We start from the raw sequence: 56,048 nt of genomic DNA on the forward strand, positions 1-56,048 counted from the left end.
CCCCGATCTTCGAACTCGTCGACTACGGCGTCGTCGGCGACCTCTTCGCCGTCGTCCCCCAGCTCACCGAGGAGATCAACACCCGCAAGGGCTGATCCCCGGAGAACCGACCCGCCCTGGGCCGCACGGTGAACCCACCGTGCGGCCCAGGGCCGTTCCGGGCGACCATTGACGCAGGTCGAGCTGCCTTATAACTTCACTATACGGATTGTTGATTCCGGGAAGCGGAAACAGCGAGAGTGTGGAGGGTGCGGTCATGGGTCAGCACGAGAAGGTGGCAACGAGCCTCGCCGGTGCGGTCAGCGAGGAGATCAGCGCCTCCCTCACGGCGGTCGACGCGGAACTCGCCCGCCGCTACCCGGGCGATCCCGGCACCCGCCAGCCCGTGCACACCGTCTACGTGCCCGGTGACGACTTCGAGCCCGGCACCCTGCGCTCCTGGGGCGACCGGGCGCTGGCCGCCCTCGACGAACACGCCCCCGACGCCTCCTCGTTCGCCGCCGTCCTCGGCATCCCCGAGGAGCTGGCGGGCCCCGTCCACGACCGCGTACGCGCCAAGCTGGAGCGCGAGCCCGTCGAGGACCTGCGCATCGACTTCGAGGACGGCTACGGCCCCCGCCCGGACGCCGAGGAGGACGAGGCCGCCGCCCGCGCCGCCCGGCTGGTCTCGGAGGCGTACGCGAACGGCACCGCGGCCCCGTACACGGGCATCCGGATGAAGTGCATGGAGGCCGGCGTCCGTGACCGGGGCATCCGCACCACGGACGTCTTCCTCAGCGGTCTGATGGCGGCCGGCGGGCTCCCCGAAGGGCTCGTGCTGACCCTCCCGAAGGTCACCTACCCCGAGCAGGTCACCGCCTTCGTCCAGCTCCTCGAAGCCTTCGAGAAGGCCCACGGCCTCGACTCCGGACGGATCGGCTTCGAGATCCAGATCGAGACCAGCCAGTCGATCCTCGCCGCGGACGGGACCGCCGCCGTCGCCCGCATGATCGACGCCGCGCGGGGCCGGGCGACCGGACTGCACTACGGCACCTTCGACTACAGCGCCTGTGTCGGGGTCAGCGCCGCCTACCAGGCCAGCGACCATCCGGCCGCCGACCACGCCAAGGCGGTCATGCAGGTCGCCGCCGCCGGCACCGGCGTACGGGTCTCCGACGGCTCCACCAACGTCCTGCCCGTCGGCCCGGCCGACCGGGTCCACGAGGCGTGGCGGCTCCACTACGGCCTCACCCGCCGCGCTCTCGCCCGTGCCTACTACCAGGGCTGGGACATGCACCCCGGCCACCTGCCGACGCGCTACGCGGCCGTCTACGCCTTCTACCGGGAGGGTCTGGAACCGGCCGCCGCCCGGCTCGCCGCCTACGTGGCCAAGGCGGGCGGCGACGTCATGGACGAGCCCGCCACCGCCAAGGCCCTCAGCGGCTATCTGCTGCGCGGCATCGACTGCGGCGCGCTGGACACCGCCGAGGTGGCCCGGCTGACCGGCCTGACCCGCGCGGACCTGGACGCCTTCGCCTCGCCGCGCCGGGGCGGCCTGACGGCGACGGCTCCGTAGGGGCGCAAGCGGCCTCTCCGCGCCCCGGTGGATCGCCCCCGCCGGGGCGCTCCGGCGTGCCCGGCCGCCGGAGCGGCCCGCCGCGGCCCGCTGTCCCCGGCCGGGAGAGGCCCGGCCGGCGCTCAGGCGCCCCGGCGCGAGGCCGCCCCGCCGCGGGCGCGGTAGGCGCGCATCTTGTGCCGCGCCCCGCACACGTCCATGTCGCACCAGAGTCCGTTCGACGACGGAGCCCGGTCGTAGAAGACCCAGCGGCACTCCGGGGCCGCGCAGGTCTTGAGGCGGGCGGCGTGACGCCCGGTCAGGCCGTGGACCAGGAGGGCTTCGATTACCGGGCGGACCACCTCCGCCACCGCCCCGCCGGGGGCCGGCCGCAGGCTGAGCGTGCCGTCGGGGCGCACGGCCGGAGGGCCCGCGACCGCGGCGATGAGCCGGTTGAGGCCGTCGATCGCCTCGGCCGAGGTCCGGTCGGCCAGAAATGCCCGCACCGTCTCCCGTGCCTCCTTGAGCGACGCCAGCTCTCCGGGATCGCTCAGTGCCGGGAAACCGTGCGCGCCGAGCCATCGGCCCGCCGTCTCCGGACGGGCCAGGTCGTCCTCGCCGTGCAGGTGGGTGGCCGTGTTGCAGAACCCCTCGACGAGTTCGAGCTCCGCGGGCGCAGGGTTCCGTCGCATGGTCTCCACTCTATCAACGTTACCGGCAAGCGCCTCGTGCTGGTAACGTCGGTGATCCGGCGGGGTCACACCCCTCCCCCCTGCGCTTCAGGAGGCCACCATGAACGGAAAGCTGACCAGGACGTTCGAGACGTCGGACGGGGCGGTGCGCTGGGACGTGCTGGGGGAGGGGGAGCCGGTCGTCCTGCTGCACGGCACCCCGTTCTCCTCGCTCCTCTGGCGCGACATCGCCCCGGCACTCGCCCGCGACCACCGCGTCCACCTCTGGGACCTGCTCGGGTTCGGGGAGTCGGAGCAGCGCGACGGGCAGGACGTCGGTCCGGCGGCGCAGGCGAAGATCTTCGCCCGGCTCCTGGAGCACTGGGGGCTGGAGCGCCCGCGGGTGATCGCCCACGACATCGGCGGAGCCGTGGCCCTGCGCGCACTGCTCCTCGAGGGTGCGCGGTACGCGGACCTCACCCTGGTGGACGCGGTGGCCTGCGGGGACTGGGGGACCGGCCTCTTCCGGCTCATCAGGGAGAACGCGCACCTCTTCGAGCGGCTCCCCGGTTACGCCCACGAGGCGCTGGTCGAGAGTCATCTGCGCCACGCCACCCACACCGGCTACCGGCCGGACGTACTGGCCGCCCATGTCGATCCGTGGCGCGGAGAGCGCGGCCGGGCCGCGTACTACCGCCAGTACCGGCAGGCCGAACAGGCGGCGACCGACGAGTTCCAGCACCTGCTCGGGGACGTCCCGGTGCCGACCCGGATCATCTGGGGTCGCGAGGACCGGTTCCTGCCGGCGCCCTTCGCGGAGCGGCTGCACGCGCTGATCCCGCACTCCGAACTGCACTGGATCGACGGTGCGGGCCACACGGTGCAGGAGGACGCCCCGGCGCAGCTGCTGGCCCTGCTGACCCGGGAGTTCCGGCCGATGGACACCAGGGCCTGACCGCGCCCCGCCTCAGGCGGGGGGCAGTTCGCCCGAGCCGCGAGCGATCAGCGTCGTCGGCAGTTCCACCCGCGCCGTGGCGTGGTCCGCCCCGTCGAGGCGGCGGAAGAGGTGTTCGGCGGCGGTCCTGCCGACCGCCGCCGCGTCCTGCGAGATCACGGTGATGCCGAGCAGGTCGGCCAGCTCGATGTCGTCGAACCCCACCAGGGCCACCGGCCGCTCCCGCTCGGCGATGACCCGGACGGCCGTCACCGTCACCCGGTTGTTGCCCGCGAACACGGCGGTGACCGGCTCCGGGCCGCTGAGCATCTTCTCGGCGGCCGCCCGCACCTGCTCCGGCTCGGTGGAGCCGAGGGAGACCCAGCCGTCCTCCACGGCGATGCCCGCGTCCCGCATGGCGGCGTGATAGCCGCGCAGCCGCTCGGTGACCGTGTGGATCCGCGGCTGGTCGCCGATGAAGCCGATCCTGCGGTGACCGTGCGCGATGAGGTGCGCCACGCCCTCCCTGGCCCCGCCGAAGCTGTCGGAGAGCACCATGTCGACGTCCACGTGGCCCGCCGGGCGGTCCACGAAGACCGTGGCGATGCCCGCCTTGATCTCCGGCTCCAGGTAGCGGTGGTCGTCGCCGGCCGGGATCACGATCAGCCCGTCCACGCGGCGGGCGCACAGCGCCAGCACCAGCTCCTGCTCCCGTTCCGGATCCTCGGCGCTGGAGCCGTTGATCAGCAAGGCGCCGTGCGCGCGGGCGACCTCTTCCACCGCGCGGCTCAGCGGGCCGTAGAACGGGTCCGCCAGGTCCTCCAGGACCAGTCCGATGGACGCCGTACGTCCCTTGCGCAGCACCCGGGCGCTGTCGTTGCGGCGGAAGCCGAGCGCGTCGATCGCCTCCTGCACGCGGCGCTCGGTGTCGGGGGTGACGCCGGGCTCGCTGTTCACCACCCGGGAGACCGTCTTCAGGCCGACTCCGGCACGGGCCGCCACGTCCTTCATGGTCGGCCGGTTGCCGTAGCGGGTCTCGGAATGACGGGCGGTCCGGTCCACGTGCGCTGTCCTGTCGTCGGATACGGGCGGGGCTGCGGTGCTCCGGTCGGGGTCGAGAGGGTCGCCCGTGGGGCTGATCGGAGGCTGTGGCGTCGAGCATAGGCCCTGGACAACGTTGTCAAGCCCAGGGAGACTGTGCAGACTATGGACGGAACCCGCAGGTCCCGCCCCTTCACCGATCCGGAGAACCCACACCGATGCATACCGACCTCGTCACCGCGCTCGACATCGGCGGTACCAAGATCGCCGGCGCGCTGGTGGACGGTGAGGGATCCCTTCTCGTGCGGGCTCAGCGGCCGACGCCCGCCCGGGAGGGCGCCGAGGCGGTCATGGACGCCGTGGACGGGGTGCTGGGCGAGCTGATGGCCTCGCCGCTGTGGGACCGCGCGGGTTCGCTCGGCATCGGCAGCGCCGGTCCGGTGGACGCCGCCGCCGGCACGGTCAGCCCGGTCAACGTCCCCGGCTGGCGGGACTTCCCGCTGGTGGAGCGGGTGCGCAAGACGGTGGGCGGACTGCCGGTCGCGCTGGTCGGCGACGGGGTCGCGATGACCGCCGCCGAGCACTGGCTCGGTGCGGCCCGCGGCTACGACAACGCGCTGTGCCTCGTCGTGTCGACGGGCGTCGGAGGCGGCCTCGTCCTCGGCGGCGCCTTGCGGCCCGGCCCCTCGGGCAACGCCGGACACATCGGCCACATCAGCGTCGACCTGGACGGCGCACCGTGCCCCTGCGGCGCGCGCGGCTGCGTCGAAGGCATCGCCAGCGGCCCCAACATCGCCCGCCGCGCCCTGGAGAGCGGCTGGCGGCCCGGCCCGGACGCCGACGTGACGGCCGCCGCGGTGGCCGTCGCCGCCCGCGCGGGGGACCCGGTCGCCATCGCCTCCTACGAGCGCGCGGCCCAGGCGCTGGCGGCCGGCATCGCCGCCACCGCCACTCTGGCGGACCTGGACATCGCGGTGGTCGGCGGGGGAGTGGCCGGGGCCGGCGACGTGCTCTTCGTGCCGCTGCGCCGCGCTCTGCGCGACTACGCCACCCTCTCCTACCTCCGGCGGCTGACCGTGGCGCCCGCCGTGATGGGCACCGACGCGGGTCTGGTCGGGGCCGCGGCGGCGGCCATCGCGCTGCGCTAGCCACGGCCCGGGCCGGGGCGCCGGTTTGGACAGCGACGGCGTCGAGGGGCGCCCGGTTCGTCGGGCCGGACTGCCCGGACCGCCCCTCGCGGGACACGGCCCGCATCCCTTTTGGCCTCCGCCGCACGGCGCGTTCCCGGCCCCTTCCGGCTTCCGATCGCCCCAAGAAGACCGCATCCGGCCAACGCCGTCGCCGCCGCGGGGTTTCCGCGGCAGGGTGTTGCGGGCAAGCCACAGGGGGCTACGGAAGAGGGGGAACCGTGATCGTCTGGATCAACGGTGCGTTCAGTGCGGGCAAGACCAGTGCCGCGGGAGAGCTGGTCGATCTGATCCCGAACAGCACGCTGTACGACCCGGAGATCACCGGTGCGGGGCTGCGCGGACTGCTGCCGCAGAAGCGGCTCGCCGAGGTCACCGACTTCCAGGACCTGCCGATCTGGCGGCGGCTCGTGGTGGACACGGCGGCGGCGCTGCTGGCCGAGGTGCCCGGGGTGCTGGTGGTGCCGATGACCCTGCTGCGGCAGGAGTACCGCGACGAGATCTTCGGAGGGCTCGCCTCCCGGCGCATCCCCGTCCGGCATGTGGCACTCTCACCTGAGGAAACGATCCTGCGCAGCCGGATCGCGGGCCGCGAGGAGTTTCCCGGCGACGACGAGCAGAGCGAGCGGGTGCGCCGGTGGGCGTACGAGCACATCGGACCGTACCGCGACGCCCTCGGCTGGATCGCCCAGGACGCCCATGTGGTCGACAACAGCGCCCTCACGCCCCGCGAGACCGCCGAGCGGATCGCGGACGCCGTGCGCACCGGGACCGCCGGGCCGTGCCCGATCGTCCAGAGCCCGGAGCCGACCGCCGAGACGGTGGCCGCCGGGGTGCTGCTCTTCGACGAGCTGGACCGGGTGCTGCTCGTCGATCCCACCTACAAACCGGGATGGGAGTTCCCCGGCGGGGTCGTGGAGGCGGGCGAGGCCCCCGCGCAAGCAGGGATCCGTGAGGTCGCCGAGGAGATAGGGCTCCGCCTCGACCGGGTCCCCACCCTGCTGCTCGTCGACTGGGAGTCGCCGCGCCCGCCCGGTTACGGCGGCCTCCGGTTCCTCTTCGACGGCGGCCTGTTGCGCTCCGAGGACGCCGGCCGGCTGCTGCTGCCCGGCTCGGAGCTGCGCGGCTGGCGCTTCGTCACCGAGGAGGAGGCCGCGGGGATGCTGCCGCCCACCCGGTACGAGCGGCTGCGCTGGGCCCTGCGGGCGCGTGAGCGGTCGACGGTGCTCAACCTGGAGGCGGGAAAGCCGGTGGGCTGAGCGGCGCCCGCACGCCCCACCCGCGCCGTTCGCGGCCCGCACGACTCTCGTGCGCCGTTCGCGGACCGCGCCCTCACGCGCCGTTCGCCGCGGCCTCCATCACCGCGGCGGCGTTCCCGGTGAGCGGGTCTCCGTGACCGAAGCAGACGGTACGGGGCGCGAGCGCGGCCAGCCGTCGGAAGGCGGCCCGCGCCTCGGCGCGGTCCACGTTGAACACCCCGAGGATCACCCGGTCCGTGAATGCCACGCAGTCCCCGGTGAACAGCACGCCGTGGCGCGGCAGATGGAGGGCGATGGAGCCCGGAGTGTGACCAGGGGCGTGGACCACCCGCGCACCGCCCCCGAACGCCAGCACCTCGCCGCCGGACACCTCGCGGTCGACTCGGGTGGGCGGGGCCTCGGGACACGTCAGCCCGTGTTCGTACAGCGGCAGTTCCCAGTCCAGCAGGTCCGGTTCCGGTACGGGGCTCTCCCCGCGTACCACCGGGGCGTCCAGCGCGTGGGCGAGGATCTGGGCACCGTGCCGGTCCGCCAGCTCCTGCGCGGACCCGTAGTGGTCCCGGTGGCCGTGGGTGAGGACGATGCGCCCGATCCCGGCCGGGTCGAGGCCGAGCGTGCGGATGCCGTCCTCGATCGCCGCGGCCGACTCGGCGTCGCCCGCGTCGACCAGGGTCAGATCCGTGCCGTCGCGCCAGAGGTAGGCCTGACCGATCCGGAAGCGGAACATGTGCAACTGGGGGAGTACCTCGACGAGATCCATGCGGCGAACGTATGCGGCGCCGGACGTCCGCCGCACGGACCTACGCTCGGGGCGACTTCGCCGAGGGCATAGGTGCCGCCGGGAATCCCCTCCCCCGCGACAGGATGGAATCAGACCTTCTTGGACTCCGCGTAGTTCCGCAGGAACAGCGCCTCGGCGACGGACATCCGCTCCAGCTCCTCGGGCGACACGCTCTCGTTCACCGCGTGGATCTGCGCCTCCGGCTCGCTCAGCCCGATCAACAGGATCTCCGCCTCCGGGTAGAGGCCCGCCAGGGTGTTGCAGAGCGGGATGGAGCCGCCCATGCCGGAGGACTGCATCTCCTGGCCCGGGTAGGCGTCCCGCATCGCGTCCGCCATCGCCGTGTACGCCGGGCTGGTCATGTCCGCGCGGAACGGCTGGCCCTGGCCCACCTGTTCCACCCGCACCCGCGCACCCCAGGGGGCGCGGGACTCCAGGTGGGCGGTGAGCAGCTTCGTCGCCTCGGCGGCGTCCTGGCCCGGCGGCACCCGCAAGCTGATCTGCGCCCGCGCGCTCGCCTGCACCGAGGGTGTGGCGCCGACCACCGGCGGGCAGTCGATGCCGATGACGGTGACGGCGGGCCGCGCCCAGATCCGGTCGGCGACCGTGCCCGTGCCGATCAGCTCCACCCCGTCCAGCACCTTGGCGTCCTGCCGGAACTCCGCCTCCGGGTACTGGAGCCCGTCCCAGTCGGCGTCGCCCGTCAGCCCGTCGACCGTGGTCGTCCCGTCCTCGGCGCGCAGCGAGGCCAGCAGCTGGATCATCGCGGCCAGCGCGTCCGGGGCCGCGCCGCCGAACTGCCCCGAGTGCAGGTTCCCCTCCAGGGTGTCCAGCTGCACCCGCAGCATCGTCATCCCGCGCAGCGTCGCAGTGACCGTCGGCAGCCCGACCCGGAAGTTCCCGGTGTCGCCGATGACGATCGTGTCGGCCGCCAGCAGCTCCGGGTGCGCCTCCGCGTACCGCTCCAGACCGCCGGTGCCCTGCTCCTCGGAGCCCTCGGCGATCACCTTCACCGAGACCGGGACGCCGCCGTTCGCCTTCAGGGCGCGCAGCGCGAGCAGGTGCATGATGAACCCGCCCTTGCAGTCGGCCGCGCCCCGGCCGAACCAGCGCCCGTCGCGTTCGGTGAGTTCGAACGGCGGGGAGAGCCACGCCGCCTCGTCCAGCGGGGGCTGCACGTCGTAGTGCGCGTAGAGCAGGACGGTCGGCGCGCCGGCCGGGCCGGGCAGGAACCCGTAGACGGACTGCGTTCCGTCGGGGGTGTCGAGCAGGGCGACGTCGGTGAACTCCTCGGCGCGCAACGCGTCGGCGACCCAGTTGGCGGCCGCCTCGCACTCGCTCCTGGGGAACACCGCCGGGTCCGCCACCGACTGGAACGCCACCAGCATGGCCAGTTCCTGCCGGGCGCGGGGCATCAGCGAGGCGACGGTCTCGGGAATCGGACGGGCGGTCATGGGCACGCTCCTCGTGGGTGCGACGTTATGGGTAGGGCGCGGTGTGTACGCGACCGTGTGCGAAGCCGTTCGTGAGGCGACGCATGTACGACGAAATCATGGCCGATCCTCCCACAGGAGGGCTTGGCCAAAACGCGCCGTAGGATGCCGTGAGCAGCTTGGGGCCACTGGTCGGATCAGGAGCAGAAGCACATCGTGAGCAGCGAGAACGCAGACGCCGGACGTGAGCCGGAAGAGTCGTCCGTGTGGGACGTCGTCGTGGTCGGCGCCGGACCGGCCGGCGCATCGGCGGCGTACGCGGCAGCCGTGGCGGGGCGGAGGGTCCTGCTGCTGGAGAAGGCGGAACTGCCGCGCTACAAGACCTGCGGCGGGGGAATCATCGGGTTCTCGCGGGACTCCCTGCCGCCGGGGTTCGAACTGCCCCTGAAGGACCGCATCCACGCGGTCACCTTCTCGCTCAACGGCAAGCTGTCGCGCACCCGCCGCTCCCGGCGCATGCTCTTCGGGCTCATCAACCGCCCGGAGTTCGACGCCGGGCTGGTGGAGGAGGCGCAGAAGGCCGGGGCGGAACTGCGCACCGGGGCGTCGGTGACGCGGGTCGAGCAGCACGGTTCCGCCGTGCCCGACCGCCGGACGGTCGCCGTGGTGCTGGCCGGCGGCGAGACGGTGCTCGCGCGGGCGGTCGTCGGCGCGGACGGCAGCGCGGGCCGGATAGGAGCCCATGTCGGGGTGAAGCTCGACCAGGTAGACCTCGGCCTGGAGGCGGAGATCCCCGTTCCGGCCACCGTCGCGGAGGACTGGGCGGGTCGGGTGCTCATCGACTGGGGCCCGATGCCGGGCAGTTACGGCTGGGTCTTCCCCAAGGGGGACACCCTCACCGTGGGCGTCATCTCCGCGCGCGGCGACGGCGCCGGCACCAAGCGGTATCTGGAGGACTTCATCGCCCGCCTCGGCCTCGCCGGGTTCGAGCCCGCCGTCTCCTCGGGCCATCTCACCCGCTGCCGCAGCGACGACTCGCCGCTCTCCCGCGGCCGGGTCGTGGTCTGCGGGGACGCGGCCGGACTGCTGGAGCCCTGGACCCGCGAGGGCATCTCCTTCGCGCTGCGCTCCGGCCGGCTCGCGGGGGAGTGGGCGGTCAGGATCGCCGAGGCCCACGACGCGGTGGACGCCCGCCGTCAAGCCCTCAACTACGCCTTCGCCATCAAGGCCGGCCTCGGCGTGGAGATGGGCGTCGGCCGCCGCATGCTCAAGCTGTTCGAACGCCGCCCGGGAGTGCTGCACGCGGTGCTGACCGGGTTCCGCCCGGCGTGGAAGGCGTTCGCCGGGATCACCCGGGGGACGACGTCGCTGGCCGAGCTGGTCCGTACGCACCCGTTGGCGCAGCGGGCGCTGTCCGCGATGGACCGCTGAGGTCCCACCGCACGACCGTGCTTCTCGGGGCGCCGTTCCGCCCGGCCGGGGCGGCGGCGCCCCGAGGGCGTACGGGGCGGGTCAGCCCTCGACCGTGATGCGGAAGACCGGGTGGTCCGGGCAGGCCGCCAGCAGCTCGGCGTCCGTGGACTTCGCCGTGACCCCCTGGAAGTACTGGTTGACCTCCCAGCCCCACCGCTCCAGATAGGCCCGGATGATCCGGGCCTTCTGCGCGTCGTCGGCGATCTCCACGGCGGTGAAGCGGCTGACCTTGCGCCCCAGCCGCAGCTCTCCGCCGCCCGCGACCCGCATGTTGCGCACCCACTGCGAGTGGCCCCGGGCCGAGACGATGTACCGCTCGCCCGCGAAGGCGTGGGCGTTGACCGGAATGCGCTGCAACTGACCGCTCCTGCGTCCGCGCACGGACATCTCGGCAGACCCCATCAGGCTGACGCCGTGCCGGGCCAGCCATCCGACGACTCTGTTGAGGCGGTCGGCGGAGGCGCTCGCCCGGAGGTAGTAGGTCTGCTGCGACATGGTGACTCCCGCACTGTTAAGAGAGCGGCGCTCTCGCTTGAGATCAGTGTGCACGGAGGGAGGCTGCAAAGCAAGAGCAGTGCTCTCGTCCTTGGTCGGTGCTTCCTGCGCGTGGCAGACTGATCGCATGAGCACCATCCGAGGGGCGAGGGAACGCGCCCGCATCGAAGTGACCGCGGCCATCAAGGGCGAGGCCAGGAAGCAGCTCGCGAAGGAGGGTGCGGCGAAGCTCTCGCTGCGGGCCGTGGCCCGGGAGCTGGGCATGGTCTCCTCCGCTCTCTACCGCTACTTCCCCAGCCGCGACGACCTGCTCACCGCGCTGATCGTCGACGCGTTCGACGCGATCGGAGAGGTCGCGGAAGGGGCGGCGCGGGAGCGGGCGGAGACGCGTCCGCCCACCGAGCGCTGGCTCGCCGTGGCCTGTGCCGTACGGGCGTGGGGGCTCGCGCGCCCCCATGAGTACGCCCTGATCTACGGGTCGCCCGTCCCCGGCTACATCGCCCCGATGGACACGGTGGGACCCGCTTCCCGGGTGGGCCTGGTCTTCATCGACATCGTCCGTGCCGCGTACCTGGCCGACGACCTCGCCGTGCCTCCCCTCGCACCCGCCCTGCGTCAGGACGCGGAGCGGATGGCCGCCGATTTCGCCCCGGACGTTCCTCCGGCCGCCGTGGCCGCCCTGGTCGCCGTGTGGGCCCAGCTGTTCGGCCTGATCTCCTTCGAGCTGTTCGGCCAGTTCAACCGGGTCGTCGAGGCCCGTGAGCAGCTGTTCCGGCAGGCCGCGGCGGAACTGGCCCGCTCGGTCGGCCTGCCCGGTGTCCGCACGGGCTGACGCGTACGCCCCGCGCCGGCCGTACGGGGGCGGTGTGGCGACGGGCCCCGCCGTCCGGTCCCGTGGCACACGTCAGGTGACCGCCGAGTTGTCCGTCCAGAGCCGGGCCACCGAGCGGTCGCCGCGCAGGGTGACGGCGCCGAGCGGCAGCCGGTTCCAGAGGGTGAGGTAGAGCCCTTCGGCCGTACCGCTCAGCTCGCAGTCGACGCGTTCCGCGCTGTCCCGGGGGCCCGCGCCGCCCAGGTCGTAACGGGCGTCCGGGCCGGCCCGGCGTACGGCCTCCGGCGGATCCTCCGAGATCCGTACCGTCCAGGTCGCCTCCGTGTCCACGGCCCGCACCCCCAGTGTGCGAGGCGCTTGGGAGCGGACCCGGCTCGCGGGCCGGGCGTGGACGCCGGCGAGGAGTTCGTCGATGCCGTCGACCGCCCGGTGCGCGGGCACCGGGGTCAGCGGTCCGCCGAGCGCGGATTCCGCGTCCACGCGGTGCACGGTCGTCTCGTTCAGCTGGCGGCGGGACCAGAACGCCAGGGGCGAGGGGGCCGGCAGGAAGGTCCAGCAGTCCAGGTCCGCGGGCGCTTCCTCCAGGGTTCGGACCAGCTGACGGTGCCCCTCGCGGAACCAGGACAGAAGCTCCGCGCCGTCGAGGGCGGGTTCGCCGGCGGCGGGCCGGTACGCGGTGTGCCCCTCGGTGACGAACGCCGCCGCCCACCGGTGCACGGTGCCGGTGTGCCGCAGCAGATGGCGTATCTGCCAGCCGGGGCAGGTCGGGACCGACGCCCCCGCACCGGCCCGCTCGGCTGCGGCCGCGAGCAGCCGCCCTTCCTCGGTCAACGACGCGATGTGCTCGGTGGTCCGCATGGCGGCCATGGTGCCAGGCGCTTCTCGCCTCAGGCTTCCTGCGGGCGCGCGGGCCCGGCCGAACCGGCCCGGCGCACCAGACGGACGAACCAGCCCACCGCCAGCGACTGGACGAGGACCGAGACGACCAGTGCCGGTACCAGGAACCACACGGGCCCGCCGGCCTCGGCGCCCGCGAGGGAGCTGCCGAGGAAGAACAGGAAGACGGTCGGGGCCGCGAGGAGGAACAGCCAGACGCCGGAGAACGAGGCGTCCTCGGGGGCGACGAACAGGGAGTCCGCGACGACGAAGAGCGTCGCCGCGAGCACCAGCCCGAGGTAGACGAGGGAAGCGGGGTTGCGGAAGGTCAACCGGACCAGGGTGTTCAGCCGCGGGTGGTCGGTCAGCCGCTTCATGGTGTGCTCCCTTGCTCGGTCGAGGATTCCATCGTGCGCCGGGTGGGGCGGGACCCGCCTGAGTACGGCTACTCAATCGACCTGGTGTGCGGTGGGTCAGGTGTGCGCACTCGGCGGGGCGGGTGCGGCGTTGCGGGCCCCGCAGCCCAGGGCGGCCGCCGCCCCGGCCAGCAGGGCGGCCGTCGCCAGGGCCGTCGCCAGGGCCGGGGCCGGGGCCGGGGGCAGCGAGAACCAGTCGGCGAGGAAGCCGATCGCGGGCGGGCCGAGCGGCATCCCGCCATGACCGAGCGTCGACGCCGCGACGACCTCGCTCGGCCCCGCGAGTTCGCCCGCGCGTCCCACCGCGACGGGAAAGACGTTGGCGAGCCCCGGCCCGGTGACCGCGAACCCGGCCAGAGCCCACCAGGCGGTCGGGGCCGGCGAGCCGAGCAGCATCCCGGCCGCGGCCGCCGCCCCGCCGAGGACGAGGGTGCGGGTCTGGCCGAGCCGTTCCAGGGGCAGGGTCCCGGTCAGCGGGAAACGCTGGGTCGATGCGGCCAGGCCCCCGCGACCAGCCCGCCGAGCCCGGCGCCGACCATGCCGCCGAGGCTGAACGCCGCGTGGAAGCTCGGCATCACCGGCCGGCGCGGTTCGGCGACCGGATCGACGGCGGCGCTGTTCATCGCCACGTTCATCCCGCCGTACGCCGCGCCGAACACCAGCAGCACGAGGCCGAGCGAGAGGGCCGAGTGGGTCCGGACGGGCAGGGCGATGCTCAGGCGGAGCAGGACGCCGCAGATCAAAGACCAGGGAAGTGACAGGGAAACGCGAGAGGTGACCCCGCACCATACGCGGGGTCACCTCTCGGGTCCGTTCGGAAGGCCGTCAGCCGATCTGCCCCCATTGGGCGGGGAAGTCCGGCGGCCAGGGTTCACGCGGGTCGTACAACGATTTGCGCTCTCCCATCACCTCATACTCAGCCTCCCGCCAGGAGGGTTTTCCACCGACTACGAAGCTGCCGCCGTCCCGCTCCAGCATCCAGGTGTAGGCGGCATCCTCCGCCGGAATGTCGTGCCGATCACTGAGCACGCCGAACTCTTCGGAAGTCGCTCGCCGAATGTGGAGCCCGTTCCTGTAGAAGGGCTTGAGGAACATCAGTTCCACGTGCCCGATGTAAACCTCGACCGTCGTCGTGGTTCCGTTCTCAAATGTGGCTTCGCTGATCAGGAAGAGCTGCCTGTGAGAAGGAACGAACCCGCTCACTCTGAAGAGCCGCCCTTCCCGAACGAAATCTGTCACGACGAGTCCCTTTTCCTCACTCGGGCACCGGTTCTCCGTTGGGGTACTTGAAGCGTTCCGGGAAGACCTCTGCGACCTTGTTGTCTCCGTTGGTTCTGTACCAACGGATGGACTTCCATGTGCGCTGCTCCAGCCGTACTGCGGTGCGGAGTTTGATCATCTCCCACGCGGTTCCGTAGCCTTCGGTGCGGATGGTGGCCCAGTCGCTGGCCTTGATCGTTTCTCCTCGCTGCAGCAGCAGATCTAGCGCCTCGTCAGCGTTCTTGGCTCCGGCGACACCGTCCAAGGACACCGAGATCTTCACGTTGGGGTTGGACACCGCTTTCTCCACCCCCAGCGTCCACAGGGGCCGGATGCCCATCCCAAGGCCGTCCGACAGTTCGTCAGCGTACGCCTTGCCGTTGAAGGTGTGCCCGCCGATGGCCCTGGCCAGATCGTCTGATCCCGGGTTGACTCCGAGGACGATATGATCGCCGTCCTTCACCAGGTCGCGGAGAAACGTCTCAGTGCAGTCGTTGACTCCGCCGGAGCGAGCTGCGGTAACAGAGACCTTGAAGGTCGCGCCGTCCAGCTTGTCGCATACCTCTGCGAGCTTCTGAACGATACGGCTGATGATGCCTTGAATGGCGACCTCGGACAGGCCGACGGTACGCAGTGCCTTCCAGGCGCTGGTGAACGCGATGCCTGTCTTAAGGGCGGCGTCCATCGCCGTGACAGCGTCCGCGATGGGACGGATTACCTTGCCGGCGAACAGTGCCGCGACATCCACCGCTGCCCAGGCGCAACCGCCCCAGCTTCCGTTCGCACCGCCAGGGGTGAGCTTCTGGGCGCAGCGGATCCAACTGCCGAAGAGGATGTCGATGGGGTCGACGCCCTTCTGGTACTCCGCCATCGTGATGGTGTGGGTGACCTCGGTGGTCAGCTTCTCGGTCTTGATCTCGCCCAGGTAGAACGTGTCGCTCGAGAAGCACGTGTTGTCGAACACCTCGACGGCGCACAGAAACAAGTCGACGTCGGCCTTGTAGCCGATCTCCTGGGTCATCGTGCAGTCGCCCTCGTAGAAGAGCTCGTCCCACCAGCCGTCGCAGCCGTCGGTCTTCTTCAAGACCTTCGGCTCGCCGACCTGCTCAACGCGGTCGATAACGTAGAAGACGCGTCCGATAGATCCGCCGGACGCGTCCGGGACAGTACCGGTCTCGATCTGGCTCGCGTTCCCTGCGCTCTCCGCCTGCTTCGCAGCCTCTTGGGCCGACTCGGCGTATGCCTGGGCGTCCTTGGCCGCTTCCTCTGCGGCTGTGGCGGCGGCATCGGCCCGCTCGGCGGCTGCTCTTGCCTGGTCGGCCGACTCCTTCGCCCGGCCGGCCGCAGCGCGAGCGGCGTCGGCATCCAGGGCAGCGGCGTCCGCGGAAGTGCGAGCCGCTTCCGCGTGGCCCTCTGCGCGGCCGGCGGCCTTGTCTGCGGCTGCCGCGTCGGCGGTGGCCTGGGACTGGTATCCGATGGTGCGGGCGAGTGACTGCTGCGCCTTCGCCGCTGCGGTCGCCGCGCCGGCCGCATAGTCCAGCGCCTCCTTGGAGTAGCCGCGGGCGTCTGCGGAGTGCTTGGCGGCGTTCGCCGCGTGCTGGTAGGCGGCCTTGGCGTCCCCCTGCGCCTGATCGGCGATGCTCTGGGCGGCTGCGGCTTCCTGCGCCGCGTTGAGGGCGTGCGCGTTCGCGACGGCCTTCTGCTGCTCGGCGATGGTTTTCGCCGCCTGGCCGGACAGGACCACGAGTGAAGCGGCGGAGTCCTTGGTGACGTAGGGCGAGCCGAGCTGGATGGCGTCGTTCGCGGGAACCGCTACCTGCGCCGCCGCCTTCCCGGCGTCCACCGCGGCCTGAGCGGTGACATAGGCGAATCCCGCTGCCTTCGCCGCTGCGGCGGTGGCCTTGTTGGCCTCGGTCTTGGCCGCATCGGCCTGAGTCTTGGCCGTCCTCGCCTTCGTCTCGGCCTCGTTCGCCATCTCGACCGACAGGGCGGCATCGGCTGAGGCTCGCTCGGAGGCGTCGATGGCATCGGCGGCGGCGCTGGTCGCCGTACTGACCGCGGCGTCCGCCCGCAGCTTCGCCGCCTGTGCCCCGTCCGCGGCGGCCCGGGAGCTTTTCGCCGCAGCCTCCGCGCGGGTCGCCGCAGCGTCCGCGTCGGCCGCAGCCTTGGTGGCCGCGTCGGCGGCGGTCTCAGCCCGGCCTGCTGCTGCCTCCGCGTCGTCCGCGTGCCGGTCGGCCTCATTGGCCGCCGCCCGCGCGGCGTCCGCCGCGTCCCCCGCATCCAAGGATTCGGCGTAGGCATCCTTGGCGGCCGCCTTGGCACGAGCCGCTTGCGCCTTCTGCTGCGCGTCCCAGGCGTCGTCGCGCAGCTCCTTGGCCCGGTCCCGGGCGGTTTCCGCGTCCTTCTTCCGGGCCACCGCTGTGGCCTCCGACGCCTCGGCCTCGCCCTTGGCGGTCTCGGCCTTGGCCGCTTCGGCTTCCGCCGTCTTTCGGTGCTGTGCCGCCTCCGCCTTCCTGAGGTCAGCGGTCTCCTTCTCCTTCTTCGCCGTGGCCTCTTCGGCCTCGGCCTTCAGCCGCTTGGCCTGGGCATCGGCCGCCGCCACCTTGGCGTCCGCCTCCGCGGCCAGAGACGCTGTCAGCTTGGCCTCGGCCAGCTCCTTTTCCTTCTTGGCATTGTCACGGTGCCCCTTGGCCGCGTCCGCAGCAGCCTTGGCCTGTAGTTCGGCCCGGTAGGCCGCCTGCTCACGGAACTCAGCCTTGGCCTGCGCGGCCTGCGCCAGCGCCCGCTGAGCGATCGTCTCACTGTCCGCCGCAGCCGCACGAGTGGCCGCCTCAGCGGTCTCGCCCGCCTTCGCCAGCGCAGTGACAGCAGCCGCCGCCCCCTGGGTGACCTGAGCCTTCTGCTGGCCCACCAGCAGACCACGGCCCCTCGGCGCCCCGTTGGCATCCGCGATCGCATACGCCGCCTGCTCGGCAGTGACGCTCGCGCTCTGAGCGACCGTCGCCGCCGTCACCTGACGCTTCAGCTCAGCGAGCTCAGCCTTCGCCCCCGCCCGCGCCGCACTCAGCCGCTGCGACGCCTTCGTGAACTGTGCCGCAGGCGCTACGGATCCGTTGTGGCCGCCATCCGGGCTGTGCGTGAGGATCGCGAACCGCACCTGCTGCAGGGGATTATCGGTACTGCAGGTGGCCGTTACCGCAGTTCCGGCGTTCGCGCCGAAATGCCTCAGGCAACTTCCCGTACCCAGGTTCTCCAGGTTGGCGCTCGCCCGGACGCTGAATTTCCACGTCTGAGCGGGTGTGCCGTTGCAGGTCCAGATCTGGACTCTTCGATTACTGGCGCGGTCGAGGCATTTCCCCGACTTCACGTGCTGCAGGCTGTAACCCTTGCCGTAGCCCCCGTTGACGCTCCACGTGTGGCCTTCCGTCGTGTCGCAGTCGATGACCCCGACGCCAGTGCCGCTCGCAGTGCTGGAACCCACTGTGCCAAGGCACTTGCCGAACGTGCCCGGGATCAGGACGTTCATCGGGGAGGAACCGACCCAGCCGATCCCGCCCGAGGACCAGTAGTCCTGCCAACGGGTGATGTGGTCGGCGACCCACGAGTGGCCGAGCATCCTGCCCATCGACTCGGATGCCTTGGTGAGTGCCTGGACGGCGTCCTTGTTCGCGCTCAGGATGTCGTTGCGCTTGACCGCCTGCGAGCCGATCTCCTGCTGCCACTCCGTCGCGGCGGTCGCGGAGACGTCGCCCAGGACCTTCTCCGGGTCCAGCGGATCACGCCACGCGCACGCGGCGAAACGGGACTTGAGATCCTCGACCGCGACCCGGTGCTCTGCGCTGCCCGGCACAGGAGCCTTGCTCGCGAAACCACCTGAGCCCAGGAAGAGGCGGGCGTTGTCCGCACCCATCGGTTCCCTGGAATCACCCAGGAGGTGCTCGTAGGCTTCCCACAGGGCGCTCTGACGGTCCCAGTCGGGTGAGGACCGGTCGGGCTCGCTGCCGTACAGCGGCTGCCCCAGAGCCTTGACCGCGGCGACGGTCTCTGCATCCGCCTGCGGGGTCCCGTCCTCGTAGAAGTCGCTCTCGCTCTTCCAGAACCGGTCGGCGATCCACCCCATGAGACCGGTCTGGGAATGAAAGTCCTCACCGTCGTCACCGCTGGTCCCGGGCGGCCACTCGAAGTCGGCAACTGAACCGAATCCACCCGGCGTCTCAAGCCCCGTAATCTTCCAGCTGTCGTGAAGTGCGTGGAGCCGGGTCAGCTCGGCATCGGCGACGTCCTTGTCCGTCTCATACGCGGCGCCGAGCGGCGTGCCCCTCCAGTAGTTCCGGTCAGCAAGCTCGCGCAACCGCTCCGGACTCTGGTTCAGTCCGTCCTTCGCCGTGGCGGCCATGGCCGTCCCGCCCAGACGCAGCACATCGCTCATCAGGCACTGGTCCTGCCGCAGCTGCTCGGCGGGGGTGTCCTCGTTCCAGTCATAGTCGGCGGCCAACTCCACCGGGGCTGCCTTGGGGCTGCTGTTCACGCCCGCCCCAGCCAGCAAAGCCATGGCAAGCAGGGGCGGGAGTAAACGGCCGGTCAAACGTGTGACTCGAAGCAGGGGTCTGTACGACCCCGCAGGTCCGTAGCGCAAAGGAGAACCGTCTCTGATAAGGAGTCGACCGGCAGGATTCGCGCGGCCGATGTGGCCCCACGGCCTCGGCCCCCCCGAACCAAACGGTCTCTCAAACTGCAAGCCGAATGGAACAAGCGTCCGACCTGGAGTCGGATGTTACATAGAGACCTGGATCTTGGAGAGAGGGTTATGAGACGTCGTTTCTCATGGCGTGATCGCGGGACTGTAGAACGTTCGGCTCTGTCCCGTAGTCGGTGGTGACGCCGAGTACTGGTCCATGATCATGGCCTGTGATGGATGTTGACTCTCTTGTATGTACGGTGTTTTCGGGCCTGTCCGCGCTGGTCATCGAGGATGTGACGGATGGCGGTGACATGGTGGTGGTCACGGCCCGCACGCGGGAGGACGCGGTGCCGTGCCCCGTGTGCGCAGCGCCGACGGCGAAGGTGCACGGGCACCACGGCCGGACCGTGACGGACGTGCCGGTCGATGCCCGTGAAGTCGTCGTGCGCCTGCGCGTGCGACGGCTGGTCTGCCCCCTCCTGGGGTGCGGGAGGCGGACTTTCCGCGAACGGATTCCCGGGCTGCTGAGGCGTCATTAGCGCCGCACCGTACGGCTGGCGGGCCGGATATCGCAGGTCGCACGGGAGCTGTGCGGCCGGGCTGCCGCCCGCCTGGCCGGTCTGCTGGCCGTGCCCGTCTCTCGCAGCACCGCGCCGCGCCGTCTGCGCCGCCTGCCGCTGCCGAAGGCGCCGGTCCCGCGAGTGATCGGCGTGGACGATTTCGCCCTGTGCCGCCGCCACCGCTACGCCACAATCATCACGGATACCGTAACTGGCAGACGCGTCGCGGTCCTGCCCGACCGCGAGGCCGCCACACTGGAGTCACGGCTGCGCGAACATCCCGGCATCGACGTCGTGTGCCGGGACGGCTCGGCCGCCTACGCCGAGGCCGTCCGCTGCGCTCTGCCCGACGCGGAGCGGGTCAGCGACCGAGGGCGCCCTGCCCTACCGCAACGACCGCACCGAAGGCGTCAACATCCGCACCAAGCGGATCATGAGACAGATGCACGGACGCGCGTTCGGGAAGCGGCTCGGCAGGACCAGGCAACCAGGAGCACGGCGAGGCCGAGGGTGGAGGCGGAGGCTTCGGTCTGCTGCTTGATGGCCGGGACGCGGACCACCCAGCCGGCGAAGAGGAACCCGTCGAGGGCGAAGAACACGGTCGGCGCGGTACGGAGGCGGGTTGATGAGGGTGGGGCGGTGTTTCCGCCAGGCCCCCCGGTAGGGCCGTCCGCGTGGTTAGTTTAGTTGCGGAATAAACTCAGGGTGGAGGCGCTCCGACGATGGGCGCAACACAGCCGCGGGCCGGGCCTGCCGGAGGCCCCGCCGTGGCCGGAGCCGGATCCCCGGGCGGGCCCTGGAAGTCCGGGACGCCTCCGGATCATGGGAGACTCGCCCCCATGAACGGCAAGGCGACCACCACCCGGACGAAGTTGGAGAGGGGCCGCGGTGCGCTCGGACCCGCACTGGAACTGGTCCACACCGGACGCGCTCCCACCCGGGCCGTGCTCACCTCCGAACTCGGCGTCACCCGCGCCACCGCCGGGGCGGTCGCCGCGGAGCTGGAGGCGCTCGGGCTGATCCGGGTCGACTCCAGCCCCGGATCGGCGGCCGGGTCCCAGGGCCGCCCCTCCCATCGCCTGTCCGTCCTGGAGACCGGCCCCGTCGTCCTCGCCGCCCAGGTGCACGCGGACGGCTTCCGGGCCGCGCTCGTCGGACTCGGCGGCCGGATCGTCGCCACGTCGCCGGGGTGTGTGGCGGTGATGGCCGACCCCGCGCAGGTACTCGGCGAGGTCGTCGGGGCGGGGGCGGAACTCCTGCGCGAAACCGGGCTGCGCTGCGTCGGGGCCGGCCTCGCGGTGCCGTCGGCGGTCGCCGAGCCGGAGGGGACCGCCCTCAACCCGCTGCACATCGCCTGGCCCGCGGGCTCCCCGGTACGGGACATCTTCGCCGCCTGCGTGCGCGAGGCGGGCATCGCCGGGCCCGCCTTCACCGGCAACGACGTCAACCTCACCGCGCTGGCCGAGCACCGGCACGGCGCGGGCCGCGGCGCCCAGCACCTCCTGTGCGTGGCCACCGGCCACCGAGGTGTCGGCGGGGCGCTCGTGCTCGACGGCCGCCTGCACAGCGGGAGTTCGGGCCTCGCGCTGGAGGTGGGCCATCTCACCGTGAACGCCGAGGGGCGGCCCTGCTACTGCGGCGGGCGCGGCTGCCTCGACGTGGAGACCGACCCGTTGGCCTTCCTCACCGCGGCCGGCCGCGAACCGGGCCCCGAGGAGTCCCTTCTCAAGCAGGCCGGAAACCTGCTGCGCACGGAGTACGGCGACCCCGGCGTGCGTCACGCCGCGGAGGAGCTGATCGACCGACTGGGCCTGGGGCTCGCCGGGCTGGTCAACATCCTCAATCCCGACCGCATCATCCTCGGCGGGCTCCACCGCGACCTGCTGGAGGCGGACCCGGAGCGGCTCCGCGCCGTCGTCGCCGACCGGAGCCTGTGGGGGCGCAGCGGCAGCGTGCCGATCCTGCCGTGCACCCTGGCCCACAACAGCCTGGTGGGCGCCGCGGAACTGGCCTGGCAGCCGGTCCTCGACGACCCCCTCGCCGCCCTGGCGTAAGGGGCGCCGGAGGCCGACTGCCGCCGGCCGGCGCGGAATCGGCCTCCGGGGCGCCCGGTCCGGCTCGCCGTCCGGCCCCGCCCGCTCCGGCCCCCGTCAGCCGACCACGGCCGACCGGGCGGGCACAGCCGCGATGTCGTCAGGGGTGATGGTCACGGACCCGAACGGCCCGTCGGTCATCGACCCGTAGACCGCGAGCGGTGGCAGGGTCGAGGTGGTGGAGGCCGTCGGCAGAGTGAACCAGACGGCCTTGCCGGCCGAGCCGATCGGCCGCACGCCCCAGCTCTCGCTGAAGGCGGCGATCAGCGCCAGCCCCCGGCCCGAGGTGGCGAGCGAGTCCGCCTGGTTCACCGTCGGCAGGCGCGGGTCGTGGTCGTGGACGGAGACCGTCAGACGGTCGAGCAGCAGCTCGATGTCGACGGTGCATGACTTGTCCGGCTGTGCGTGCCGGTGAACATTGGTGAGAAGCTCGGTGACGCCCAGGGCCGCCTGGTCGATCAGTGGATCGAGATGCCAGTAGCGCAGTTGCGCCGAAATGATTCTGCGGACCTGACCGATCCGCGACGGCAGGGCCTGGAGCTCCACCGTGCAGTGCCTGCTTGGCTCGCTGATCACGGCTGCGACTCCCCGAAATAGGTCCGGAAGAGATACGAACGGAGCCGGCGGCCGACTGACTGCCGAATCCGCTCTGCTCTTGTCGTGTCTGCTCGTGTCGCACGACCCGGTCCGTGGAGCGGATCGCTCTGTCACCGAGGGTGCACCTTCAGTGACATGGATCCAGCGTCGCCCAGCGGGTACGGCTCCGCAACTCGCGGCGGAGCGCTGCGGCCCGGGTCCGGCCGGCCGCTCCCTGCCGACCGGGGGTCAGTCCCTGCCGCCGGGCGCGTGGCGCAGAGCCTCCAGGAACCGCCGCAGCGGGGCCGCCCCGTCGCGTCTGCGGCTGCGCTGCCCCATCGTCAACCGGTAGCGCACCCCGTTCACCCGGGCGATGACGGAGTCCGCCGCGATGAACCACCACTTCCGTGCGCTGACCGTGCCCACGGGGGCGCTGTCGATCTCCCGCCCGTTACTCGTGAGCAGGGACAGCCGGCCGTCCTTCACCACCACCTGACCAGCGCGGGTCAGCGATCTGGTGAACCGTTCGATCCTGACCCCCGACGCACTGAACTCGACGTCCGCCATCGCGGATGCGCCCCCCTTCGTCACCACTCCTGCTGTGCAGTGTGCCCCGGCGGGAGCCGGACCGCCAGAGGGCCCGGAAGTGCCGCGCCCGCCGCCCGCGCCGCCCGTCACGCCGACCCCGGCGGCGACGCTCAAAGGCAGGGCTATGGACCATCAAAGTGACCGTTTGCGCAGGTGGGGTGCATATCGTGGAGGCAGGAGCATCGGATCGACGACTACAGGAGCAGGCCCATGGACACCAGTGAGCACGCAGAGGGGCGCGGGGCCAGGGCGACCGTCGACGTCGACCGCAGCGATCCGGAGTACCGGGCCTGGCTGAAGGAGGCCGTCCGCAAGGTCCAGGCCGACGCGAACCGCTCCGCCGACACCCATCTGCTGCGCTTCCCGCTGCCCGAGGCGTGGGGGATCGACCTCTACCTCAAGGACGAGTCGACGCACCCCACCGGCAGCCTCAAGCACCGCCTCGCCCGCTCGCTCTTCCTGTACGGGCTCTGCAACGGCTGGATCCGGCCCGGCAAGCCGGTCATCGAGGCGTCCAGCGGCTCGACCGCCGTCTCGGAGGCGTACTTCGCCAAGCTGATCGGCGTCCCGTTCATCGCCGTGATGCCGCGCACCACCAGTCCGGAGAAGTGCCGCCTCATCGAGTTCCACGGCGGGCAGTGCCACTTCGTGGACGACTCGCGCACCCTGTACGAACAGTCCGCCGTCCTCGCCGCCGAGACCGGCGGACACTACATGGACCAGTTCACCTACGCGGAGCGCGCCACCGACTGGCGCGGCAACAACAACATCGCGGAGTCGATCTACCAGCAGCTCCGCCTGGAGCGCTACCCGGAACCCGCCTGGATCGTCGCCACCGCCGGCACCGGCGGCACCTCGGCGACCATCGCCCGGTACGTCCACTACCTCCAGCACGACACCCGCATCTGCGTGCCCGACCCGGAGAACTCCTGCTTCTTCGACGGCTGGACCCGCGACGACCCGCACGCCACCAGCGACCGCGGCTCGCGCATCGAGGGCATCGGCCGCCCGCGTATGGAGCCCAGCTTCGTGCCCGGCGCGATCGACCGGATGATGAAGGTGCCCGACGCCGCCAGCGTCGCCGCCGTCCGCGCCCTGGAGCGCGCCATCGGCCGCAAGGCGGGCGGGTCCACGGGCACCGGACTGTGGAGCGCGTTCAAGCTGATCGCCGAGATGGTGGAGCGCGGCGAGCAGGGCAGCGTCGTCACGCTGCTGTGCGATCCGGGCGACCGCTACCTGGACAAGTACTACTCCGACTCGTGGCTGGAGGAGCAGGGCCTGGACATCGCCCCGTACACCGCCGCCATCGATGACTTCCTCACCGCCGGGACCTGGCCCTGCTGAGCGCCGGGCTCCGGCGTGCCGCTCAGGGCGTCGTCGTCGCCAGTCGCGCGTCCAGGCGGCGCACGGCGTTGCGGAACGACCGGCCCACCCCGGCCCGCGCCAGGCTCAACACCAGGCGGAACAGCCCCGTCCCGTCGGCCGCGAAGATCCACTGCACCCGGGTCCCGGACCCCTCCGGGGCGAGCCGCCACTCCTCCAGGAGGGCCCGCAGACCCGGTGCGTTGGACTCGTCGGCCCGGTAGGCGTAGCACGTGTCCGGTTCGGCGGCCACGACCGTCTCGCGGAACCGGACCCCGCCCCGCAACCGCACCTTCCGGCCCGCGCCGCCCTCGGTGGGCGTGGCCAGCGTGACGGCGGTGAACCAGGACGGCCACCCGGCGACATCCTCGGCGAGCGCGCGGTAGACCACGTCCACCGGCGCGGACACCTCGGCGGCGAACACCAGGCGTATCGGCGCGGATTCGGCGAACTCCCTTTCCACGGTACGGAGTCGGCGTGCCATCGTGTGCGCCTCCCGGCGGTCTGCGGCGTGCGGGGCCGGGCACACCATAGCGGCCGGGCCCTCAGTTGTCCGTACCGCGGCCGGCCACCGGTTCGCCGGCCTTCTCCTCGGCCGCGGCCGCCTGGGCGATGTTGCGCGCCATCCCGCCGAACACCACCGAGTGGAAGGGCCACACCGCCCACCAGTACGCATGACCCGGCAGCCCGCGCGGATGGAACAGGGCACGCTGCCCGTACACCGTCCGGCCCCGCTCGTCGCGGTGCACCGTCAGCTCCAGCCAGGCCAGGCCCGGCAGCCGCATCTCGGCCCGCAGCCGCAGCAGTTCGCCCGGCACGATCTCCTCCACCCGCCAGAAGTCCAGCGAGTCGCCCACCCGCAGCCGCTGAGCGTCGCGCCGGCCGCGCCGCAGCCCCACCCCGCCGACGATCCGGTCCAGCCAGCCGCGTGCCGCCCAGGCCGGAGGGAAGGAGTACCAGCCGTTCTCCCCGCCGATGCCCTCGATCACCCGCCACAGCGCTTCCGGCCCGGACGGCACGGCCAGCTCCCGGTCGTCGCGGTAGAGGCTGCCGCCCGCCCAGTCCGGGTCGGTGGGCAGCGGGTCGCTCGGCGCGCCGGGCACCGAGGCGTTGGACCACCGGGTGTCCACCCGCGCCTCCTGGATCCGCTTCAGGGCCAGGCCCAGCGCCCGGTCGAAGCCGATGGCCCCGTCGGGCGGATCGGGGACGTACTCCTTGATGTCGTGCTCCCGGCAGACCACCTCGTAGCGCAGCGACTCCGTGAGCGGCCGGGCGATCGAGCTGGGCACCGGTGTCACCAGACCCACCCAGCGGCTGGAGAGCGTCGGGGTGAGCACCGGCACGGGCAGGATCATCCGCCGCCGCAGCCCCGCCACCCGGGCGTAGCGCTGCATCATGTCCCGGTACGTCATGACGTCCGGGCCTCCGATGTCGAAGGTCCGGTTCACCTCCTCGGGCAGCGACGCACTCCCCACCAGATAGCGGACCACGTCCCGTACCGCCACCGGCTGAATCCGGGTCCGCACCCAGCTCGGGGTGATCATCAGCGGCAGCCGCTCGGTCAGATACCGCAGCATCTCGAACGAGGCGGACCCCGACCCGATGACGATCGCCGCGCGCAGCACCGCCGTCGGCACCCCCGAATCCAGCAGGATGCGCCCCACCTCGGCCCGCGAGCGCAAGTGCGGCGACAGGTCCTCCTCGGGCACCCCGGCCGGGGTCAGCCCGCCCAGGTACACGATCCGGCGCACCCCGGCCGCACGGGCCTGCTCGCCGAAGTTCTCGGCCGCCGCGCGGTCGGTCTCCTCGAAGCCCGCCCCGGAGCCGAGCGCGTGCACCAGGTAGTACGCCACATCGACGCCCCGCATCGCCTCCGCCAGGGAGGCGGCGTCGGTGACATCGCCGCGCACCACCTCGGCCCGGTCCACCCAGGGGTAGTCGCGCAGCTTCCGCGGCACCCGGGCCAGGGCGCGCACCCGGTGCCCGGAGCCGAGCAGAGCGGGCACCAGCCTGCCGCCGATGTAGCCGGTGGCCCCGGTCACCAGACAGCGCGGAGCCGAACCGTCGGGGAGGACCGGAGCGCCGGGTAGCTTCAGGTCGTCGGGGCGGTCGTCAGAGCCCTCGTCAAGTTCCGTCACCTTTCCGAGTCTGGCACCGGACGGCCCGCACGACCGGTCGGGGAGGCCGTACGGCGGCATCGAGCCATCGGTCCGGGGCGGTTCCCGGCCCCGGCGGCCCGGTGCGCCGGCCCCGCGCGGGCCCGGCGCACCGCCGTGAGCGGCGTGCGGCGCGTGGCTCCGGTGGTCCTAGGCGTCGCCGGGGGAGCCGAGCAGGGAGTCCAGTACCTTGCCGAACATCCGACGCCCGGCGGAGGCGAGCAACGGATCGCCCCACCGGGGCACCAGCCGCACGCGCAGTTCCTCGACCCAGACCACATGAGAACCGGAATCCGTGGGGAGCACGTCGATCGAGGCCCGCCCAAGCACCACCGAGCCCCGCTTCTCCAGTCGGCAGACCCCGGCCCGGCCTCCGGCGGGCGGTGTCCACCGCACCACTTCCATCGGATCGTCGAACGCCAGCGGGCCCAGTCCCGTACGGGCCACGAAGACCGTGCCGAGCCGGGAGGGGAGCCCCGTCGGTACCGAGATCGCGGTCAAGGGGACCTGTCCGGCGTGCCGTTCCCAGTCGGTCACCCGGCGCCAGGACTCAGCTGCGGGGAGAGGGGTGAAGCGCTCGATCCGGAAGACGGCCACGCCCCGATCCTAGGGGGCGTCCGGCGAGCCCGCCGAGCGGAACGGGTCCGCGTCACCCCTCGGTGGCGGGCCGGGCGCCGTCGTCCTCGGCCGGAGCGCCGCCCGCCACCAGCAGGCCCGGCACCCGCTCCCCGATCTCCGCGCGCGTCTGCGGAGCCAGCCCCGCGTCCGTGACGAACACGTCGACCTCCTCCAGCGCCGCGAAGGAACTCAGGCCCACCGTGCCCCACTTCGTGTGGTCGGCCACCACCACCACCCGGCGCGCCGCCCGGACGAACCGGCGGTTGGTCTCCGCCTCCGCGAGATTGGGCGTCGAGAGGCCGGCCTCGGCCGAGATCCCGTGCACACCGAGGAACAGCACATCGAAGTGGAGGGAGTCGATGGCCCGGTCCGCCACCGGTCCGACCAGCGCGTCCGAGGGGGTGCGCACCCCGCCCGTCAGCACCACCGTCGCCGCCCCGGGCCGCGCCTCGCGCCCCCCGGCCGGACGCTGGGCGTCGTGGAACACGTCGGCCACCCGCACCGAGTTGGTCACCACCGTCAGATCCGGCACGTCCAGCAGATACCGGGCGAGCGCGAAAGTCGTCGTCCCACCCGAGAGCGCGATGGCACTGCCGGACGCCGCCAACGCCGCCGCCGCCCGCGCGATGTCCTCCTTGGCGCTCGGCTCCAGTGCCGACTTCGCCTCGAACCCGGGTTCGTGCGTACTGGCGTCGACGACCGGGACCGCACCGCCGTGGACCTTCTCGACGACACCCTGGCGGGCCAGCGCGTCGAGATCCCGGCGGATCGTCATGTCCGAGACGTTCAGCCTGCGGGTCAGCTCGTTGACCCGGACCCCGCCACGCCTGCGCACCTCGTCGAGGATCAGCGTGCGGCGCTGTTCCGCGAGCAGGTTCTGATTCTCGCTCAACGCCGGGTCCGGTCCTTCCCTCTGCCGTACGGTCCACGCGGTCCGCGCGCCACGCTCATCCTGCCACGCAGGCATGTCCGGGGTACCGCCTGGGGAGATTCCGTGAGACCGCTCACGCACCCGCCCCGCGCCCGGAATCCTGGGTCCGGGCCACCGGCGGGTCACCACGCCCGGAGCCCACGGCGTCCCGGCCCGCCCCATCCCGCTCCTGTGCACGTCTTCGTCGGCCGCGAGGCCGACGCGCCCGAGAGAGAGTCCCCCCTTGGCTCCTGCCGCACCGCCTCCGATCCCGCCTCCCTCCCCGGCTTCACGGCACAGCGGAACCGCGCTGGAACTCCTCGTCCACGGAGTCGGCGGCGCGACCCCGCAGGAGATGCTGGGCGACCCCCGTACCGTCCGGGTCACCGGGGACGAGACCGCGGCCGTGTACCGGCGCACCGAGGACGCCGACGGCGAGCAGCACCCCGAGCGCTACCGGAACGAACCCGTCGCCGAGGCGTACTGCTGGTCCGGCCTCACCTCCGGCAACAGCTCCCGTGCGCTGTGGCTGCTGCTCCTGCCGTTCATGGTGGTCAACCTCGCCCACTGGATGCGCCCCACCGCCACCGGGCGCACCCGCGCCGTCCGGCTGTACGGCGTCCTGGTGCGGCTCGTCGCGCTCAGCCTCACCGTGCTGCTCACGGCGGCCGCCTGCGAAGTCGCCCTGGACCTGCTGGCCTGGCAGTGCGCCGGCGCCGAGGTCTGCGCCGAACGCCGTTCCTGGCTCGGCTTCCTGTCGGCCCACCAGGGCGGCTGGTGGGCCCAGCCCGGCCGCCGCCTCGCCCTCGCGGCCGTGGTGCCCGCGGCCCTGGTGGGGCTGCTGTGGTACCTCTCCCACCGGACCTGGAGCGCGTACGAGACCCAACGCCCCATGGAGGGGGAGGACCTCGAAGCATCCGACGACCCCGACGGAGCCGCGCAGGGCCACGGCCCGGCCGCGTCCTCCCCGGACACCGGTCCCTCCGCGTCCCCGGGCGCCGGCCCCGCCCCGCACCCGCCGGCCTCGGGCCGTCCCGCGCTCGGCAGGCCCGGCTTCTGGTACGGCCGCCGGATCGTCGCCCGGCTCCGCGCCGCCCACACGGCGGCCGGGTTCCTGACCGTGGCCGCGGCCGTCGCCGGCGCCGCCGCCCGGCACGACCGGAGCGCCGGGGGCCCGGTGCCCCCGTTCCTCGGCGCCGCCGTCGAGGGCTGCATCGTCCTCTGCGCGCTCGTCGTCGTCGGGGTCGTCTGCCGCCGGGGCCGCAGCGAACGAACCCGCGACACCCGGCTGGACGCCGCCCTGACCACCTTTCTGCCCGGCTCCGCGCTCGTCCTGCTCGCCCTCGCCGTCGTGTACGCGTCCTGGCCGCGCCCCCACTGGCAGTCCTCGGGCAGCCTGCCCGGCGAGACCACCTTCCGGCTCCTCGCCCTCGGCCAGGGCGTCCTCGTCGTCGCCCTCGCCGTGGTCGCCCGGGGCCTCTACCGGCGCACCCCCGAACCACGCACCATCCTCCACGGACTCGGCGGCCCCGTGGTCGCGATGCTCGCCTGCGCCCTCGGCGGTGTGATGACCGGCGGGGTGGCCCAGCGCGTCGCCGACTGGCTCGACGGGCCCGGGAGCCCGGGCATGGACCGCGGCACCGACATCACCGGACCGCCGGTCCTGCTCAGCTGGCAGGCGTCCGTCATCCCGCTGCTCCTGCTGCTCCTGCTCGTCCCGGTCCTGGTGCTGGCCGTCCGCACCGCCCGCACCGCCCGCCGCCTGGGCCCGGTCATCGAGGCGGAGTACGCCCCCGAACCGCCCGATGAGGGCCGCACCCGCCGTATCGCCCGCATCCGTGCCGCCGCCGCCCTCACCGACTCCGCGCCCCGGATCCTCGGCGTGGTCTCCACCGCCACCCTGCTCCTGGGAGCGGGCGCGGTCGTCGGCTCCTGGCGCAGCGACGAGGTGCCCGGCCGGGCCACGGACGGGAGCGGGCCGCTCCTCGAATCGATCGCCGAGGCCGCCCAGTCGACCGGCTCCTGGCTGATCGGCTTCGGTTTCCTGCTCTTCGTCGCCGGCGGCCGCCGCGCCTACAAGGACGCCTCGGCCCGCCGCACCATCGGCATCCTCTGGGACGTGGGCACCTTCTGGCCACGCGCCGCGCACCCCTTCGCGCCCCCGTGCTACGCCGAACGCGCCGTCCCCGACCTCACCTCCCGGATGTCCGCCTGGACGGCGACCACGCCCCGGGGCCGGCTCGTGATCTCCGGCCACTCACAGGGCAGCGTCCTCGCCGCATCCGCCGTCTGGCAACTGCCCGACGCGACCCGCCGCCGCGTCGCGCTGCTCACCTACGGCTCGCCCTTGGAGCGGCTGTACGGACGGTGGTTCCCGGCCTACTTCGGCCCCGAACCGCTGCTCGGGCTGCACCGCTCGGTGCACTGCTGGCGCAATCTGTGGCGGGACACCGACCCGATCGGCGGCCCCGTCCGCATCCGCGCCGACTCCGACCCGGGCGTCGACCGGGGCCCCCTGAAGGATCCGCTGGCCTACGGGCGCACCACGAGGCTCCCACTGCCCGAACCGATCCTCGGACACTCCGACTACCAGGCCGACCCGGCCTTCGCGAAGGAGCGCACCGCACTCCTCGACGAACTGGGACCGCTGCTGCCCCGGCAGGGCGAGAGCGGCCGGGCCGGACCGGCGCAGGGCGTTCAGAAGGGCAGCTCGGGAAGGTCCTCCGAGTAGAGCAGGGTCAGGTCGTCCGTGCTCGTCTCGGCGAGCTGGGCGACCCGGCCCGCGTGCCGCTCCACCATCGACTCGAAGGTCTGGCGTGCGGTGCGGCCGTTGCCGAAGGCGGGGCCCTTGGGGAGCGCGGTGAAGTACTTCAGCAGCGCCTCCCCGGTGCCCTCCGCCAGGGTGTACTCGTGCTCCTCGGCCTGCTGCTCGACGATCCGCAGCAACTCCTCGGGGAGGTAGTCGTGGAAGGTGATGGTCCGGGAGAACCGCGAGGCCACGCCGGGGTTGACGGTGAGGAACCGCTCCATCTCGTGGGTGTAGCCCGCGACGATCACGACCACCGCGTCCCGGTGGTCCTCCATCAGCTTCACCAGCGTGTCGATGGCCTCCCGCCCGAAGTCCCGGCCGGAGTCCTCGGGGGAGAGGGCGTACGCCTCGTCGACGAACAGCACCCCGCCGCGCGCCCGGTCGAACGCCTCCTGCGTCCGGATCGCCGTCGAGCCGATGTGCTCCCCGACCAGGTCGACCCGGGACACCTCGACCAGATGGCCGCGCTCCAGCACCCCGAGGGAGGCCAGGATCTCCCCGTACAGCCGGGCGACCGTGGTCTTGCCCGTACCGGGGGAGCCGGTGAAGACGAGGTGCCGGCGGACGGACGCGGCCTTGAGCCCGGCCACCTGACGCCGGCGGCCCACCTCGATCATGTCGGTGAGCGCCCGCACCTCGCGCTTGACGCTGTCCAGGCCCACCAGCGCGTCCAGCTCGCCGAGGACCGCCGAGGAGTCCCGGGCCGGCTCGGCGGGGGCGACCGGCTCCGCGGCGGCCTCGACCGCGCGCTGCCCGGGCAGCGCGCCCAGCAGGCCGGGCGTCGACTGGGTGGCCGTCAGCACCGCGGGCGGCGGGGTCGCGGCCGTACGCAGACCGCTCTCGTCGCTCGTGCAGTCCTTCGCCACTGGTCCGGTCCCGGCGCCGTTGTCGCCCTCGGGGAACTCGTAACCGCCCCGGGCGCACCGCTCGGTACGGCAGCGGGTGAGCGTGGTGCGGCAGCCGTCCATGACATGGAAGCCGTAGCCCTCGCTGCCCGTGACCCGGCAGCCGTCGAACGTGCCCCGGCCCTCGGCCGAGACGTAGAACCCCGCCTCGGCGGGCGAGGTGACCGTGCAGCGCTCGATGGTGGGGTCAGCGCCCTTGGTGACGATGACCCCGGTCTGCGCCGCGTCGATCGTGCAGTTGTTCAGCGTGCCGCCGCTGCCGTGGTCACGGAACCACGCGCCGGTGGACGCCTCCCGGATACGGCAGTCGTCCAGCTGGGCCGTCGCCCCGTCGCTCACCGACACGGCGGTGTTGCGGATCTGGGAGAGGTCGCTGTCCACGACGTCGGCGCGCGAACCCCGGTCGAGGACGAAGAGCGCGTCGGGCACGTCGTGCACCCGGCAGGCGTCCAGTATCACCGTCGCCCCGTCGCTGACCCAGACCGCCGGATAGTCGCCCGTGCTGTCGTGGATCTCGCACTGGTTGGCGTCCACCCGGGTCCCCGGGTCCCAGACCGACAGCCCGTTGCGGCCGAAGCGGCGGACCGTGGAGCGGGTCAGCGTGAGCACCGAACGCGACCGCAGGTCGACGGCGTTCTCGGGGACGTCGTGGATGTCGCAGTCGGCGAGCGTCAGCACCGCGTCGGTGTCCAGTGTGACGCCGTCCGCCGAGGTGCGGTGCACGGTGCAGTCGGTCAGCTGGGCCGAGCCGCGGGCGGTGACCTGGATGCCGCTGCCCTTGATCTCGTACACCTCGCAGCCGAACGCCTCCAGGACGCTGCCCTCGCCGGTGACGCCGACGCCCGCCCCGGACGCGTGGTGGATCCGGCAGCGGTCCAGACGCGGATGCCCGCCGTCGCGGACGGAGACCCCGGACTGGCCGGCCGAGACGACCTCGCACTCCTCGAACACACCGCCCGCGCCGTCCAGTACGGCGATGCCGACCCCGGCCGGATTGTCGACCGTGCAGCGCCGCACGGTGGGCCGGGCCGCGCCGCGCACCTCGATGCCCGCGGCGGACCGGGTCACGATCCGCAGGTCCGTCAGCTCCGCCGTGCCGTCCTCCACCAGCAGGGCCGGGGCCGCCGAGTCCTGGCCCTCGACGTGGAGGTCCTGGATGACCGCGGAGGCGCGCACGGTCAGCGGTACGCCGTCGACCGGAGCGATCCGCACGGAGCCGGCCGAGCCCTCGGGGCCGCGTAGCGTCACCGCGCGGTGGATGACGAGGTTCTCCCGGTAGGTTCCGGGCGCGACGGTGAGGACGTCGCCGTCGGCTGCCGCCTCCAGGGCCGCGGAGAGGGAGGCGTACTCGCCCGTGCGGCGGCGCCATCGCGATGTGCCGGTGTGCGTCACCTGGACCGTGCCCTGTGCCATGGCGTTGCTGTGCCCCCACCTCGTGCTGTGCGATGCCTCGGGTCCGCCCGCCGCCGGGGAGGCGGACGGGGTCGGACCACCGTAGCGCGCGTGAGGGGCGGGAGTTGACGAGTCGGCCCGTGGAGCGGTTCCGGGCGGTGGCCGCCTCCGGCCGGGGAGACCGTGGTCAGCCGTCGCTTCCGGACCTGCCCCACTCCCGGCTCGCCGCCGCCCACTCCCGGTCCAGCCGCGCGTACCGCCGCCGCGCCATACGGCCCACGACCAGCCTGCGGCCCGCCTCGACGCATCCGGCGGCGAGCAGGAACGCACCGGCACCGCCCAGCACCGCGTGGGTCCGGGCGGTCCCCGCGTCCATGGGCGGTGGAACGGGCCGGCCGTCCGGGTCCGTCCAGATCCGTACCGACGACCCCGGGGCGGCGGGCCGCGACGCGGTGGCCACCCTCCCGGTGCGCGGGCCGCCGTCCGGGGCCTGCCAGGACGCCGTCACCCAGGTGCGCGCGGCACGTTCCGAGCCGCCTTCGGGGTCTCCGGCGAACCGTTCCTCCCACGGCACCGGGCCCACCACGACCGCGTCGACGGGGTGGCGCTCCTCGTGCTGGGCGCGCACCGACCGCTGGAGGGAGGCGTGGGCGGCCGCCCCGCCCGCCCAGCCCGCGGCCGGGGCGCCGACCACGAGGAGCAGCAGCGCTCCGATCGCCACCCGGGCCTCGCGGCGGTCGGTGGGACGGCGCAGCGTTTTGCGCCGCCCGCCAGGCGGTCCCCACCGCAGCCGCACGCCCGTGCCCCCGTTCCCGTCGATCGAACACCGTCGGTCTGTCGTTGTCGCCCTCCGGGGAGCCGGGCGTCCCCTCAGCCGAGAATCCGGACGGGGTCCCCGACCCGGATCACTCCGGTCGCCTCGGGGATCAGGTTCTGGCCGAAGACCAACTGCTTGCCCGACCGGCGGTGCCGGGCCAGCGTGAGCAGCGGCTCCCTGCCCCGCTCGGCGGTGCGCTGGTCGGTCGTCGTGATCACGCAGCGGCCGCAGGGCTTGGCCACCGTGAAGGCGACCTCGCCGATGGCGATCCGCCGCCAGCCGTCCTCCGCCCATGCCTCGGTCCCTTCGACCACCGCGTTCGGCCGGAAACGGTCCATCGGCAGCGGTCCGTCCTGCGGCCGGTCGCCCGTGGCGACCAGGGCGTTGAGCGCGTCGAGCGAGGACGTGGTGGTGACCAGCAACGGGTAGCCGTCGGCCAGGGAAACCATGTCCCCCGGCCGCCCGAAGCGCGGATCGACGGGCCTGCGGTGCGACGGCTCGTCGAGATGCACCAGCCGGACCTCCGTACCGAGCACGGCGCTCAGCCAGTCGTGGGCCTCGCCCGGCGCCTCCGCCACCACCACGGTGTCCCGGTGCAGTTCCACGCTGAGCGTGCGCCCGGACTCCGCCGCCTCGACCCGCTGGGGCGGCCGGCCCGGTGCGGACAGGAGTACGCCGCCGCCCGGCAGCGGATCGGCCGCGATCCGCGCCATGGACGGCTGCTGACGCTGCGTGACCGCCCGGGACGCCTTGTCGACCAGCATCCAGCGGCGGTCGCCGTCGAGTCCCCATGGCTCGACGGCCACCGTGTCGCACGCGCGGGCGGCGAGCGACTTGACCGGATAGACGTGGGCGGAACGGAGCACGGGAAAACTCATGCGCCCATCCTGCCAGCGCCCCCGGACCCGGTACGCGCGGTCCCTGGAAGCGTGGTCCGCCTGCTCTCGGTGCGTCCCCCGGCGCACCTCGTCGCGGAGCCGCGGCTCAGTACCCCCGGCTCTGGTACGGCCGGTTGTACGGGTCCTCGTACGGCGACTGCGCGGGCGCGGGCCGCGGTGAGGCCGGGCGCATCGACTCGTAGCCGGAGGTGGGCGCGGGGCGCTGCGGCTGGGGCTGCTGCGGATAGCCGCGGACCGCCGAGGGCTGCTGCGGGATGTACGGCGCGGGCGCGTGCTGCAGCTGGGCGGGCTGCATCGGCGCGGGCTGCGCCGGAGCCTGCTGGTACTGCGGCATCGGCTGCTGCTGCTGCGGGTAGCCGTAGGAGCCGGTCGGCTGCGACGGGGCCGCGGGCAGCGCGGGCAGTGCCGACGGCAGGGCCGGCAGGTAGCTGTTGCCGGTGTCATAGGCCGCCGGCACCCGGATGGGAGCGATCTGAGGGGTTCCCCGCTCCGCGACCAAGGAGTCGTAGATCGGAGTGTCGGGGAACGACGCGGCGTAGTAGCCGCCGCCGAAGGTGGAGCGGGGGGACGTCATGCCACCTAAGTTAAGCGCACGATGTGCTGGATGGGGAGTCCCAATCGTCGGGTTATCCGTTTTACGCTGGTTCTGTGCGTCCGGCCTGCCGAGACGCCGATAAAGCTTGCGTGAACAGCAGGCCCCTTTCCGCTGGTGGGCGAGGGCTTCGGCCCGCGCGCCCCCGGCCGTCAACGGCGTCGGCGCACTCCGGCGGGAAGGCGAACAGCGTCCGGGCGGGCAAAGGCGAGGCGCTCGTGCTCTCGCCGCTCGGCGAGAGCACGAGCCGCGCGGCCCCGGGGCTGTGACCGTGTGCCGGCACGTGCACGGGCGTCACCGCCATGATCGAGACCGCGGCGACCTGGGCCAGGAGGGTCAACCGTGGTGCCGGCGGCGACATCGTGACGCCCGCCGGACGGCGGGAGGGATCTGCTCAGGCCGCCACGGGCTTCAGTTCCGAAATGTCCGCGAGGGAAACGCCCATCTGCTGCTCATGGAGGAACCACACCATGGTCCAGTGCGGCAGTGCGCCCTCGTCGAACGGGCCGAATTCCCGGCAGTACAGGGGAATCCAGCGCAATGAGTATTTTCCAACCTCACGCTGATGAGTGGTGAAGGACGAGGACGGCCTTCACGACGTCGGTGATTCGGTTGGTGCTGCAGCGGAGCTTCCGCAGGAGGCGCCACCCCTTGAGGGTGGCCATGGCCTGCTCGCCGAGACAGCGGATCTTGGTGTGGGTGATGTCGTGGCGGCGCCTCCACTGCTTGAGGCGCCGGCCCCGAAACGGTACGCGGACGAGGCCACCGGCGCCTTGATACGCCTTGTCCGCCCAGCATTTGAGTCCTGCTTCGGTGAGGGCTTCGATGATCCCGTGCTGTCGCGCGGCGGTCAGGTCGTGAGTCGAGCCGGGTAGAGCCGGTGAGGCCCAGAGCAGTCGTCCGAAGGGATCGGTGAGGACCTGCACGTTCATGCCGTGGCGCTTGTGTTTCCCGGAGTAGTAGGGGGTGCCGGCGGTGATGTGGTCGATCGGCAGCAGGGTGCCGTCGAGGGGGGTGGGCCGTGGAGTCGTCGGAGGGGCTCAGCCGTCCCGTGTACGCGCCGCACGCCAAGGAGGTCCTCTTCCTCAAGGACGCCCGGGACGGCTGGTCCACGCAGGTGGTGGCGCGGGATCTGCGGACCGGTGTCGTGCGCCGGACCGGCGCGCCAGTGGAGCTGTCGGTGTCAGGGCAGGACGGCTCGGTGGACGGCGAGGTGACACTCCCCGTGACCTCGAAGGGCAGACCGCTCCGGCCGCCCCCCGCTCCCGGTCGAGGTCGACCTGGCCGCCGACAAGGTCACCCCGCTCGGCCCTGACGTCGAGCCTCCCGCCTGGGTCGCCGGGGGCGTCGCCGCGTACGTCCCCGAGCACGGCGAGCGCTCGTGGGTCACCGGCTTCACGGCGGGCTTCTACCCGCCGAAGTAAGTCGCAGCTCCGCTGCGGCACCAACCGGATCACCGACGTAGTGAAGGCCGTCCGCGTCCTTCACCACTCATCAGCGTGCGGTTGGAAAACGCTCAGGGACACCAGTGTTACTGGTCGTTCGGATATGGCCCGGGCAGAACGTGCCGCCCTGAATGGGGCCCGTGCTGGTCGTGCCCGCCCCGCACGGACCGCCGCACCCGGCCCCGGCCGCCCGGCCTCCCCGCCCCCCGCCTGTTCGGGCGGCCGGGCCGTGCCGCCACCGCCACCGCCCGAGGCCGCGGACGGGAAGGACACCTCCCGCGACGGCCCGGAAGGCGGTGCGGCCGACGCGGTGCCACCACCCTCGCGGGACGACGGGAAACCGTCCCCGGCGCCCCGGGGCGACGGCGGCGAAGACGTTGACGACGGCGGCGGGGACGACGGGGAAGAGGACAAGGGCGGCGACCACGACGAGGACGGCGGCGGGGGCGGGGACGCGTCGCCTGGCGTCCCGGATCCTGCAGGTGTGTGGCTGCTGTTCGCGGCCCTGTTCCCCACCGAGCTCGGGCTGATCCCGGTCGCCGTGCTCGCGGGCGTGCTCGTGCACGCCGGTGCGAAACTCATCCCGGTCACCGCCCTCCGCCAGCTCTGGCGCGAACACCGGGGCGAGGCCGTGGTCCTGGCGGCGACCGCGCTGGCGATCGTCCTCACGGACATGTTCACGGGCGTCCTCCTCGGCATCGGGATGGCCGTGGTCAAGACGGCGCGGGAGACCTCCGCCGTCCGTCTGGACGTCGACGAGCAGGACGACCGCACCACGGTCTCCCTCAGCGGCAGCGCCACCTTCCTGCGCCTGCCGCTGATCCTCGACACCCTGGAGGCCCTGCCCAAGGACCGGCCGGTGGCGCTCGACCTCTCGCGGCTGCGCCACCTGGACCATGCCTGCCGCACCGCCCTGGAGGCGTGGAGCACGCACAGCGGCGGCTCCGCCCAGGACCGCCTGCCGGCGACGGACGGCGCACGCGAGGCCGTCCTCGCGGTCGCCGCTCCGGACGGCGAAGGCCCCCTCGCCCGGCGGGCCGCTAGGCCGGGCCGGACGCCGTCCACCACGGCCCCGGCGTACCGGAGGCTTTCCCGCCACAGGTACACGACGGCCCGGGTGCCGCCTCCGGCGCGGCGCCCGGGCCGCCCCGCTGCCCGAAGGCCGCGCGGACCGTCTCCGGACGGGTGTGGCCCACCGCGCCGGTGGCGGGGATTAGGTTGTGGGGGAAAGCCTGCGGGCAGCCGGACGTGATGGGGGCGAGCATGACCATGCAAAAGGGAAGCAACGTTCCGGTGCCGGCCGGAGCCGTGCGCGTCGAACTGGGCTGGGACGTCGCACCGGGCGCCCCCGACGTCGACGCCTCCGCGCTCCTGCTGGTGGCCGGAAAGGTCCGCGGTGACGCGGACTTCGTCTTCTACAACCAGCCGGCCCACGCGTCGGGAGCGGTCCGGCACGAGGGCAAGCGGACCGCTCCCGACCGCGTCACCGACACCCTCCTCGTCGACTTCGGCAAGACCGAGCCCGCGATCGAGCGCATCGTCGTCGCGGCCTCGGCGGACGGCGGGAGCTTCGGCCGGGTGAGCGGACTCCACGTGCGGATCACGGACGCGGCCGACGGCGCGGAGCTGGCCCGCTTCGACAGCACGGACGCCACGGTCGAGACCGCCTTCATCCTCGGCGAGCTGTATCTGCGTCAGGGCGCCTGGAAGTTCCGCGCGGTCGGGCAGGGCTACAGCACCGGCCTCGAAGGTCTCGCGACGGACTTCGGCATCTCCGTGGACGAACCGCGACAGGCCGCACCCGAGCCCGCGGCCCCGGCGGCTCCCGAGGCTCCGGCGGCCCCCGCCGCCCCCGCCTCCGCTCCGTCCGCACCCCCCGCCTCCGCGGCCCCGCCCGCCGCGGCCCCCGTACGGCTGACCAAGGTCACGCTGACCAAGAGCGCGCCGTCCGTCTCCCTCGCCAAACAGGGCGGCACCTCCGGGGCGCTGCGCGTCAACCTCAACTGGGAGGTGCGCAAACAGTTCAAGGGCTGGGGAGCGAAACTCGGCCGGGCCGTCGCCATGCACGCCGATCTCGATCTCGACCTCTGCGCCCTGTACGAGCTCGCCGACGGCCGGAAGGGAGTCGTGCAGTCACTCGGAAACGCGTTCGGGTCGCTGAACAGGCCGCCCTTCATCCATCTCGACGGTGACGACCGCACCGGTGCGCTCTCCACCGGCGAGAACATGACCGTCAACCTCGACCACAAGGACCTGCTGCGGCGCGTACTGATCTTCGTCACCATCTACGAGGGCGCCCGGAGTTTCGCCGATCTCCACGCCACGGTCACCCTCCAGCCGCAGAACGGCGCGGCCATCGACTTCTCCCTCGACGAGTGCACCGTGCCCTCCACCGTCTGCGCCCTGGCCCTGATCACCAACGACGGCGGCGACCTCACCGTACGACGCGAGGCCCGCTACCTCGTCCCGGACCGGGGCGTCAGCCCGCAGCGCACCATCGACGCCGCCTACGGCTGGGGCATGAACTGGACGCCCGGCCGCAAGTGACCCGCCCCCGCCGGCGCCCGCCCCGACGACGCCGCCTCCCGGCGGCGTCACCGGTCGGGCGCGGCCTCCGGGCGCGTATAGGTACGGCCCTTCCAGGCGGCGCCCCGGCCCCGGTAGTGCCGCACCGCCGAGTCCACCGTCATCAGCAGGTACAGCACCGCCGTCAGCGGCAGCAGCGGGCCCAGCCACGGTGACTGGCGGTAGTAGGCCAGCATCGGCAGATACGTCGCCGTCATCACGGCCCACGCCGCGCCGCCCGCCCAGGCGGCGGGCCCGTCACCCGTCAGCAGCCCCGCCACCAGCGTCACGGGCGGCGCCACGTAGACGAGCAGCAGCCCAGGGACCGTCCCCGCCAGCAGCAGCGGGCTGTGCCGCAACTGCGCGTACGCACTCCGCGCGACCATCCGCCACAGGTCCGTCAGCCGCGGATACGGCCGCACGCTGTCCACCCGGTCCGCGAGCCCCAGCCAGATCCGGCCCCCGCCGCGCCGCACCTCCCGAGCCAGCGACACGTCGTCGATCACCGCCTGCCGGATCGACTCCGGGATCCGCGCCCGCTCGGCGGCCTCGGTGCGCAGCAGGACACAGCCCCCCGCCGCCGCGGCCGTCCGCGACCGGGCCCGGTTCACCCGGCGGAACGGGTAGAGCTGCCCGAAGAAGTAGACGAACGCGGGCACCACCAGCCGCTCCCACACGCTCTCCACCCGCAGCCGCGCCATCTGCGAGACCAGGTCGAAGCCGCCCTCGCCCCCGGAACCGGCCGCGGCCACCAGTTCGCGCAGGCTGTCCGGCTCGTGCGCGATGTCCGCGTCGGTCAGCAGCAGAAAGTCCGGCCCGTCCCGCCGGGCCACCGCGATCCCGTGCCGCAGCGCCCAGAGCTTGCCCGTCCAGCCCTGCTCCGGCTCACCGGGCGTCACCACGGTCAGCGGGAACCCGCCGTACCGGGCGGCCAGCTCCCGGGCCAGCCGCCCGGTGCCGTCGCTGCTGCAGTCGTCGACGAGGATGACCCGGGCCTCACCCGGATAGTCCTGGACCAGCAGCGACGGCAGGCTCACCGGAAGCATCTCCGCCTCGTCGCGGGCCGGTACCACCACCGCCACCGACGGCCAGCGCGCCGGGTCGGCGCCCCGGGGGAGCCGCTGGTCCGTCCGCCAGTAGAAGCCCTGCCCCAGCAGCAGCCACATCCACGCGATCAGCGAACCCACGGCGATCCAGGCAACGGCGCTCATCCGCCGCAGTCTGCCCCACTGAGCCCGGTCCGCAAGGGCTGTCGGCTAGGGTGACCGGGTGAAGATCGCACTCATGGACTCCGGAATCGGCCTGTTGGCGGCGGCGGCCGCGGTGCGCCGCCTGCGGCCCGACGCCGAACTCGTGCTCTCCTCCGACTCCGGTTCGATGCCCTGGGGACCCCGCACGCCCGAGGACGTCACCGCGCGTGCCCTGGACGTCGCCCGCGCCGCCGCGGCCCACGGTCCCGACGTACTGATCGTCGCCTGCAACACCATCTCCGTCCACGCCCTGCCGGCGCTCCGCGCCGAGCTGGAGCCCGCCCTGCCGGTCATCGGCACGGTGCCCGCGATCAAGCCCGCCGCCGCGGGCGGCGGCTCCGTCGCCATCTGGGCCACCCCGGCCACCACAGGCAGCGCCTACCAGCGCGGGCTGATCGCGGACTTCGGCGGCTCCGCCGAGGTCACCGAGGTCCCGTGCCCCGGGCTCGCCGACGCCGTGGAGCACGGCGACGAGGCCGGGATCGACCGGGCCGTCGCGGCGGCCGCCGCCCTCACCCCGCCCGGCGTCCGGGCCGTCGTCCTCGGCTGCACCCACTACGAGCTGGTCGCGACCCGGATCCGCGACGCCGTGCAGCGGCCCGGCCGCCCGCCGCTGGCCCTGCACGGGTCCGCCGGAGCGGTCGCCGCCCAGGCGCTGCGCCGGATCGGAGCGGACCCCGCCCCGACGGCGGAGCCCTCCGGCACGCTCACCGTGCTCCAGGCCGGCCGCCTGGCAGCCCTCCCGGAGACCGCCCTGACCTATGCCGAGGGCCGGATGCTGGCCGCCGCCGCGCCCGTACGCTGACCGGGCCCCAAAGACGCCCGCCGGACCGGGACCGGATAGCCCGATCGGCCCCCGCAGCCCCGGCCGGGAACCCGGAACGCGGCTACGCTGCTGCCTATGACGGACCACCCCGAGAGTGCGAGGCACGGGTCGAGCCAGGCGCCGCCCACGGAGTGGAACGGCCGCGCCACCAACCGGATCCAGTGGCTGCTGGCGCTCGCGGGAGCCGGCTGCGTCGCCCTCGGCATCGAGCTGGCCGTCGACGGCGCCTGGACCTCGGGCATCGCCCCGCTGCTCATGTCGGTGGTCGGCTGCCTCGCCGCCGGACTGCTGATCCTCTTCGGAACGCTCGCCTTCGTCCACGTGGCCGTCAGGGTCGACGGGGACAGCCTGGAGGTGCGCTGCGGCCACGCCGGCCTGCCGCGCCGCCGGATCCTGCTCAGCCATGTGACGGGCGCGGAGTACGTCCCCCGGGTCAACCCCCGACAGTGGGGCGGCTGGGGCTACCGCTGGCGTCCCGAGCAGGGCACCGCCGTCGTCGTCCGCAAGGGCGAGGGCATGATCCTGCGCCTCCGGGACGGCCGCACCTTCACCGTCACGGTCGACGACGCGGAGACGGCCGTACGGTTCATCCGGCAGCGCCTCCACCTGCCGGCCGGCGGCAAACGGCCGGGCGGCCGACCGGCCGGCCACTGACCTGCCGGCGCCCGACCGGGCCCCGCCCGCCGCCGACGAGCCCCCCGGAACCGTCCGCGCCGGGGCGAACCGTCCCCCCGGGACCGCCGTCCGCACACCGGCCCGCCGCAGGTCAACGCCGCCGTTCACAGCGGCCCACCGTAGACTCCGCCGGGTGAGCGCCACCATGACTCCAGTCGCCGACCCGCCGCCCCCTTCCCCGGCCACCGGTCCGCTGCCGCGGCTCCTTCGCCCGGCCGCCGCCGTGCTGTCCGGACTGCTGCTCTACGCGAGTTTCCCGCCCCGGCCGCTGTGGTGGCTCGTGCTGCCCGGGTTCGCTCTGCTGGGGTGGGTGCTGCACGGGCGCGGGCCGCGGGCCGCCTTCGGCCTCGGCCTCCTGTCCGGCCTCGGCTTCATGCTCCCGCTGCTGCACTGGACCGGTGAGGACGTCGGCCCGGTGCCGTGGCTGGCGCTCGCCGCCGCGGAGGCGCTGTTCATCGCGGTGGGGTGCCTGGGAATCGCCGCGGTGACCCGCCTCGCGTACTGGCCCGTGTGGGCGGCGGCGGTCTGGACGCTGGACGAGGCGGTCCGCGCCCGGATCCCGTTCGGCGGCTTCCCCTGGGGCAAGATCGCCTTCGGCCAGTCCGAGAGCCCCTTCCTGCCGCTCGCCGCGCTCGGCGGCACCCCGCTGCTCTCCTTCGCCGTCGTGCTGTGCGGCTTCGGGCTCTACGAGGCCGTGCGCCGGTTCGTCCGGTACCGGTCCACCGGGAAGGTCCCGCGGGCGGCCGTCGCAGGCGCCGCCGCGAGCGTCCTCGTACCGGTCGTCGCGGCCCTCGCCGCGCTGCCGCTGGTCGACGGCTCCGCGGAGAACGGCACCGCCACCGTCGCCGCCGTCCAGGGCAACGTGCCGCGCCTGGGCCTCGACTTCAACTCCCAGCGCCGCGCCGTCCTGGACAACCACGCCCGCCGCACCGCACAGCTGGCCGAGGACGTGAAGGCGGGCAGGGAGAAGCAGCCCGACTTCGTGTTGTGGCCGGAGAACTCCTCCGACCTCGACCCCTACCTCAACGCGGACGCCCGCCGGGTCATCGACGGCGCCGTCAAGGCCATCGACGCCCCCACGGTCGTCGGCTCGGTGGTCGAGAAGGGCCCCGACAGCCTGCGCAACACCCTGATCGAGTGGGACCCCGACCGGGGCCCCGTCGACACCTACGACAAGCGCCACATCCAGCCGTTCGGCGAGTACATGCCGATGCGCACGGTCGCCCGCTTCTTCAGCGAGGACGTCGACCGCGTGCAGCGCGAGTTCGTCCCCGGCACCGAGGTCGGCGTCTTCGACCTCGCGGGCACGAAGGTGGGGCTCGTGACCTGTTACGAGGCCGCCTTCGACGACGCCGTACGCGACACCGTCACGCACGGGGGCCAGCTGATCGCCGTGCCGAGCAACAACGCCACCTTCGGCCGCAGCGAGATGACCTACCAGCAGCTGGCCATGTCCCAGGTGCGGGCCGTCGAGCACGGCCGGGCCGTCGTCGTCCCCGTCACCAGCGGGGTCAGCGCGGTGATCCGCCCGGACGGCACGATCGTCGAGAAGAGCGGGATGTTCACCCCCGACGCCCTCGTCGCCGAGGTCCCGCTGCGCTCCTCGCTCACCCCCGCCACCCGGATGGGTCCCCTGCCCGAGGGCGTCATCGCGCTGCTGGCCCTGGCGGGCCTGGGGTGGGTGAGCGTCTCGGCGGTCCGGGCCCGCCGGAGCGAGGGGACCGCGTAGGAGCGCCCCGTTCGGCCACGTAGGCTCGGATCCATGGCTACTCCCGACTTCATCCGTGACATCCGCGCCACCGCGGGGCACCAGTTGCTGCTGCTGCCCGGAGTGACGGCCGTCGTCCTCGACGACGACGGCCGTGTGCTGCTCGGGCGGCGCGCGGACACGGGGAAGTGGTCGGTGATCGGCGGGATCTCCGAACCGGGGGAGGAGCCGGCGGCGACGGCGGAGCGCGAGGTGCTGGAGGAGACCGGCGTCCACTGCGTGGCCGAGCGGGTGGTGCTCACACAGGCGCTGGCCCCCGTTCAGTACGCCAACGGCGACCGCTGCCAGTACCTCGACGTCACCTTCCGCTGCCGGGCGACCGGCGGCGAGGCGCGGGTCAACGACGACGAGTCGCTGGAGGTGGGCTGGTTCTCCTTGGACGGGCTCCCGCCGCTCGGTGAGTTCGCCCTGTTCCGGATCAAGCAGGCCCTCACCGAGGGACCCGCCTGGTTCCAGCCCACCCCGCGCACACTTTGAGCCTCTACCGCACCGTGAAGGTCCCCGTCGCCCCGGTGAACGGCGTGATCTTCCCGAGCAGGTTCTTCGCGTCCCCGTGGTGCACGACCCGGTAGGCGCCGGGTGCGGTGTCCGCCGCGATGTCCCAGGTGACCGTGGCCTTCGAGGTGCCGGTCAGACCGTTGAGCCGCGTCCAGCGGTAGGTGGTCTCCCAGTCTCCGTCGTCCAGTACCCGCTTCCACGAGCCGTTCTCCAGCCGCTGCACCTCCAGGAAGGTGGAGCCCCGGCGGACGTCGTTCTTCGGGTGCCCGGTGGCGAACTCTACGGTCGCGGTGGAGCCGCGCGCGTACGCGGCGTCCGGGGCCTTGAGGACCGCGCCGTACGCCTTGCCCGCGGGCGGGTTGTCGTACACGACCCCCGTCTGGAAGGTGAACTGCCGGCCCGACTCGTCCGGCGGCGCCGTGCCCCGCTCCAGGGCGGTGCCCTCGCGCAGGGAGTCCGCGATCCGGGCGTATTCCTGCTGGTAGGCGGGCAGGGTGTAGCGGCCGTACAGCGTGGAGCCGCCCTCGTAGTTCTGGGTGTCGTACTCCTCCGGCGTCGTGACGTACTGGCTGTAGGCGTTGGCGTACCCCTGGAGCAGGACCCGGTCCAGCGGGACGCCGAGCCGCTCGGCCACCGTGCGGCGTACGCGGAGGCCGGAGGTGATCGTGAACTCGCCCGGAGCGGCCACCAGGTGCAGCTCACCGATCTTCATGATCTGTAGCGGGAGGCGCTGCGGGGTGACCGGGTGGATCTCGCTCAGCAGGCCCGTGGGGATCAGGCTCGCCTTCGGGTACTGGCAGGTGCGGAGCCAGGACGGGGTGTCCAGGCGCAGTGCGTCGATGATGCCCGCGACCGGGGTGCGCGTGCCCTCCTCGAAGCCGGGGATCGCCGGACCGTCCTCGACGCTGCCCGCGAGCGTGGACGCGCCCACGACGGCGGGGCACGTGCGGTGCTCCTCGCCGTCCGGGGTGTACTCCGGGCGTACGGTCACGTTCTCCATGTCGACGTAGGCGAGCCGGGAGTCGACGCCTCCGGAGACGGGCCGCGCGTCGGCGTAGACCTCGCGGGCCTTGTCGAGCTGGCGCTCGCCGATGATGCGCGTGTTCTCGAACTCGTCCTCGGTGGGCCCGGACCCCGGCTTCAGGTTGAGGTTCGGCGACATGTCGCCGGCGTTGGTGTTGGGGAAGGCCGCGACGAACCCCGGGGTGTCGTCGAGGTGACGCACGCCCGCGTGGTCGTGCTCCCAGGCGTAGGCGGCGTAGCCCTTGTTGTCGGGGCTGATGAGCGTGTTCCCGTTCGTGATCGAGGTGTTGTGGGTGGCGAACCAGCTGATCGCGCCCGCGTCCTCGTCGCCCTGCTTGAAGCGCAGCACGGTCATCGCCGGGTCGATCGCGTCGGGGAAGGCCGACCGGTCGGAGGCCGGATTGCGGTCGAACGCCTCCCGGGAACGGTTGACGCTGGCGTTGGTGAGGGTCCCCGTGCCCAGGCTCATCGTGCCGGGTCTCAGGTCCTCGTGGGCCTCCGCGACGGAGTCCGTGATGCCGTCGACGACGGCCCGGTAGGTCTCCTTCTGGAAACCGAGGACGGAGAGGTTGTAGGCGACGTGGTGGGAGTATCCGCCGGGTCCCGAGTGGGTGTGGGTGGCCGACAGAAGGACGTTCTCCTCGTCGTACAGGTCCCCGTAACGCTCCTTGAGACGGGCGATGACTCCCTGCTGGACGGACTGGAAGATCATCGCGAGGTCGGCGTTGACGTACACCACGCGCTTGCCGCTCGACCGGTCGACGACGACGAAGGCGCGCGACCTCTGCCGCTGATGGATGCCCGACGTCTTCTGGTCGAAGCTGGAATAGCCCATCATTCCGGTCTCGGCCGCCTCGCCCGTGACGTCGGCGATGCCGCGCCCGACGAGGTAGTCCCCGCCGGCGGTGGGTGACGCCGAGGCGGGGGAGGGGGCGCCGAGGGTGACCGCTGCGAGGGCGGCGGCGAGCAGGGCGGCAGGGAGCCTGCGCCGGGAGGGGCGGGCGGCGGGGGGTGGCATGGAACCTCCAGCAGAGCGGCGCGACCGCGTCGCGCTTGTTGGCAGGGGCATGCCACATTGTTCTACTGAGCGGCGGTCAATTGGCCAGTACAGGAGGAGGATATTCATGCAGGCGGTGGGGCCGCGCTTGACCGGCCGGAGTGGCGCGCCACGGCGGAGGCCGCGCTGCGCGGCGCGCTGACGGCGGCGGACGACGCGTTGATCCGCGACTCCGCGCTGTGCCACGGATGGGCCGGACTCCTCCGGATCGCGCAGCGCACCGCCCGCGACAGTGCCGAACCGGACCTCCACGCGGCCGCCGACCGGTTGGCGGCGCGGGTGCTGGACGGGTTCGACCCCGAGGCCCCGTTCGGCTTCCGCTACTCCCACACACTCGCCCCCCGCGCACTGGACCGCCCCGGCTTTCCGGAGGGAGCCTCGGGCATCGCCCTCGCCCTGCACGCCTACACCACCGGGACCGTGCCGGCCACGTCGTGGGACAGCGCCCTCCTGATCAGCTGACTTCCGGCCCGCGGCGGCAACGCGTGCCCCGCGGCCGAGCACGACCGCCCGGCCCCGGCGCCGTAGCCGGTGTGCTCACGCCCGGGCCGCGAGCCCACCCCCGTACCCCCGCACCGATTGCGACGTGACCGCCGCACAGGGTGACGAAAGGCGGTCGGGTACCGCGGGAAAGGCTGGCGCGGCGCTTCCGGCCGCCGTAAGGACGATCCGGGGGGCCGGTACCCGCTGCGCGCGGAGGGGCGGCGGGGTACGGTCACCTCCAGGGCTCCGACCAGGGAGAATCCGGTCAACAGCCTTGCACGGACAGTGAGTAGAGGAGAGACATGAGCGTCGACAGCGATGAGTTCCGCCGTCGGATCCGGTCCGACATCCCCCATTCGGCACGCGTCTGGAACGCGTGGCTGGGCGGCAAGGACCACTACCCGGTGGACCGGGACCTGGCCGACGTCGTGAGCGCGGCCTACCCGCAGATGGTCGATATCGCCCGTGCCTCACGCGCGTTCCAGATCCGGGCCATCCACCACATCGTGTCGGCGGGCGTACGCCAGTTCCTGGACGTCGGGACCGGGCTGCCGGTGGCGAACAGCACCCACGAGGTGGCGCAGAGCATCGCGCCCGACTCGCGGATCGTCTACGTCGACAACGACCCGATCGTCCTGGCTCACGCCGAGGCGCTCTTGACCAGCGCCCCCGAGGGGCGTACGGCCTACGTGGACGCCGATCTGTCCGACGTGGACGCGGTGGTGGACGAGGCGGCGAAGACGCTCGACCTGTCCCGGCCCGTCGCCGTGCTCCTGCTCTCGACCCTGGGGCACCTCCTTCCGGCCGACGGCATCGACGTCGTGCAGCGGTACATGGCCCGGATGCCGTCGGGAAGCTATCTGGTGCTCTGCGACACGGTGAAGACACCGCAGACACTGGCGGCCCAGGAGGCGTACGCGTCGGGCGACAACCCGCCCTACCTCGTCCGGGACCCGGAGGAGATCACCGGCTGCGCCGAGGGTCTGGAGCCGGTCGAGCCCGGTTTCGTCTCGATCGACAGCTGGCGGCCCGAGGAGGACGACGCGGTGCCCGTCGACCAGTGGGGGCTCGTCGCCCGCAAGCCGTAACCGTCCGGCGGGGGAGCCGATCCGTCGAGGACGAGGACGAGGACGAGGACGAGGACGAGGACGCGCAAGCGGGCCCGGGCCGGGTGGCCCGGGCCCGCTTGCGCGTGGTCAGCCGTTCCGGCGCCGGGTGGCCGTGTCCTCGCGCAGGCGGCTCGTGTGGCGGGCGAGGGAGCCGACCCGGTCCGCCAACTGCCGGTGCTCCGCGGTGAGGTGCGGATGGAGCGCGGTGAGCGGGGTGATCAGCGCGGCCGGGTCGTCGCCGCCGAGTGCTTGCCGGAGCCGGTCCAGCGAGGGACCGGCCGGGGCGGGGAGGTCGGCCAGTGCGGTGACCTGCCCGGCGAGGGAGCGCAGGTCCGCCGCGTTCTGCCGGGCCCAGACGCTGATCGACCGGTCTCCCGCCCGGCGGTCCCGGGTGGCCCGGACCCGCTGCTCCCCGGTGCTGCCCGCGGAGCCCGGACGCAGCCGCAGATAGCGTCGCTCGGCGGCCTGGCGGCTGGCGACGCCCAGCGGGTCGGCGAGATCGGCCCAGCTCGCTCCCGCCGCGCGGGCCGTCTCGATCAGCCCGGTCTCCCAGCCCGCGAGCCGCTCCCGCACCTCACGCAGCAGCTGGAGCGAGACCAGCGCCTGCGTCGGCTCCGGGTCGGGCGCCGAACCGGAGGAGGCGGCCCCGGTGCCGGCCTGCGCGTCGCGGACCGCCTCGTCGATGGCCCTCAGGGCCGCCGACGCCGCGAGGAAGGAGACGGCGTCCGGGTCGTGGCGGTGGGCCGGCTCGGGCTGGGCTGGTGTGGGCACGGGGGCTCCTCGGGGTGCGCGATGATCGTGTCATCCTTCCGGCGACATCCTTGTTTGTCATCCAATGGATGACATGCTACAACAGTGTCAGGTGAAAGCGCGGGCTATCCGCCCGATCGACTGGAGGTGTATCCGCCATGCTGATGCGTACCGACCCCTTCCGTGAACTCGACCGGATCACCGAGCAGCTCCTGCGCCCCGGCACGTGGTCGCGCCCCTCGGCGATGCCGATGGACGCGTACCGAGAGGGCGACGAGTACGTGGTGGCATTCGACCTTCCCGGTGTCTCGCCGGACGCGATCGACGTCGACGTCGAGCGGAACATGCTGACCGTCAAGGCCGAACGCCGGCCGGCGGTGAACGCCGAGGACGTGCAGATGGAGCTCTCCGAGCGTCCGCTGGGCGTCTTCTCCCGCCAGGTCGTCCTCGCGGACACCCTCGACACCGACCGGATCGACGCCGACTACGACGCGGGTGTGCTGACCCTGCGCATCCCGATCGCCGAGCGCGCCAAGCCCCGTAAGATCGCGATCGGCGGGGAATCCCGGCGCAGGCAGAAGCAGATCCAGGGCTGACCCAGGTCCGCCCGCGACAGCGGCGGGGGCCGGGACGGCTCTTCCTCCGGCCACGGTCCCGGCTCCCGCCCGCACCACCCGAGGGAGCGGTTGCGGTGACCCTGCGATGGGAGGCGTTCCTGGACAAGGTCCGGGAGCGCGGAGAGTACGGGACGCGAACGGAGGCCGAACGCGCCGCGCGCGTCGTGCTGGCCCTGCTGGGGGCGCATCTGGTGGGAAGGGAGCGGGCCGAACTGGCCGCCCGGCTCCCGGAGACCATGGCCCTCATCCTGCTCAATCCGCTCCAGGCCGCCGAGCCGCTCTCCCCCGAGCGGTTCGTGCGCGCGACCGCGGCCTGGATCGAGGGGGCAGGCGAACAGACCGCCCAGTGGGACGTCGGAGCCGTTCTCAGCGTCGCCGCGGACGCGGCGGGCGAGGAACTCACGCGGCGCACCCTGCTCCAGCTCCCGCCGGGATACGACGTGTTCTTCGGCGGGCGTCCGGAGAACACCTGACCTTGTTGCACCGCGCCGCCCGCCCCCCTGCGGCCTCGACGGCGAGCCCGCCGGGGCGGGCGGCGTACCGACCAGAGCCGTACTGACGAGAAGGGCTGCTGTCACGATGATCCACGAGCCTGGGAACGCCTGCGCACCGGCGGACGCGGCGATCGACCTGCTGCTGGAGAGGATCCGGTACGAGGGGGCCTACCCCACGCGCGAGCGCGCCGAGGAGAGTCTCCGCGCGGTGCTGGGCGCACTCGGCCGCCAGGTGACCGGTGAGGAACGCGTCGCGTTCGCCGCCGCCCTGCCCAGGGAAGCGGCCCACGCGTTCATCGCCGAGGTGCCCGCGGTGAAGCCGCTTTCCGGGGCCGCCTTCGTACGCGATCTCGCCGAGCGCACCGGAGGCACGCCGGCGACGGTGCGGTGGGACGTCGGCGTCGTCCTGAGCCAGGTCGCCGCGCTGGTGGGGGACGACCTCGTCACCCAGGTCGTCAGCTGCCTGCCGCCCGGCTACGCGCTCCTCTTCGGCCGCGCCGAACTCCTCGCCCAGGCAGCCTGATCCGAAGATTCCGCGGCGGTCCCGGGTCCGGGGCCGCCGCGGCCGTACGACACGGCGGCCCCGGACCCGCTCGGCGCGGTCTGCCCGCTGACCGGTTCCCGGGCTACCGGCGGATCGTCACCGGCTCGGTCTCCGCGTCGTTGTGCCGGCGCGCCCAGTTCTCCAGGGCGACCCGGCAGGCGTGGTCGAGGTGGCGCAGTCCGGTCAGGTCCAGCTCTATGGGCTCGTCCTGCGGGAGCTTCTCCAACTGCTCCAGAATGCGGGGCAGTCGGAGGAACGTGGCGTTCCCGGTGAGGGTCACCACGACCCGGCCGCCGGTGAGCGGATGGGTGGTGAGCTGGACATGCGAGGTCTCCCACGCCGACTTGATCACCGCCAGCAGCAGCCCCAGTACGACCCCCTCGAAGAGGTTGGTCACCACGATGGCCACCGCGGTGACCGCCAGCAGCACGGCCTCCCCCCGGTGTTCGCGCCACAGTGGGCCGAACTCCTTGGCGGGAACCAGCTTGCACCCGGCGTGTACGAGGATTCCGGCGAGTGCGGCCAGCGGGATGATCCCGACGGCGGCTGGCAGCAGCGCCGCGAAGATCAGCAGCCACAGTCCGTGGGCGATCCGGGAGAGCGCGGTGGTCGCCCCGGCCTGGACGTTGGTGGCGCTGCGGACGATGACGGCGGTCATCGGCAGCGCGCCGAGTGCCCCGCAGAGGGTGTTGCCCACCCCCTGGGCCACCAGCTCCTTGTCGTAGTGGGTGCGGGGGCCGTCGTGCATCCGGTCGACGGCCGCCGCGCTGAACAGGCTCTCGGCCGAGGCGATGAGGGCGAAGGCCAGGACGGTGCCGATGACCGCCACGTCGGCGAGCCGGGCGAACTCCGCCCCGCCGGGCAGGTCGATGACGTGCAGCAGCCCGTTCACGTCGGCCACCGTCGGCCGCAGACCGGCCAGCGCGGCGACGGCGGTGACCAGGGCGACCGCGGCGAGGGGCGCCGGGACGAGGCGTACGGTCGCCGGGAGCTTCGGCCACAGCAGCAGCAGGGCGACCGTTCCGGCGCCGAGACCGAAGGCGGTCATGGCCTCCTGGTCCGTGATGATCTCGACGGCGAGGCCGGGGAGCCCGGCCAGCTTGGCGAGACCGCTGCCCGGCTGTTCGGTGTCGGCCATGGCGTACACCTGGCCCAGCACGATGACCAGGCCGATGCCGGCGAGCATGCCCTGCACCACGGAGACGGAGATGGCGCGGAACCAGCGGCCGAACCGCGCCAGGCCCAGCACCACCTGGAGCAGCCCGGCGGCCAGCACGATCGGGCCGAGAGTGCCGAGGCCGAATTCCTTGACCGCCTCGTAGACCAGCACGGTGAGTCCTGCGGCGGGCCCGCTGACCTGGAGCTTGCTGCCAGGGAGGAAGCCGACGACGAGTCCGCCGACGATACCGGTGACCAGGCCCAGTTCGGCCGGCACTCCGGAGGCGACGGCGATGCCGACGCACAGCGGCAGCGCGACGAGGAAGACGACGAGTGACGCCAGCAGGTCGCGTCGTACGACGTGGGGGTTCTTGAGTTCCTTCGCGGAGATCACGGTGGTTTCCCTTGTGGGTACGGTCGCACCCGGCCCCGGCCGGGTGCGCGTGGGTGGGGGCAGGGAAAGCCGTCACAGGCGGGCGAACTCGGTCCCGCGCTCCGGTCGGTGCACGCTGACGGAGCCGGTGTGCACTTCGTAGTACCAGGCGTGCAGACCGAGGGAGCCTTCGGTGAGCCGTTCCCGGACCGCGGGGTAGCCCCGCAGCGTGTCGAGCTGGGCGAGGGCGTGGGCCTGGATCGCCCCGGGGAGGTCGCCCGGGTCCGCCGCCGGTTCCCGGCCGTCCGCCGAGTGCGCCAGCCAGTGGCGGACGGCGGGCATGGCGGAGAGGTCGTCGCCCCGGTGCATCGCGCCCACGGCGCCGCAGTGGGAGTGGCCGCACACGATGATGTCGCGCACCTCGAGCATGCGCAGCGCGTACTCGATGGTCGCGGCCTCGCCCGTGGGCCGGTCCTCCGCCGGATAGGGCGGGACGATGTTGCCCGCGGTACGGAGTTCGAAGAGCTGCCCCGGCCGGGCGCCGGTGATCAGCGAGGGGACGACGCGTGAGTCCGAGCAGGTGACGAAGAGTGCTTCGGGGGTCTGGCCGTCCGCGAGATGTTCGAAGTCCTTTGCGTTCGCGGCGACGTGCTCGGTGAATGTCCGGGCGTGTTCTACGAGGGATTGCATGGTGGCCTGCCTCCTGCATCCGGCGGTGCCGGGAGCGGTGTGGTCGGGTCATATTGACGAATGCGCTGTCTGTTTCCGTATGAATGTTCGGAACGGAAGAGGCGTCTCACCTGGCGGTTCGCCGGATGGCAGCCGTCATGAGACCCGCTCCGGTCGCTCCTCGCGGATACGACTACGGTCGATCATATAGACCAGAACTTTGCTATCGCATTACCTTCTCGTGAAGAAACACGAATGCGCCACTCATGTCATTCATTCGGCTTGTTCTTTGTGATAGCCAATGCGCCCGGAATCCGGGGCGAGGGCCGCGCGCCGTCAGCTGCGACGGCCGTGCAGGAAGAGGTGCGGCTCGGGCGCGCCCGCCGGATGATCCGGAGTGAACGGCGCGCTGTGCTCCCACTCCACGGTGACGCCCGCCCCCGCGACCAGGGCGGTGAACTCCTCGGCGCCGAAGCTGGAGACCCGGACCGGCTGCCCCATGAACACCGCGTCGACGTCCACCGCGTCCACCGGCACCGTCGCGGCCACGAGCAGTCCGCCGGGCCGCAGCGACCGGACGAGCCGCTCCAGCAGCTCGCCCTGCTCGCCACGCGACATCTGCAGCAGCGAGAAGTACACGCAGACAGCGTCGAACGCGTCCTCGGGCAGAGGCAGATCGCGGATGTCCGCGCACCGGAACTCGGCCTCCGGCACCCTCCGGGCCGCGAGCGCGGTCATCACGGGCGACACGTCGACGCCCAGCACCCGGTGCCCCGCGTCCGCCAGGGTCCGCGCCGTGGGCCGGCCCGTCCCGCTGCCCACGTCCAGCACCCGGCTGTCCGGCGCGAGGTCCGCCAGCAGCCTTTCCAGCGACTCCCGGTGAGCGGCCGAAGCGGCGAAGGCCCTTTCGTACTCCGCCCCCAGCGCGTCGAACACCGCCGCGGCCGGGCGCCCCCGCCCGTCGTCGGCGTCCGGAAGTCCCCGGCCGCCGAGCGGTTCCCCGCGACCACCGGGTTCCCCGCTGTCACAGGTGTTCGTGCTGTCGTCCATCGGGGCGCTCCCTCGGCGGTCCGGCGGCCGGGGAGGCAACCGCGTCCCGGCCGCTCTCAGCGTCCCCCCGCGCGTGCCTGAGTATGCCGGTCCCCGACCCTGAGTACGTTGCCCGATGTTCCGCTTCCCGCGCCGCTGTTCGATGACGGCATGACCTCCGAAGCGCCGCGCGGCCCCCGCGTCCAGCACGTCACCACCGCAGGCTCCGCCCTGGCCGTCACGCTGCTCCCGCTCGTCGTCGGCGTGCTGCTGGCCAAGAGCGTGGCGGCCGACCCGATGACGTCGGTGAACGCGCTCCTCACCAACGGCGGGCACCGTGCGCGGGTGTCGCCGAAGGAATGGCGGCGGTGCGGCGGCCACGCGCTGCGGCGGCTGCGGACCGCCGAACGGGCGCCCCTCACCCGGGCCGGCACGCGCTGACGCCGTCCGGCCGGTGGGGTCCGGCCGGACGGCGTGGCGTGGGCTCCGGTCAAAGGACCGGCTGGACCCGCGCCCCCTCGTCCGACGACGGCCGCTCGAACTGGGTGCGGTACAGCTCCTCGTACCTTCCGCCGGCCGCCAGCAGTTCGGTGTGCGTGCCGTTCTCGACGATCCGGCCCGCCTCCACGACCAGGATCCGGTCGGCCGCCCGCACGGTCGAGAGCCGGTGGGCGATCACCAGGGCGGTCCGGCCCGCCAGCGCTTCGGCCAGCGCCTCCTGTACCGCGGCCTCCGAGGTGGAGTCGAGGTGCGCGGTCGCCTCGTCGAGGATCACCACCCGCTGACGGGCCAGCAGCAGCCGGGCGATCGTCAGGCGCTGACGCTCCCCGCCGGAGAGCCGGTAGCCGCGCTCGCCCACCACCGTGTCGAGCCCGTCGGGCAGCGAGGCGATCAGGCCGTCGAGCCGGGAGCGGCGCAGGGCGTCCCAGACGTCCTCCTCGGAGGCGTCGGGCCGGGCGAGCAGCAGGTTGGCCCGCACCGACTCGTGGAAGAGGTGCCCGTCCTGGGTGACCATGCCGAGCGTGTCCCGGATCGAGTCGGCGCTCAGCTCACGTACGTCGACGCCGTTGAGCCGCACCGAACCGGCGTCCGCGTCGTACAGCCGGGGCAGCAGCTGCGCGATCGTCGACTTGCCCGCCCCCGAGGAGCCCACCAGGGCGATCATCTGTCCCGGCTCGGCCCGGAAGGAGACCTCGTGCAGGACCGGTGTGCCACCCCGGTCGTCCAGCGTGGCGACCTCCTCCAGCGAGGCGAGGGAGACCTTCTCGGCGGACGGGTAGGCGAAGGACACCGCGTCGAACTCCACGGAGACCGGGCCCTCGGGCACCCGGCGGGCGTCCGGCTTCTCCTCGATCAGCGGCTTCAGATCCAGGATCTCGAAGACCCGCTCGAAGCTGACGAGCGCGCTCATCACCTCGACCCGCGCGCCGGCGAGGGCGGTGAGCGGGGCGTACAGCCGGGTCAGCAGCAGCGCCAGCGCCACGACGGCCCCCGGCTCCAGGCTGCCGCGCAGGGCGTAGAAGCCGCCGAGGCCGTAGACCAGCGCCAGCGCCAGGGCGGAGACCAGGGTGAGGGCGGTGATGAACGCCGACTGGGCCATCGCCGTACGGACGCCGATGTCACGCACCCGGTCGGCGCGTGCCGCGAACTCGGACGACTCGTCGGCCGGGCGCCCGAAGAGCTTGACGAGCGTCGCGCCGGGGGCGGAGAACCGCTCGGTCATCTGGGTGCCCATCGCGGCGTTGTGATCGGCCGCCTCCCGCTGGAGCCCCGCCATCCGGGCCCCCATCCGGCGGGCCGGCACGACGAACACCGGGAGCAGCACCAGCGCGAGCAGCGTGATCTGCCAGGAGATCGTGAGCATCACGGCGAGCGTCAGCAGCAGCGTGACGAGGTTGGAGACGACACCGGAGAGCGTGTTGCTGAAGGCGCGCTGCGCGCCGATCACGTCGTTGTTGAGCCGGCTGACCAGGGCGCCGGTCCGGGTCCGGGTGAAGAAGGCCACCGGCATCTTCTGCACATGATCGAAGACGGCGGTGCGCAGATCCAGGATCAGGCCCTCGCCCAGGGTCGACGACAGCCAGCGGGTGAGCAGGCCGAGGCCGGCCTCGGCGAGGGCGATGAGCGCGATGAGCAGGGCGATCCGGGTGACCGTCCCGGTGTCCGCGCCGTCCACGATCGCGTTGACGACCTTCCCGGCGAGGACCGGGGTGGCCACCGCCAGCAGCGCGGTCAGGACGCTCAGCAGCAGAAAGCGGTAGATCCGCCGGCGGTGGGGCCGGGCGAAGATCATGATGCGGCGCAATGCCGCCCGGGAGAAGGGCCGGCGGTCCTGCTGGGCGTTCATCGCGCTGTGCAGCGAATGCCACGCCGTTACTTCCATGTCCATGGGGCGCTCCGAAATCTGGTGGCCCCCGGGATGGTCCGGCGGCCGGCGGATCCCATCGGCCGTGCGGCCCCTGGGTCACTCGGAACGCTAAGACCTCATGTTTGGTTGAGGTCAAGCGTGGCGGGTCGGTCGGGGCGACGCGCCCCGGTCGCGCGGATCGCGCGGCCGGTCGAAGA

At 72.8% G+C, this 56,048-nt stretch carries 47 protein-coding genes and 5 pseudogenes; 22 read left to right on the forward strand and 30 right to left on the reverse strand.

The genetic code is table 11. The features are described 5' to 3' along the window. Nucleotides 1-256 precede the first annotated feature (256 nt). Nucleotides 257-1,555, forward strand: coding sequence for a DUF6986 family protein (locus ACIQMU_RS19435; protein ID WP_352241009.1), 1,299 nt, complete (start codon nucleotides 257-259; stop codon nucleotides 1,553-1,555). Nucleotides 1,556-1,677: 122 nt separating this feature from the next. Here the strand turns inward: ACIQMU_RS19435 and ACIQMU_RS19440 are convergent, their stop codons facing one another. After that, the gene (locus ACIQMU_RS19440) at nucleotides 1,678-2,226 is read right to left on the reverse strand and encodes a CGNR zinc finger domain-containing protein (protein ID WP_352241008.1); all 549 of its coding nucleotides are present in this window, start codon (nucleotides 2,224-2,226) and stop codon (nucleotides 1,678-1,680) included. 100 nt (nucleotides 2,227-2,326) lie between these two features. Here ACIQMU_RS19440 and ACIQMU_RS19445 point away from each other — a divergent pair, with 100 nt between their 5' ends. Then, nucleotides 2,327-3,160: an alpha/beta fold hydrolase gene (locus ACIQMU_RS19445; protein WP_402689291.1), complete on the forward strand. Its 834-nt coding sequence runs from the start codon at nucleotides 2,327-2,329 to the stop codon at nucleotides 3,158-3,160. A gap of 12 nt (nucleotides 3,161-3,172) precedes the next feature. Here the strand turns inward: ACIQMU_RS19445 and ACIQMU_RS19450 are convergent, their stop codons facing one another. Then, entirely contained in the window at nucleotides 3,173-4,201 is a 1,029-nt protein-coding gene (locus ACIQMU_RS19450; protein WP_402689292.1) for a LacI family DNA-binding transcriptional regulator, read from the reverse strand. A gap of 197 nt (nucleotides 4,202-4,398) precedes the next feature. On the opposite strand from ACIQMU_RS19450, the gene ACIQMU_RS19455 reads away from it, so the two are divergent. Together ACIQMU_RS19455 and ACIQMU_RS19460 are read left to right on the forward strand one after the other, a co-directional pair. Beyond that, nucleotides 4,399-5,328, forward strand: coding sequence for an ROK family protein (locus tag ACIQMU_RS19455; protein WP_402689293.1), 930 nt, complete (start codon nucleotides 4,399-4,401; stop codon nucleotides 5,326-5,328). Between the two features lie 260 nt (nucleotides 5,329-5,588). Beyond that, nucleotides 5,589-6,626, forward strand: a complete 1,038-nt coding sequence (locus tag ACIQMU_RS19460; protein WP_352241004.1) for an NUDIX domain-containing protein — start codon at nucleotides 5,589-5,591, stop codon at nucleotides 6,624-6,626. Nucleotides 6,627-6,699: 73 nt separating this feature from the next. On the opposite strand, the gene ACIQMU_RS19465 is transcribed toward ACIQMU_RS19460, so the two are convergent. Then, complete coding sequence (locus ACIQMU_RS19465; protein WP_402689294.1) at nucleotides 6,700-7,386, reverse strand: MBL fold metallo-hydrolase; 687 nt, start codon at nucleotides 7,384-7,386, stop codon at nucleotides 6,700-6,702. Between the two features lie 110 nt (nucleotides 7,387-7,496). After that, the gene (locus tag ACIQMU_RS19470; protein ID WP_402689295.1) at nucleotides 7,497-8,861 is read right to left on the reverse strand and encodes a dipeptidase; all 1,365 of its coding nucleotides are present in this window, start codon (nucleotides 8,859-8,861) and stop codon (nucleotides 7,497-7,499) included. Between the two features lie 195 nt (nucleotides 8,862-9,056). Here ACIQMU_RS19470 and ACIQMU_RS19475 point away from each other — a divergent pair, with 195 nt between their 5' ends. Next, on the forward strand, nucleotides 9,057-10,271 hold the full coding sequence (locus tag ACIQMU_RS19475; RefSeq protein ID WP_352241001.1) for a geranylgeranyl reductase family protein: 1,215 nt from the start codon (nucleotides 9,057-9,059) through the stop codon (nucleotides 10,269-10,271). Between the two features lie 81 nt (nucleotides 10,272-10,352). On the opposite strand, the gene ACIQMU_RS19480 is transcribed toward ACIQMU_RS19475, so the two are convergent. Further along, nucleotides 10,353-10,808: a nitroreductase/quinone reductase family protein gene (locus ACIQMU_RS19480; RefSeq protein ID WP_402689296.1), complete on the reverse strand. Its 456-nt coding sequence runs from the start codon at nucleotides 10,806-10,808 to the stop codon at nucleotides 10,353-10,355. Between the two features lie 127 nt (nucleotides 10,809-10,935). On the opposite strand from ACIQMU_RS19480, the gene ACIQMU_RS19485 reads away from it, so the two are divergent. Further along, complete coding sequence (locus ACIQMU_RS19485; RefSeq protein WP_402689297.1) at nucleotides 10,936-11,640, forward strand: TetR/AcrR family transcriptional regulator; 705 nt, start codon at nucleotides 10,936-10,938, stop codon at nucleotides 11,638-11,640. Between the two features lie 72 nt (nucleotides 11,641-11,712). Here the strand turns inward: ACIQMU_RS19485 and ACIQMU_RS19490 are convergent, their stop codons facing one another. From ACIQMU_RS19490 to ACIQMU_RS19510, 5 genes and pseudogenes are all read right to left on the reverse strand, one after another. Further along, the gene (locus ACIQMU_RS19490) at nucleotides 11,713-12,498 is read right to left on the reverse strand and encodes a maleylpyruvate isomerase family mycothiol-dependent enzyme (RefSeq protein WP_352240998.1); all 786 of its coding nucleotides are present in this window, start codon (nucleotides 12,496-12,498) and stop codon (nucleotides 11,713-11,715) included. Nucleotides 12,499-12,527: 29 nt separating this feature from the next. Beyond that, entirely contained in the window at nucleotides 12,528-12,893 is a 366-nt protein-coding gene (locus ACIQMU_RS19495; protein WP_402689298.1) for an SCO4225 family membrane protein, read from the reverse strand. Between the two features lie 96 nt (nucleotides 12,894-12,989). Further along, nucleotides 12,990-13,678 (reverse strand): annotated as a pseudogene (locus tag ACIQMU_RS19500) (hypothetical protein); the annotation flags it as partial. Between the two features lie 79 nt (nucleotides 13,679-13,757). Continuing rightward, nucleotides 13,758-14,171, reverse strand: a complete 414-nt coding sequence (locus tag ACIQMU_RS19505) for a hypothetical protein (RefSeq protein WP_352240995.1) — start codon at nucleotides 14,169-14,171, stop codon at nucleotides 13,758-13,760. A 16-nt stretch (nucleotides 14,172-14,187) separates the two neighbouring features. Further along, nucleotides 14,188-18,744 carry a polymorphic toxin type 27 domain-containing protein gene (locus tag ACIQMU_RS19510; RefSeq protein WP_402689299.1) on the reverse strand — a complete coding sequence of 1,519 codons (4,557 nt, stop codon included), beginning with the start codon at nucleotides 18,742-18,744 and terminating at the stop codon, nucleotides 14,188-14,190. A 386-nt stretch (nucleotides 18,745-19,130) separates the two neighbouring features. Between ACIQMU_RS19510 and ACIQMU_RS19515 the strand changes: the two are divergent. Further along, nucleotides 19,131-19,805, forward strand: a pseudogene (locus ACIQMU_RS19515) (ISL3 family transposase); the annotation flags it as partial. Between the two features lie 110 nt (nucleotides 19,806-19,915). Here the strand turns inward: ACIQMU_RS19515 and ACIQMU_RS19520 are convergent. Then, nucleotides 19,916-20,092: pseudogene (locus ACIQMU_RS19520) on the reverse strand (MFS transporter); the annotation flags it as partial. Between the two features lie 180 nt (nucleotides 20,093-20,272). On the opposite strand from ACIQMU_RS19520, the gene ACIQMU_RS19525 reads away from it, so the two are divergent. Beyond that, a complete protein-coding gene (locus ACIQMU_RS19525; protein WP_352240993.1) occupies nucleotides 20,273-21,487 on the forward strand; it encodes an ROK family protein in 1,215 nt (404 codons plus the stop codon). Nucleotides 21,488-21,583: 96 nt separating this feature from the next. On the opposite strand, the gene ACIQMU_RS19530 is transcribed toward ACIQMU_RS19525, so the two are convergent. Further along, on the reverse strand, nucleotides 21,584-22,102 hold the full coding sequence (locus tag ACIQMU_RS19530; RefSeq protein ID WP_352240992.1) for an ATP-binding protein: 519 nt from the start codon (nucleotides 22,100-22,102) through the stop codon (nucleotides 21,584-21,586). 249 nt (nucleotides 22,103-22,351) lie between these two features. Next, nucleotides 22,352-22,669 carry a hypothetical protein gene (locus ACIQMU_RS19535; protein ID WP_352241022.1) on the reverse strand — a complete coding sequence of 106 codons (318 nt, stop codon included), beginning with the start codon at nucleotides 22,667-22,669 and terminating at the stop codon, nucleotides 22,352-22,354. Between the two features lie 231 nt (nucleotides 22,670-22,900). On the opposite strand from ACIQMU_RS19535, the gene ACIQMU_RS19540 reads away from it, so the two are divergent. Continuing rightward, nucleotides 22,901-24,034: a PLP-dependent cysteine synthase family protein gene (locus ACIQMU_RS19540; RefSeq protein ID WP_352240991.1), complete on the forward strand. Its 1,134-nt coding sequence runs from the start codon at nucleotides 22,901-22,903 to the stop codon at nucleotides 24,032-24,034. A 22-nt stretch (nucleotides 24,035-24,056) separates the two neighbouring features. Here the strand turns inward: ACIQMU_RS19540 and ACIQMU_RS19545 are convergent, their stop codons facing one another. The 4 genes from ACIQMU_RS19545 to ACIQMU_RS19560 form a co-directional block, all read right to left on the reverse strand. Next, on the reverse strand, nucleotides 24,057-24,536 hold the full coding sequence (locus ACIQMU_RS19545; protein WP_352240990.1) for an SRPBCC family protein: 480 nt from the start codon (nucleotides 24,534-24,536) through the stop codon (nucleotides 24,057-24,059). Nucleotides 24,537-24,597: 61 nt separating this feature from the next. Further along, a complete protein-coding gene (locus ACIQMU_RS19550) occupies nucleotides 24,598-26,190 on the reverse strand; it encodes an SDR family oxidoreductase (protein WP_352240989.1) in 1,593 nt (530 codons plus the stop codon). 168 nt (nucleotides 26,191-26,358) lie between these two features. Beyond that, complete coding sequence (locus tag ACIQMU_RS19555; protein ID WP_352240988.1) at nucleotides 26,359-26,805, reverse strand: SRPBCC family protein; 447 nt, start codon at nucleotides 26,803-26,805, stop codon at nucleotides 26,359-26,361. A 52-nt stretch (nucleotides 26,806-26,857) separates the two neighbouring features. Then, entirely contained in the window at nucleotides 26,858-27,718 is an 861-nt protein-coding gene (locus ACIQMU_RS19560; protein WP_402689300.1) for a DeoR/GlpR family DNA-binding transcription regulator, read from the reverse strand. A gap of 262 nt (nucleotides 27,719-27,980) precedes the next feature. Here ACIQMU_RS19560 and ACIQMU_RS19565 point away from each other — a divergent pair, with 262 nt between their 5' ends. Then, entirely contained in the window at nucleotides 27,981-30,467 is a 2,487-nt protein-coding gene (locus ACIQMU_RS19565; protein WP_352240986.1) for a hypothetical protein, read from the forward strand. Here the strand turns inward: ACIQMU_RS19565 and ACIQMU_RS19570 are convergent. The 6 genes and pseudogenes from ACIQMU_RS19570 to ACIQMU_RS19595 all read right to left on the reverse strand — a co-directional run. Then, complete coding sequence (locus tag ACIQMU_RS19570) at nucleotides 30,434-32,863, reverse strand: right-handed parallel beta-helix repeat-containing protein (RefSeq protein ID WP_402689301.1); 2,430 nt, start codon at nucleotides 32,861-32,863, stop codon at nucleotides 30,434-30,436. The genes ACIQMU_RS19565 and ACIQMU_RS19570 overlap by 34 nt on opposite strands. Nucleotides 32,864-33,029: 166 nt before the next feature. Further along, complete coding sequence (locus ACIQMU_RS19575) at nucleotides 33,030-33,638, reverse strand: hypothetical protein (RefSeq protein ID WP_402689302.1); 609 nt, start codon at nucleotides 33,636-33,638, stop codon at nucleotides 33,030-33,032. A 74-nt stretch (nucleotides 33,639-33,712) separates the two neighbouring features. After that, a complete protein-coding gene (locus ACIQMU_RS19580; protein WP_402689303.1) occupies nucleotides 33,713-34,537 on the reverse strand; it encodes an MOSC domain-containing protein in 825 nt (274 codons plus the stop codon). Nucleotides 34,538-34,643: 106 nt separating this feature from the next. Continuing rightward, nucleotides 34,644-35,132, reverse strand: a complete 489-nt coding sequence (locus tag ACIQMU_RS19585) for a DUF6643 family protein (RefSeq protein ID WP_352240982.1) — start codon at nucleotides 35,130-35,132, stop codon at nucleotides 34,644-34,646. A gap of 412 nt (nucleotides 35,133-35,544) precedes the next feature. Then, the gene (locus ACIQMU_RS19590; protein ID WP_352240981.1) at nucleotides 35,545-35,691 is read right to left on the reverse strand and encodes a hypothetical protein; all 147 of its coding nucleotides are present in this window, start codon (nucleotides 35,689-35,691) and stop codon (nucleotides 35,545-35,547) included. A gap of 16 nt (nucleotides 35,692-35,707) precedes the next feature. Then, nucleotides 35,708-36,160 (reverse strand): annotated as a pseudogene (locus ACIQMU_RS19595) (transposase family protein); the annotation flags it as partial. Nucleotides 36,161-36,978: 818 nt separating this feature from the next. On the opposite strand from ACIQMU_RS19595, the pseudogene ACIQMU_RS19600 reads away from it, so the two are divergent. Both ACIQMU_RS19600 and ACIQMU_RS19605 read left to right on the forward strand, forming a co-directional pair. Continuing rightward, nucleotides 36,979-37,640: pseudogene (locus ACIQMU_RS19600) on the forward strand (SulP family inorganic anion transporter); the annotation flags it as partial. Between the two features lie 206 nt (nucleotides 37,641-37,846). After that, nucleotides 37,847-39,142, forward strand: coding sequence for a TerD family protein (locus ACIQMU_RS19605; protein ID WP_402689304.1), 1,296 nt, complete (start codon nucleotides 37,847-37,849; stop codon nucleotides 39,140-39,142). A 47-nt stretch (nucleotides 39,143-39,189) separates the two neighbouring features. On the opposite strand, the gene ACIQMU_RS19610 is transcribed toward ACIQMU_RS19605, so the two are convergent. Then, entirely contained in the window at nucleotides 39,190-40,371 is a 1,182-nt protein-coding gene (locus tag ACIQMU_RS19610) for a glycosyltransferase (RefSeq protein WP_352240979.1), read from the reverse strand. Nucleotides 40,372-40,429: 58 nt separating this feature from the next. Between ACIQMU_RS19610 and ACIQMU_RS19615 the strand changes: the two genes are divergently transcribed. The 4 genes from ACIQMU_RS19615 (at nucleotide 40,430) to ACIQMU_RS19630 (ending at nucleotide 44,156) form a co-directional block, all read left to right on the forward strand. Next, nucleotides 40,430-41,215 (forward strand): aspartate/glutamate racemase family protein, encoded by a 786-nt coding sequence (locus tag ACIQMU_RS19615; protein WP_352240978.1) that lies wholly within the window; start codon nucleotides 40,430-40,432, stop codon nucleotides 41,213-41,215. A 96-nt stretch (nucleotides 41,216-41,311) separates the two neighbouring features. Continuing rightward, on the forward strand, nucleotides 41,312-41,890 hold the full coding sequence (locus ACIQMU_RS19620; RefSeq protein ID WP_352240977.1) for a hypothetical protein: 579 nt from the start codon (nucleotides 41,312-41,314) through the stop codon (nucleotides 41,888-41,890). A 166-nt stretch (nucleotides 41,891-42,056) separates the two neighbouring features. Continuing rightward, nucleotides 42,057-43,640: an apolipoprotein N-acyltransferase gene (gene lnt, locus ACIQMU_RS19625; RefSeq protein ID WP_352241020.1), complete on the forward strand. Its 1,584-nt coding sequence runs from the start codon at nucleotides 42,057-42,059 to the stop codon at nucleotides 43,638-43,640. A gap of 33 nt (nucleotides 43,641-43,673) precedes the next feature. Further along, the gene (locus tag ACIQMU_RS19630; RefSeq protein ID WP_352240976.1) at nucleotides 43,674-44,156 is read left to right on the forward strand and encodes an NUDIX domain-containing protein; all 483 of its coding nucleotides are present in this window, start codon (nucleotides 43,674-43,676) and stop codon (nucleotides 44,154-44,156) included. 4 nt (nucleotides 44,157-44,160) lie between these two features. Here ACIQMU_RS19630 and ACIQMU_RS19635 read toward each other — a convergent pair whose 3' ends face one another. Continuing rightward, nucleotides 44,161-46,218, reverse strand: a complete 2,058-nt coding sequence (locus ACIQMU_RS19635) for a neutral/alkaline ceramidase (RefSeq protein ID WP_402689305.1) — start codon at nucleotides 46,216-46,218, stop codon at nucleotides 44,161-44,163. A gap of 102 nt (nucleotides 46,219-46,320) precedes the next feature. Here ACIQMU_RS19635 and ACIQMU_RS19640 point away from each other — a divergent pair, with 102 nt between their 5' ends. Continuing rightward, on the forward strand, nucleotides 46,321-46,719 hold the full coding sequence (locus ACIQMU_RS19640) for a lanthionine synthetase LanC family protein (RefSeq protein ID WP_402689383.1): 399 nt from the start codon (nucleotides 46,321-46,323) through the stop codon (nucleotides 46,717-46,719). A 323-nt stretch (nucleotides 46,720-47,042) separates the two neighbouring features. Then, nucleotides 47,043-47,828, forward strand: a complete 786-nt coding sequence (locus tag ACIQMU_RS19645; RefSeq protein ID WP_352240973.1) for an SAM-dependent methyltransferase — start codon at nucleotides 47,043-47,045, stop codon at nucleotides 47,826-47,828. Nucleotides 47,829-47,936: 108 nt separating this feature from the next. Here ACIQMU_RS19645 and ACIQMU_RS19650 read toward each other — a convergent pair whose 3' ends face one another. Beyond that, nucleotides 47,937-48,620, reverse strand: a complete 684-nt coding sequence (locus ACIQMU_RS19650) for an HSP18 transcriptional regulator (protein WP_352240972.1) — start codon at nucleotides 48,618-48,620, stop codon at nucleotides 47,937-47,939. Nucleotides 48,621-48,757: 137 nt separating this feature from the next. Between ACIQMU_RS19650 and ACIQMU_RS19655 the strand changes: the two genes are divergently transcribed. The 3 genes from ACIQMU_RS19655 to ACIQMU_RS19665 all read left to right on the forward strand — a co-directional run bounded on the left by ACIQMU_RS19655 (nucleotide 48,758) and on the right by ACIQMU_RS19665 (nucleotide 50,233). Further along, nucleotides 48,758-49,195: an Hsp20/alpha crystallin family protein gene (locus tag ACIQMU_RS19655; protein ID WP_352240971.1), complete on the forward strand. Its 438-nt coding sequence runs from the start codon at nucleotides 48,758-48,760 to the stop codon at nucleotides 49,193-49,195. 95 nt (nucleotides 49,196-49,290) lie between these two features. Then, nucleotides 49,291-49,689, forward strand: coding sequence for a DUF2267 domain-containing protein (locus ACIQMU_RS19660; protein ID WP_402689306.1), 399 nt, complete (start codon nucleotides 49,291-49,293; stop codon nucleotides 49,687-49,689). Between the two features lie 106 nt (nucleotides 49,690-49,795). Continuing rightward, nucleotides 49,796-50,233 (forward strand): DUF2267 domain-containing protein, encoded by a 438-nt coding sequence (locus tag ACIQMU_RS19665; RefSeq protein WP_352240969.1) that lies wholly within the window; start codon nucleotides 49,796-49,798, stop codon nucleotides 50,231-50,233. Nucleotides 50,234-50,336: 103 nt separating this feature from the next. Here ACIQMU_RS19665 and ACIQMU_RS19670 read toward each other — a convergent pair whose 3' ends face one another. From ACIQMU_RS19670 to ACIQMU_RS19680, 3 genes are all read right to left on the reverse strand, one after another. Beyond that, nucleotides 50,337-51,806 (reverse strand): SulP family inorganic anion transporter, encoded by a 1,470-nt coding sequence (locus tag ACIQMU_RS19670; RefSeq protein ID WP_352240968.1) that lies wholly within the window; start codon nucleotides 51,804-51,806, stop codon nucleotides 50,337-50,339. A gap of 72 nt (nucleotides 51,807-51,878) precedes the next feature. Then, nucleotides 51,879-52,475 carry a carbonic anhydrase gene (locus ACIQMU_RS19675; RefSeq protein ID WP_352240967.1) on the reverse strand — a complete coding sequence of 199 codons (597 nt, stop codon included), beginning with the start codon at nucleotides 52,473-52,475 and terminating at the stop codon, nucleotides 51,879-51,881. A gap of 315 nt (nucleotides 52,476-52,790) precedes the next feature. Continuing rightward, on the reverse strand, nucleotides 52,791-53,504 hold the full coding sequence (locus tag ACIQMU_RS19680) for a class I SAM-dependent methyltransferase (RefSeq protein ID WP_352240965.1): 714 nt from the start codon (nucleotides 53,502-53,504) through the stop codon (nucleotides 52,791-52,793). Nucleotides 53,505-53,654: 150 nt separating this feature from the next. Here ACIQMU_RS19680 and ACIQMU_RS19685 point away from each other — a divergent pair, with 150 nt between their 5' ends. Then, the gene (locus ACIQMU_RS19685; protein ID WP_402689307.1) at nucleotides 53,655-53,924 is read left to right on the forward strand and encodes a hypothetical protein; all 270 of its coding nucleotides are present in this window, start codon (nucleotides 53,655-53,657) and stop codon (nucleotides 53,922-53,924) included. Between the two features lie 49 nt (nucleotides 53,925-53,973). Here the strand turns inward: ACIQMU_RS19685 and ACIQMU_RS19690 are convergent, their stop codons facing one another. After that, nucleotides 53,974-55,872: an ABC transporter ATP-binding protein gene (locus ACIQMU_RS19690; RefSeq protein ID WP_352240963.1), complete on the reverse strand. Its 1,899-nt coding sequence runs from the start codon at nucleotides 55,870-55,872 to the stop codon at nucleotides 53,974-53,976. Between the last annotated feature and the right edge of the window lie 176 nt (nucleotides 55,873-56,048).

The sequence above is a fragment of the Streptomyces sp. NPDC091649 genome (assembly GCF_044756785.1).
GTDB lineage: Bacteria > Actinomycetota > Actinomycetes > Streptomycetales > Streptomycetaceae > Streptomyces.

Coding starts and splice junctions, on each gene's coding strand:
- ACIQMU_RS19435 (WP_352241009.1), top strand. CDS start 257: ATGGGTCAGCACGAGAAGGTGGCAACGAGCCTCGCCGGTGCGGTCAGC.
- ACIQMU_RS19440 (WP_352241008.1), bottom strand. CDS start 2,226: ATGCGACGGAACCCTGCGCCCGCGGAGCTCGAACTCGTCGAGGGGTTC.
- ACIQMU_RS19445 (WP_402689291.1), top strand. CDS start 2,327: ATGAACGGAAAGCTGACCAGGACGTTCGAGACGTCGGACGGGGCGGTG.
- ACIQMU_RS19455 (WP_402689293.1), top strand. CDS start 4,399: ATGCATACCGACCTCGTCACCGCGCTCGACATCGGCGGTACCAAGATC.
- ACIQMU_RS19465 (WP_402689294.1), bottom strand. CDS start 7,386: ATGGATCTCGTCGAGGTACTCCCCCAGTTGCACATGTTCCGCTTCCGG.
- ACIQMU_RS19470 (WP_402689295.1), bottom strand. CDS start 8,861: ATGACCGCCCGTCCGATTCCCGAGACCGTCGCCTCGCTGATGCCCCGC.
- ACIQMU_RS19480 (WP_402689296.1), bottom strand. CDS start 10,808: ATGTCGCAGCAGACCTACTACCTCCGGGCGAGCGCCTCCGCCGACCGC.
- ACIQMU_RS19485 (WP_402689297.1), top strand. CDS start 10,936: ATGAGCACCATCCGAGGGGCGAGGGAACGCGCCCGCATCGAAGTGACC.
- ACIQMU_RS19490 (WP_352240998.1), bottom strand. CDS start 12,498: ATGCGGACCACCGAGCACATCGCGTCGTTGACCGAGGAAGGGCGGCTG.
- ACIQMU_RS19495 (WP_402689298.1), bottom strand. CDS start 12,893: ATGAAGCGGCTGACCGACCACCCGCGGCTGAACACCCTGGTCCGGTTG.
- ACIQMU_RS19510 (WP_402689299.1), bottom strand. CDS start 18,744: ATGGCTTTGCTGGCTGGGGCGGGCGTGAACAGCAGCCCCAAGGCAGCC.
- ACIQMU_RS19525 (WP_352240993.1), top strand. CDS start 20,273: ATGAACGGCAAGGCGACCACCACCCGGACGAAGTTGGAGAGGGGCCGC.
- ACIQMU_RS19535 (WP_352241022.1), bottom strand. CDS start 22,669: ATGGCGGACGTCGAGTTCAGTGCGTCGGGGGTCAGGATCGAACGGTTC.
- ACIQMU_RS19540 (WP_352240991.1), top strand. CDS start 22,901: ATGGACACCAGTGAGCACGCAGAGGGGCGCGGGGCCAGGGCGACCGTC.
- ACIQMU_RS19545 (WP_352240990.1), bottom strand. CDS start 24,536: ATGGCACGCCGACTCCGTACCGTGGAAAGGGAGTTCGCCGAATCCGCG.
- ACIQMU_RS19570 (WP_402689301.1), bottom strand. CDS start 32,863: ATGGCACAGGGCACGGTCCAGGTGACGCACACCGGCACATCGCGATGG.
- ACIQMU_RS19580 (WP_402689303.1), bottom strand. CDS start 34,537: ATGAGTTTTCCCGTGCTCCGTTCCGCCCACGTCTATCCGGTCAAGTCG.
- ACIQMU_RS19585 (WP_352240982.1), bottom strand. CDS start 35,132: ATGACGTCCCCCCGCTCCACCTTCGGCGGCGGCTACTACGCCGCGTCG.
- ACIQMU_RS19605 (WP_402689304.1), top strand. CDS start 37,847: ATGGGGGCGAGCATGACCATGCAAAAGGGAAGCAACGTTCCGGTGCCG.
- ACIQMU_RS19610 (WP_352240979.1), bottom strand. CDS start 40,371: ATGAGCGCCGTTGCCTGGATCGCCGTGGGTTCGCTGATCGCGTGGATG.
- ACIQMU_RS19620 (WP_352240977.1), top strand. CDS start 41,312: ATGACGGACCACCCCGAGAGTGCGAGGCACGGGTCGAGCCAGGCGCCG.
- lnt (WP_352241020.1), top strand. CDS start 42,057: ATGACTCCAGTCGCCGACCCGCCGCCCCCTTCCCCGGCCACCGGTCCG.
- ACIQMU_RS19630 (WP_352240976.1), top strand. CDS start 43,674: ATGGCTACTCCCGACTTCATCCGTGACATCCGCGCCACCGCGGGGCAC.
- ACIQMU_RS19635 (WP_402689305.1), bottom strand. CDS start 46,218: ATGCCACCCCCCGCCGCCCGCCCCTCCCGGCGCAGGCTCCCTGCCGCC.
- ACIQMU_RS19645 (WP_352240973.1), top strand. CDS start 47,043: ATGAGCGTCGACAGCGATGAGTTCCGCCGTCGGATCCGGTCCGACATC.
- ACIQMU_RS19655 (WP_352240971.1), top strand. CDS start 48,758: ATGCTGATGCGTACCGACCCCTTCCGTGAACTCGACCGGATCACCGAG.
- ACIQMU_RS19665 (WP_352240969.1), top strand. CDS start 49,796: ATGATCCACGAGCCTGGGAACGCCTGCGCACCGGCGGACGCGGCGATC.
- ACIQMU_RS19675 (WP_352240967.1), bottom strand. CDS start 52,475: ATGCAATCCCTCGTAGAACACGCCCGGACATTCACCGAGCACGTCGCC.
- ACIQMU_RS19680 (WP_352240965.1), bottom strand. CDS start 53,504: ATGGACGACAGCACGAACACCTGTGACAGCGGGGAACCCGGTGGTCGC.
- ACIQMU_RS19685 (WP_402689307.1), top strand. CDS start 53,655: ATGACCTCCGAAGCGCCGCGCGGCCCCCGCGTCCAGCACGTCACCACC.
- ACIQMU_RS19690 (WP_352240963.1), bottom strand. CDS start 55,872: ATGGACATGGAAGTAACGGCGTGGCATTCGCTGCACAGCGCGATGAAC.